This is a genomic window from Methylobacterium platani (assembly GCF_001653715.1).
GTDB lineage: Bacteria > Pseudomonadota > Alphaproteobacteria > Rhizobiales > Beijerinckiaceae > Methylobacterium > Methylobacterium platani.
Map to the genome: position 1 here is coordinate 1 of NZ_LWHQ01000058.1, position 56,709 is coordinate 56,709.

49 protein-coding genes and 1 tRNA gene (1 of these 50 only partly in view) are annotated in these 56,709 nt (G+C 73.0%); 29 read left to right on the top strand and 21 right to left on the bottom strand.

Annotation, left to right across the window (positions count from 1 at the left end):
• Nucleotides 1–326: 326 nt before the first annotated feature.
• From A5481_RS25780 to A5481_RS33925, 7 genes are all read left to right on the top strand, one after another.
• Nucleotides 327–400: transfer RNA gene (locus A5481_RS25780), tRNA-Cys, on the top strand.
• Nucleotides 401–598: 198 nt separating this feature from the next.
• Complete coding sequence (locus A5481_RS25785; RefSeq protein ID WP_048435986.1) at nucleotides 599–1,252, top strand: protein-L-isoaspartate O-methyltransferase family protein; 654 nt, start codon at nucleotides 599–601, stop codon at nucleotides 1,250–1,252.
• A gap of 535 nt (nucleotides 1,253–1,787) precedes the next feature.
• Complete coding sequence (locus A5481_RS25790; protein ID WP_048435987.1) at nucleotides 1,788–3,200, top strand: TolC family outer membrane protein; 1,413 nt, start codon at nucleotides 1,788–1,790, stop codon at nucleotides 3,198–3,200.
• Between the two features lie 119 nt (nucleotides 3,201–3,319).
• Nucleotides 3,320–3,982: a PopZ family protein gene (locus tag A5481_RS25795; RefSeq protein ID WP_245239062.1), complete on the top strand. Its 663-nt coding sequence runs from the start codon at nucleotides 3,320–3,322 to the stop codon at nucleotides 3,980–3,982.
• 174 nt (nucleotides 3,983–4,156) lie between these two features.
• The gene (locus A5481_RS25800; protein ID WP_048435988.1) at nucleotides 4,157–6,868 is read left to right on the top strand and encodes a valine--tRNA ligase; all 2,712 of its coding nucleotides are present in this window, start codon (nucleotides 4,157–4,159) and stop codon (nucleotides 6,866–6,868) included.
• Nucleotides 6,869–7,048: 180 nt separating this feature from the next.
• Entirely contained in the window at nucleotides 7,049–7,282 is a 234-nt protein-coding gene (locus A5481_RS35410) for a hypothetical protein (protein WP_048435989.1), read from the top strand.
• The gene (locus tag A5481_RS33925) at nucleotides 7,261–8,019 is read left to right on the top strand and encodes a DUF2459 domain-containing protein (protein ID WP_245239064.1); all 759 of its coding nucleotides are present in this window, start codon (nucleotides 7,261–7,263) and stop codon (nucleotides 8,017–8,019) included. The genes A5481_RS35410 and A5481_RS33925 overlap by 22 nt, the downstream gene beginning before the upstream one ends.
• On the opposite strand, the gene A5481_RS33930 is transcribed toward A5481_RS33925, so the two are convergent.
• A complete protein-coding gene (locus A5481_RS33930; RefSeq protein WP_048435990.1) occupies nucleotides 8,007–8,417 on the bottom strand; it encodes a hypothetical protein in 411 nt (136 codons plus the stop codon). The genes A5481_RS33925 and A5481_RS33930 overlap by 13 nt on opposite strands.
• A gap of 272 nt (nucleotides 8,418–8,689) precedes the next feature.
• Nucleotides 8,690–9,931 (bottom strand): efflux RND transporter periplasmic adaptor subunit, encoded by a 1,242-nt coding sequence (locus tag A5481_RS25820; protein WP_048435991.1) that lies wholly within the window; start codon nucleotides 9,929–9,931, stop codon nucleotides 8,690–8,692.
• 246 nt (nucleotides 9,932–10,177) lie between these two features.
• On the opposite strand from A5481_RS25820, the gene A5481_RS25825 reads away from it, so the two are divergent.
• From A5481_RS25825 to A5481_RS25860, 8 genes are all read left to right on the top strand, one after another.
• Complete coding sequence (locus tag A5481_RS25825; protein WP_048435992.1) at nucleotides 10,178–13,336, top strand: efflux RND transporter permease subunit; 3,159 nt, start codon at nucleotides 10,178–10,180, stop codon at nucleotides 13,334–13,336.
• Between the two features lie 182 nt (nucleotides 13,337–13,518).
• Complete coding sequence (locus tag A5481_RS25830) at nucleotides 13,519–14,787, top strand: septal ring lytic transglycosylase RlpA family protein (protein ID WP_082173350.1); 1,269 nt, start codon at nucleotides 13,519–13,521, stop codon at nucleotides 14,785–14,787.
• Nucleotides 14,788–15,022: 235 nt separating this feature from the next.
• The gene (locus tag A5481_RS25835; RefSeq protein ID WP_048435994.1) at nucleotides 15,023–16,264 is read left to right on the top strand and encodes a D-alanyl-D-alanine carboxypeptidase family protein; all 1,242 of its coding nucleotides are present in this window, start codon (nucleotides 15,023–15,025) and stop codon (nucleotides 16,262–16,264) included.
• Nucleotides 16,261–16,971, top strand: a complete 711-nt coding sequence (tmk, locus tag A5481_RS25840) for a dTMP kinase (protein WP_048435995.1) — start codon at nucleotides 16,261–16,263, stop codon at nucleotides 16,969–16,971. Before A5481_RS25835 ends, tmk begins: the two co-directional genes overlap by 4 nt.
• Nucleotides 16,961–17,998 carry a DNA polymerase III subunit delta' gene (locus A5481_RS25845; RefSeq protein ID WP_048435996.1) on the top strand — a complete coding sequence of 346 codons (1,038 nt, stop codon included), beginning with the start codon at nucleotides 16,961–16,963 and terminating at the stop codon, nucleotides 17,996–17,998. Before tmk ends, A5481_RS25845 begins: the two co-directional genes overlap by 11 nt.
• A 3-nt stretch (nucleotides 17,999–18,001) precedes the next feature.
• Entirely contained in the window at nucleotides 18,002–18,853 is an 852-nt protein-coding gene (locus tag A5481_RS25850; RefSeq protein WP_048435997.1) for a metallophosphoesterase, read from the top strand.
• 75 nt (nucleotides 18,854–18,928) lie between these two features.
• Nucleotides 18,929–19,150, top strand: a complete 222-nt coding sequence (locus A5481_RS25855; RefSeq protein WP_048435998.1) for a hypothetical protein — start codon at nucleotides 18,929–18,931, stop codon at nucleotides 19,148–19,150.
• Between the two features lie 266 nt (nucleotides 19,151–19,416).
• On the top strand, nucleotides 19,417–20,889 hold the full coding sequence (locus A5481_RS25860) for a GGDEF domain-containing protein (RefSeq protein ID WP_053082520.1): 1,473 nt from the start codon (nucleotides 19,417–19,419) through the stop codon (nucleotides 20,887–20,889).
• Here A5481_RS25860 and A5481_RS25865 read toward each other — a convergent pair.
• The gene (locus tag A5481_RS25865) at nucleotides 20,873–21,241 is read right to left on the bottom strand and encodes a 4a-hydroxytetrahydrobiopterin dehydratase (RefSeq protein WP_048435999.1); all 369 of its coding nucleotides are present in this window, start codon (nucleotides 21,239–21,241) and stop codon (nucleotides 20,873–20,875) included. The two genes, A5481_RS25860 and A5481_RS25865, sit on opposite strands and share 17 nt — an antisense overlap.
• 160 nt (nucleotides 21,242–21,401) lie before the next feature.
• Here A5481_RS25865 and A5481_RS25870 point away from each other — a divergent pair, with 160 nt between their 5' ends.
• From A5481_RS25870 to A5481_RS25890, 5 genes are all read left to right on the top strand, one after another.
• On the top strand, nucleotides 21,402–22,397 hold the full coding sequence (locus tag A5481_RS25870; RefSeq protein ID WP_048436000.1) for an ABC transporter substrate-binding protein: 996 nt from the start codon (nucleotides 21,402–21,404) through the stop codon (nucleotides 22,395–22,397).
• Between the two features lie 27 nt (nucleotides 22,398–22,424).
• Nucleotides 22,425–23,159, top strand: coding sequence for an ABC transporter permease (locus A5481_RS25875; protein WP_048436001.1), 735 nt, complete (start codon nucleotides 22,425–22,427; stop codon nucleotides 23,157–23,159).
• Nucleotides 23,156–23,920 (top strand): ATP-binding cassette domain-containing protein, encoded by a 765-nt coding sequence (locus A5481_RS25880; RefSeq protein ID WP_048436005.1) that lies wholly within the window; start codon nucleotides 23,156–23,158, stop codon nucleotides 23,918–23,920. The genes A5481_RS25875 and A5481_RS25880 overlap by 4 nt, the downstream gene beginning before the upstream one ends.
• Before the next feature lie 108 nt (nucleotides 23,921–24,028).
• Nucleotides 24,029–25,243: an MFS transporter gene (locus A5481_RS25885; RefSeq protein WP_064504410.1), complete on the top strand. Its 1,215-nt coding sequence runs from the start codon at nucleotides 24,029–24,031 to the stop codon at nucleotides 25,241–25,243.
• 358 nt (nucleotides 25,244–25,601) lie between these two features.
• Complete coding sequence (locus tag A5481_RS25890; RefSeq protein ID WP_048432373.1) at nucleotides 25,602–25,868, top strand: hypothetical protein; 267 nt, start codon at nucleotides 25,602–25,604, stop codon at nucleotides 25,866–25,868.
• Nucleotides 25,869–26,185: 317 nt separating this feature from the next.
• Here A5481_RS25890 and A5481_RS25895 read toward each other — a convergent pair whose 3' ends face one another.
• Both A5481_RS25895 and A5481_RS25900 read right to left on the bottom strand, forming a co-directional pair.
• Nucleotides 26,186–27,886, bottom strand: a complete 1,701-nt coding sequence (locus A5481_RS25895; protein WP_082172960.1) for an MFS transporter — start codon at nucleotides 27,884–27,886, stop codon at nucleotides 26,186–26,188.
• A gap of 318 nt (nucleotides 27,887–28,204) precedes the next feature.
• The gene (locus A5481_RS25900) at nucleotides 28,205–28,423 is read right to left on the bottom strand and encodes a DUF1289 domain-containing protein (RefSeq protein ID WP_048432371.1); all 219 of its coding nucleotides are present in this window, start codon (nucleotides 28,421–28,423) and stop codon (nucleotides 28,205–28,207) included.
• A gap of 193 nt (nucleotides 28,424–28,616) precedes the next feature.
• Between A5481_RS25900 and A5481_RS25905 the strand changes: the two genes are divergently transcribed.
• The 7 genes from A5481_RS25905 (at nucleotide 28,617) to A5481_RS25935 (ending at nucleotide 34,518) form a co-directional block, all read left to right on the top strand.
• The gene (locus A5481_RS25905; RefSeq protein WP_048432370.1) at nucleotides 28,617–28,895 is read left to right on the top strand and encodes a metal/formaldehyde-sensitive transcriptional repressor; all 279 of its coding nucleotides are present in this window, start codon (nucleotides 28,617–28,619) and stop codon (nucleotides 28,893–28,895) included.
• A 14-nt stretch (nucleotides 28,896–28,909) separates the two neighbouring features.
• Nucleotides 28,910–30,031, top strand: a complete 1,122-nt coding sequence (locus A5481_RS25910) for a nickel/cobalt efflux transporter (RefSeq protein WP_048432369.1) — start codon at nucleotides 28,910–28,912, stop codon at nucleotides 30,029–30,031.
• Nucleotides 30,032–30,169: 138 nt separating this feature from the next.
• Complete coding sequence (locus tag A5481_RS25915) at nucleotides 30,170–30,670, top strand: hypothetical protein (protein ID WP_053082244.1); 501 nt, start codon at nucleotides 30,170–30,172, stop codon at nucleotides 30,668–30,670.
• 151 nt (nucleotides 30,671–30,821) lie between these two features.
• Nucleotides 30,822–31,607 (top strand): sensor histidine kinase, encoded by a 786-nt coding sequence (locus A5481_RS25920; protein WP_048432368.1) that lies wholly within the window; start codon nucleotides 30,822–30,824, stop codon nucleotides 31,605–31,607.
• Nucleotides 31,608–31,631: 24 nt separating this feature from the next.
• Complete coding sequence (locus tag A5481_RS25925) at nucleotides 31,632–33,155, top strand: RAD55 family ATPase (protein ID WP_048432378.1); 1,524 nt, start codon at nucleotides 31,632–31,634, stop codon at nucleotides 33,153–33,155.
• A 4-nt stretch (nucleotides 33,156–33,159) separates the two neighbouring features.
• Nucleotides 33,160–33,531 carry a response regulator gene (locus tag A5481_RS25930; protein ID WP_048432367.1) on the top strand — a complete coding sequence of 124 codons (372 nt, stop codon included), beginning with the start codon at nucleotides 33,160–33,162 and terminating at the stop codon, nucleotides 33,529–33,531.
• Nucleotides 33,532–33,582: 51 nt separating this feature from the next.
• On the top strand, nucleotides 33,583–34,518 hold the full coding sequence (locus A5481_RS25935; protein WP_048432366.1) for a bifunctional helix-turn-helix transcriptional regulator/GNAT family N-acetyltransferase: 936 nt from the start codon (nucleotides 33,583–33,585) through the stop codon (nucleotides 34,516–34,518).
• A 10-nt stretch (nucleotides 34,519–34,528) separates the two neighbouring features.
• On the opposite strand, the gene A5481_RS25940 is transcribed toward A5481_RS25935, so the two are convergent.
• The 16 genes from A5481_RS25940 to mazG all read right to left on the bottom strand — a co-directional run bounded on the left by A5481_RS25940 (nucleotide 34,529) and on the right by mazG (nucleotide 53,871).
• Nucleotides 34,529–35,029 (bottom strand): CinA family protein, encoded by a 501-nt coding sequence (locus tag A5481_RS25940; RefSeq protein ID WP_048432377.1) that lies wholly within the window; start codon nucleotides 35,027–35,029, stop codon nucleotides 34,529–34,531.
• Nucleotides 35,026–36,243 (bottom strand): bifunctional 2-C-methyl-D-erythritol 4-phosphate cytidylyltransferase/2-C-methyl-D-erythritol 2,4-cyclodiphosphate synthase, encoded by a 1,218-nt coding sequence (locus tag A5481_RS25945; protein ID WP_048432376.1) that lies wholly within the window; start codon nucleotides 36,241–36,243, stop codon nucleotides 35,026–35,028. The genes A5481_RS25940 and A5481_RS25945 overlap by 4 nt, the downstream gene beginning before the upstream one ends.
• Before the next feature lie 146 nt (nucleotides 36,244–36,389).
• Nucleotides 36,390–37,550 (bottom strand): AAA family ATPase, encoded by a 1,161-nt coding sequence (locus tag A5481_RS25950; RefSeq protein ID WP_048432365.1) that lies wholly within the window; start codon nucleotides 37,548–37,550, stop codon nucleotides 36,390–36,392.
• A 271-nt stretch (nucleotides 37,551–37,821) separates the two neighbouring features.
• On the bottom strand, nucleotides 37,822–39,204 hold the full coding sequence (hflX, locus tag A5481_RS25955) for a GTPase HflX (protein ID WP_245238650.1): 1,383 nt from the start codon (nucleotides 39,202–39,204) through the stop codon (nucleotides 37,822–37,824).
• 278 nt (nucleotides 39,205–39,482) lie between these two features.
• On the bottom strand, nucleotides 39,483–39,737 hold the full coding sequence (gene hfq / locus A5481_RS25960) for an RNA chaperone Hfq (protein WP_048429571.1): 255 nt from the start codon (nucleotides 39,735–39,737) through the stop codon (nucleotides 39,483–39,485).
• Between the two features lie 283 nt (nucleotides 39,738–40,020).
• On the bottom strand, nucleotides 40,021–41,391 hold the full coding sequence (ntrX, locus tag A5481_RS25965) for a nitrogen assimilation response regulator NtrX (RefSeq protein WP_048432363.1): 1,371 nt from the start codon (nucleotides 41,389–41,391) through the stop codon (nucleotides 40,021–40,023).
• Nucleotides 41,392–41,498: 107 nt separating this feature from the next.
• Complete coding sequence (locus A5481_RS25970; RefSeq protein WP_048432362.1) at nucleotides 41,499–43,814, bottom strand: sensor histidine kinase NtrY-like; 2,316 nt, start codon at nucleotides 43,812–43,814, stop codon at nucleotides 41,499–41,501.
• A gap of 126 nt (nucleotides 43,815–43,940) precedes the next feature.
• Nucleotides 43,941–44,378 carry a Ros/MucR family transcriptional regulator gene (locus A5481_RS25975; protein WP_048432361.1) on the bottom strand — a complete coding sequence of 146 codons (438 nt, stop codon included), beginning with the start codon at nucleotides 44,376–44,378 and terminating at the stop codon, nucleotides 43,941–43,943.
• Between the two features lie 846 nt (nucleotides 44,379–45,224).
• Nucleotides 45,225–46,682: a nitrogen regulation protein NR(I) gene (gene ntrC, locus A5481_RS25980; RefSeq protein ID WP_048432360.1), complete on the bottom strand. Its 1,458-nt coding sequence runs from the start codon at nucleotides 46,680–46,682 to the stop codon at nucleotides 45,225–45,227.
• 5 nt (nucleotides 46,683–46,687) lie between these two features.
• A complete protein-coding gene (locus A5481_RS25985; RefSeq protein ID WP_425339722.1) occupies nucleotides 46,688–47,848 on the bottom strand; it encodes a two-component system sensor histidine kinase NtrB in 1,161 nt (386 codons plus the stop codon).
• Nucleotides 47,845–48,951, bottom strand: a complete 1,107-nt coding sequence (gene dusB / locus A5481_RS25990; RefSeq protein ID WP_082172958.1) for a tRNA dihydrouridine synthase DusB — start codon at nucleotides 48,949–48,951, stop codon at nucleotides 47,845–47,847. Before dusB ends, A5481_RS25985 begins: the two co-directional genes overlap by 4 nt.
• Before the next feature lie 240 nt (nucleotides 48,952–49,191).
• Nucleotides 49,192–50,415, bottom strand: a complete 1,224-nt coding sequence (locus A5481_RS25995; RefSeq protein WP_048432358.1) for an MFS transporter — start codon at nucleotides 50,413–50,415, stop codon at nucleotides 49,192–49,194.
• 75 nt (nucleotides 50,416–50,490) lie between these two features.
• Entirely contained in the window at nucleotides 50,491–51,537 is a 1,047-nt protein-coding gene (locus A5481_RS26000) for a catalase family peroxidase (protein ID WP_082172957.1), read from the bottom strand.
• A 127-nt stretch (nucleotides 51,538–51,664) separates the two neighbouring features.
• On the bottom strand, nucleotides 51,665–52,192 hold the full coding sequence (locus A5481_RS26005) for a GNAT family N-acetyltransferase (protein WP_048432357.1): 528 nt from the start codon (nucleotides 52,190–52,192) through the stop codon (nucleotides 51,665–51,667).
• Between the two features lie 11 nt (nucleotides 52,193–52,203).
• Nucleotides 52,204–52,779 carry a helix-turn-helix domain-containing protein gene (locus tag A5481_RS26010; protein ID WP_245238648.1) on the bottom strand — a complete coding sequence of 192 codons (576 nt, stop codon included), beginning with the start codon at nucleotides 52,777–52,779 and terminating at the stop codon, nucleotides 52,204–52,206.
• Between the two features lie 288 nt (nucleotides 52,780–53,067).
• Nucleotides 53,068–53,871: a nucleoside triphosphate pyrophosphohydrolase gene (gene mazG / locus A5481_RS26015; protein WP_048432355.1), complete on the bottom strand. Its 804-nt coding sequence runs from the start codon at nucleotides 53,869–53,871 to the stop codon at nucleotides 53,068–53,070.
• Nucleotides 53,872–54,824: 953 nt separating this feature from the next.
• Here mazG and A5481_RS26020 point away from each other — a divergent pair.
• Both A5481_RS26020 and A5481_RS26025 read left to right on the top strand, forming a co-directional pair.
• The gene (locus A5481_RS26020; RefSeq protein ID WP_048432354.1) at nucleotides 54,825–55,922 is read left to right on the top strand and encodes a replication protein RepA; all 1,098 of its coding nucleotides are present in this window, start codon (nucleotides 54,825–54,827) and stop codon (nucleotides 55,920–55,922) included.
• Between the two features lie 618 nt (nucleotides 55,923–56,540).
• Nucleotides 56,541–56,709: the beginning of an HTH domain-containing protein gene (locus A5481_RS26025; RefSeq protein WP_048432353.1), read on the top strand. The gene runs 311 nt beyond the window's last position; the window shows 169 of its 480 coding nt (coding positions 1–169); its start codon is at nucleotides 56,541–56,543; its stop codon lies off the right edge, out of view.

Below are 56,709 nucleotides of genomic sequence, written 5' to 3' on the forward strand. Positions count from 1 at the left end.
CAGCTCGCAAAAAGGGCAAGGATTCCATGCGCCTTGCCCTCAAAACCGCAGGCTGGGACGACGACTACCTCGTCAGGCTCGTTGCCCCATGACACTTCACCCGATTGCCCTGCGGGTTTTTGCGAGCCGGCTCCATGACGGCCGGGTTTCGACGGCCGGGTTTCCCGGCCGGATCGCGGTTTTGCCGCCGGATCCTGTTGCGGAGCCGGGGCGGGCTCTGCTAGAGAGCCCTCGTCCCCGGGTTGTCCGCCCGACGCCGGGGAGACGGTGCAGCCGGCCCTTCCAGGCCCGGCACGCCCGATCGTCGGCCCAAGGCCGACCCGGATGGCCTCGTGGCGGAGTGGTTACGCAGAGGACTGCAAATCCTTGCACCCCGGTTCGATTCCGGGCGAGGCCTCCAATTCTTCCCGTCTTCTTCCAGGTTCGACCGGGCCGGGCGACAGGTTCGCCCTCGGTTTCCGTCGCCGAGCGCCCCGGGTCGATCCGCTCCCCGGCGCGATGCGGGGCGGATCCCCCGATCCTTGCCTTTTCGCCGACGATCCACCACAACCGCGTCGCCCGACGGCTTGACCGTCGCTCAAGCTCCCCAGAGACGTTCATGCTCGACTACGCGCAAGCGCGCCGCCTCATGGTCGATTGCCAGCTCCGCACGTTCGACGTGACCGACATCGCGCTCCTCGACGCATTCGACGCCGTCCCGCGCGAGCGGTTCCTGCCGGCGGACCGCGCGGCCTTCGCCTATATCGACCAGCCCCAGGCGGTCGGGACCGAGGACGGCGAGACCCGCTTCATGCCGGCCCCGATGGTGCTGGCGCGCCTGATCCAGGCCCTGTCGCTCAAGCCCGGGAACCGCGTCCTCGATGTCGGGGCCGGCCTCGGCTACGGCGCCGCGATCCTGCACCGCCTCGGCGTCGAGGTCGTCGCCCTCGAATCGCTCCCCGGCCTCGCCGCGGCGGCGCGCGAGCGCCTCGGAGACGGCGCGACGGTCGAGTCCGGTCCGCTCGACAAGGGCGCCGCCGGACGCGGCCCCTACGACGCGATCCTGATCGAGGGCCAGGTCGAGCAGCGGCCGCAGGGCCTGCTCGACCAGCTCGCCGACGGCGGCCGGCTCGCCTGCGTCCAGGGCCAGGGCCGCCCGGCCAAGGCGACCCTGTGGGTCCGCTCGGGCGACGCCTTCGGCTCGCGCCCGCTCTTCGACGCCGTCCTGCCGCCCCTGCGCGCCTTCGCGGTCGAGGCCGGCTTCGCGTTCTGACGCCGCCTTCGGGCGCGGATCCCCGCGCCCGAAGGCCCCCGGCCGGGCGGCACCTCCGGAAGAGGTAGGCCCTCCGCCCAGGGCCCTCCGCCGAAGTGAGGCGCCGGCCGCCGCCCTCCGTCCGCACCGCCGGGCGGAATTTCCTTGGCCGCCCGTCCGGCCGCGCCCATCACGGCGGCGCGGCGCCGGCCCGGAGCGCGGGGCCGCCCCCATCGCCACGATCCGCGACCCCGTCGGGAAGCCCGTCCGCCATCAAGGACTTGCCCGGCCCGGGCGCCGCGCCGGGCCCCGGCGCCGCGATCGCGAATCAGCCGGCCCGCACCGCCGCCCGACGCCGGGATTTCCCCAGAGGCACGTGTCGCTTTTTTGCGGCACCGGCGGCCAAACACGGTCGTCCACAGCGCGGGGCCGGTGCCCCGGGAACCGCCCTCGGTTAATGTCACGCTCGAGGTGGGCACAGCGATATGACGAACCGGTTCCGCGGCCCGCGGCCAGGGCCGGCCGATTGTGAGCTAGCCGCACAGGGTAGACAGGCGTGACTGACACAGGAACTCGGGCGTTCCGCGGGCTTCGGCTGGGCGGGTTCGCCGCCGTGGCCCTCGCCATGGCGGGCCAGGGCGCGGCTGCGGAAACCCTGGAGAGCGCGCTTGCGCGAGCCTATGCGGGCAACCCGACGCTGAACGCACAGCGCGCCGGCCAGCGCGCCACCGACGAGAACGTGCCGCGGGCGCTGGCGGGCTACCGCCCGACGGTCACCGGTTCGGCGAGCGCGGGCGTGTCCTACGTCTCGGGCAAGCTCAGCGTCCTGGCGGCGGGCACGGGCGGCGGCGGCGGGCAGGAGACGCTCTACCCGCGCTCCGTCGGCATCGGCGTGCAGCAGACCCTGTTCAACGGCTTCCGGACCGACAACCAGACCCGCCAGGCCGAGTCGCAGGTGCTGGGCGGCCGCGAGACCCTGCGCAACACCGAGATGCTGACGCTGTTCTCGGCGGCGCAGGCCTACATGAACGTGCTGGCGGACACCGCCACGCTGGAGCTCAACCGCAACAACGTCGAGGTGCTCGAGGAGCAGCTGCGCCAGACCCGCGACCGCTTCAACGTCGGCGAGGTCACCCGCACCGACGTCGCCCAGGCCGAGGCGCGGCTGGCCGGCGCCCGGGCCCAGGTCAGCCTCGCCGAGGCCAACCTGCGCACCAGCATCGCGACCTTCCGGCAGGTGATCGGCATCGAGCCGCGCCAGCTCGCCCCCGGCCGGCCGATCGACCGCTACGTGCCGGGCACCCTGACGGCGGCGGTGGATATCGGGCTGGCCGAGCACCCGGCGATCCTCTCGGCCCTCCACGCCGTCGACGCGGCCGAGGCGCAGGTGAAGATCGCCGAATCGTCGCTCTACCCGACGGCGACGATCTCGGGGAACGCGGCCCAGACCCTCGACCAGCAGATCGCCGGCACCCGCTACTTCGCGGGCTCGATCGTCGGCCAGCTCACCGTCCCGCTCTACCAGGGCGGCGCCGAATACGCCCAGATCCGCCAGGCCAAGGAGCAGGTCGGCCAGGCCCGCCTCCAGGCCGAGCTCACCCGCGACCAGGTCCGCGCCGGCATCGTCACCGCCTGGGGCGCCCTCGAGGCGGCCAAGGCCCGCGTCATCGCCTCGCAGGCCCAGGTCCAGGCCAACGAGGTGGCGCTGAACGGCGTGCGCGAGGAGGCCCGGGTCGGCCAGCGCACGACCCTCGACGTGCTGAACGCCCAGCAGGAGCTCCTGACCGCCCGCGTCAACCTGATCGCCGCCCAGCGCGACCGGGTGGTGGGCTCCTACCAGGTGGTGCAGACCGTCGGCCGCCTCACCACCCGCTTCATCTCGGTCCCGGTGGCGCAGTACAGCGCCAAGCAGCACTACGACCAGATCAAGGACCTCTGGTACGGCGTGCGCACGCCCGACGGCCGCTGACGGCGGCGGGAGGTCCGCCTCCCTGTGAGTTCGGGGCCCGCCTCGCTTGTGCGGGGCCGGCCCCGTGGAATACTGCGTAATTCGACCCCCCGATCCTCTGCACTCGAGCGTTGAGCCGGATGAGCGCCGCGAGCCCCAAGACGCAGGACAAGACGCAGGAACCCTCGATGGAGGAGATCCTCGCCTCCATCCGCCGCATCATCGCCGACGACCAGAAGCCGGCCGAGCCGCCCGCCGCCGGCTCGCGGCCGGTGGCCGTGCCGGATCCCGAGCCGGACGAGGACGACGTGCTCGACCTCGCCGAGATCGCCCCGCCGCCGCCGAAGCCCGAGCCCAAGCCCGAGCCCAAGCCGGCCACGAATCCGGTCGCCAAGGCGCCGCCCGCGCCCGAGCCGAGCTTCGACGACGCATTCGACCCGATGTCGGAGATCGCCTTCCGGGACGAGCCGATGGATTTCGACGCCATCGAGATCGAGCCGGAGCCCGCCCCGGCGCCGCCGCCCGAGCCCCCGAAGGCCGCGGCCCCGCCGCCTGCCGCGCCGCCGGAGCCGCCCCGCCCGGCGATGGAGGACCGGCTCCTGTCGCAGGCGACCGACGCCACCGTCGGCCACGCCTTCGACCTCCTCGCCAGCACGGTGCTGACCCGCAACGCGCGCACCATCGAGGACCTGGTGCAGGACATGCTGCGCCCGATGCTGAAATCCTGGCTCGACGACAACCTGCCGGTCCTGGTCGAGCGCCTGGTCCGGGCCGAGATCGAGCGCGTCGCGCGCGGACGCTAGATCCGGGCGCGCTCCGGTTGACGGAACGGTGCGGGTCCGCTTGAAAGCGGGCTCGGGAGCCGGTCGCTCGCGCGGCCGGCCTTTTTTTCGTTTTGACGTTCCGGCGTCCCCGGGGAGCCTCGTCCGCCGGCGGGACGCGCCCCGGGGCGCGCCGTGCGAGTGGCTGTGTCAGCGATGATGGACAAGACCTTCGATCCCGCCGCCGTCGAGGCGCGCATCGCCGCCGAATGGGAGGAGGCGCAGGCCTTCCGGGCCGGGCGCCCGGACCGTGCCGGCGCCGAGCCCTACAGCATCATGATCCCGCCGCCGAACGTGACGGGCTCGCTGCATATGGGCCACGCCCTCAACAACACGCTCCAGGACGTGCTCGCCCGCTTCGAGCGCCTGCGCGGCAAGGACGTGCTGTGGCAGCCCGGCACGGACCATGCCGGCATCGCCACCCAGATGGTGGTGGAGCGCCGCCTCGCCGAGCAGCAGCAGCCCGACCGGCGCTCGCTCGGCCGGGCGGAATTCGTCCGCCGGGTCTGGGAGTGGAAGGCGGAATCCGGCGGCACCATCGTCAACCAGCTGAAGCGCCTGGGCGCCTCCTGCGACTGGTCGCGCGAGCGCTTCACCATGGACGAGGGCCTGTCGAAGGCCGTCCTGAAGGTGTTCGTCGACCTCCATGCGCAAGGCCTGATCTACCGCGACAAGCGCCTGGTGAACTGGGACCCGAAGTTCCAGACCGCGATCTCCGACCTCGAGGTGCAGCAGGTCGAGGTGAAGGGCCATCTCTGGCACTTCGCCTACCCGGTGGTCGACGAGGCCGGGAACGAGACCGGTGAGACCATCACGGTCGCCACCACCCGGCCCGAGACGATGCTGGGCGACACCGCGGTCGCGGTCCACCCGGAGGACGAGCGCTACCGGGCGCTGGTCGGCAAAAGCCTGCGCCTGCCGCTGGTCGGCCGGCTGATCCCCGTCGTCGCCGACGAGTACTCGGATCCCGAGAAGGGCACCGGCGCGGTCAAGATCACCCCGGCGCACGACTTCAACGACTTCGAGGTCGGCCGCCGGCACGGGCTGTCTCAGATCAATGTCCTGGATGAGGAAGCCCGCATAAGCCTCGAGGGCAACGCGGACTTCCTGGAAGGCTCGGCCCCCGAGCCCGAGGCCCTGGCGCTGCACGGCCTCGACCGCTTCAAGGCCCGCGAGCGGGTCGTCGCGCTCATGGAGGAGCGCGGCCGGCTCGTGACCATCGAGCCCAACACCCATGCGGTGCCGCACGGCGACCGTTCGGGCGTGGTGATCGAGCCCTACCTCACCGACCAGTGGTACGTGAACGTCAAGCCGCTGGCCGAGCGGGCCCTGCAGGCGGTGCGCGACGGCCGCACCCGCTTCGTGCCCGAGACCTACGAGAAGACCTACTTCCAGTGGCTCGAGAACATCGAGCCGTGGTGCATCTCGCGCCAGCTGTGGTGGGGCCACCAGATCCCGGCCTGGTACGATCCGGAGGGGAACTGCTTCGTCGCGAGCAGCGAGGAGGAGGCCCTGGCGCAGGCCGCCGCGAAGCACGGCCGGCCGGTGGCCTTGCGCCGCGACGAGGACGTGCTCGACACCTGGTTCTCGTCCGGCCTGTGGCCGTTCTCGACGCTGGGCTGGCCCGACGCCACGCCGGAGCTGGCGCGCTACTACCCGACCAGCGCGCTGGTGACGGGCTTCGACATCATTTTCTTCTGGGTTGCCAGGATGATGATGCTCGGCCTTCACGCGCTGGACGAGGTGCCGTTCCGCACGATCTACATCCACGCCCTCGTCCGCGACGAGAAGGGCGCCAAGATGTCGAAGTCGAAGGGCAACGTGGTCGACCCCCTCGACCTCGTCGACCGCTACGGCGCCGATGCCCTGCGCTTCACCCTCGCGGCCATGGCGGCGCAGGGACGCGACATCAAGCTCTCGGTGCAACGCGTCGAGGGTTATCGGAACTTCGCCACCAAGCTCTGGAACGCCGCGCGCTTCGCCGAGATGAACGGCTGCCGGCTCGATCCCGCCTTCGTGCCGGCCGGCGCGACCCAGACCCTGAACGCCTGGGCGCTCGGCGAGGCCGCGCGCGCCGTCGCCGAGGTGACGGCCGCGATCGAGGCCTACCGCTTCAACGACGCCGCCAACGCCGCCTACCGCTTCGTCTGGAACGTGTTCTGCGACTGGTACCTGGAACTGGCCAAGCCCGTGCTCCAGGGCGAGGACGGGCCGGCGAAGGAGGAGACGCGCCGGACGATCGCCTACATGATCGACCAGATCTGCGTGCTGCTGCACCCGTTCATGCCGTTCCTCACCGAGGAGCTGTGGGCGACGAAGGCGCGCGAGGCGGGGATCGAGCGCGGGCTGCTCGCGCTCGCCGCCTGGCCTGATCTCGGCGCGCTGGCGCGGCCCGAGGCCGAGGCCGAGATCGGCTGGGTCGTCGACCTCGTGTCGGAGATCCGCTCGGCCCGCTCGGAGACGAGCGTGCCGGCCGGCGCCCAGATCCCCCTGGTGCTGGTGGCCCCGAGCGAGGCGGTGCGCGAGCGCGTCGGCCGCTGGGGCGACACGGTGCGGCGCCTCGGCCGCATCGCCTCGATCGCGATCGCGGAGGCGAGCCCGCGCAACGCCGTGCAGCTGATCGTGCGCGGCGAGGTCGCGGCCCTGCCGCTCGAGGGCGTGGTCGATCTCGGCGCCGAGGTGGCGCGGCTGACGAAAGAGGACGCCAAGCTCGGCGGCGAGGTCGCCAAGATCGACGCCAAGCTCGGCAATGCCGACTTCCTCGCCCGTGCCCCGGAGGAGGTGGTCGAGGAGCAGCGCGAGCGCCGCGAGGCGGCGATCGCCCGCCGCGAGAAGGTGCGCGAGGCGCTGACCCGGCTCCAGGGCTGAACCCTCGACGGGACCGGTCCGGGCCTCTCGCCCGGACCGGTCCCGTCGGAATGACGACGCTTGCGGGGAAAGGGCGCCGGCATGCGTCCGGTCTCGGGACGATCGGCCATCGACGCGCGACAGGAGGCGATGCGCGGCAGGAGGCGATGCGCCGAGCGCCGGCCCGGAGACAGCCCAGGCATGAGCCCGAGTTCCACACCGTCCCGCCCGACGACGGCCCGCGACGACACCGCGACCGACGTGCCGTCCGTCCGCTTCAACGATGCCGCCGGGGCGACGCGCCGGGAGGCGCGGCCAGGTATCGTCGTCGCGGACGACGACGCCGGGAGCGCGACGGCGACGGACATCCGCGAGGCTGCGCATGGGTGGCTGGCGGCCGACCAGGACCTGCATTGGCGCGCCATGGCGGCCTGATCGTGGCCCGCGCCCTGAGCCTCGCCCGGCGCGCCGCAACGCTCCTCGCACTCCTCCTCGCCGCCGTCCTCCTGGCGGCCTGGCTCACCGCCCGGCCGGGCGATCCGGCCCTCTACCCGCCGGCCCCCGGCGAGGCGGCGGTGACGGTGCGGCTCGTCGCCGATGCCTGGCATTCCGGCCTGCTCCTGCCCCGCGACGCGCTCGCGCAGGCGGCGGCCGAGGCCGGGGACGGAGCCTTGCTGGAGGTGACCGGGCGCTTTCGCGCCTATCCGGCCCTCGAGATCGGCTGGGGCGATGCCGGCTTCTACCGCGCCGTGCCGACGATCGAGGCCCTCGACTGGCGGCTGGCGCTCCGGGCCCTGTTCACCCCCGGCGGGCGTCCGGCGGTCCTGCACGTGGTCGGGGTCGCGCCGGAGCCCGGAACCGCCTTTGCGGGCTCCGAGATCGTGAGCCTGCGGCTGTCGCGGGCGGGCTTTCGCCGGCTCGCCGCCGCGCTCGGCCGCACCTTCGCGGCGCATGACGGCCATCCGGTGGTGCTGGGGCCCGGCCTCTACGGGCCGAGCCTGTTCTACGCGGCCGAGGGGCGCTTCAGCCTGCTCGCCGTCTGCAACCACTGGAGCGCCGGGCTGCTCCACGCCGCCGGGCTTCCGGTGACGCCGCTCCTCGACACCCTGCCGCGGGGGCTCGTCCTCGATCTGGCGTGGCGGGCCGGCGCGTCCGGGCCTCACCCGCCCTGACGATCGGCCGGCGGCGCGGGCCGCGCGGCGGGGCGCCGCCGGAAGGCGCGCCCCAGGCGCTCGCGCCAGGGCGTCCGGCCGCTGCGGGCGAGGTCGCGGCCGCAGGCCCGGGCGGCGGTGCGGTCGAACTGGAACGCGATCTCGGTCCCCTCGGCGAGCCGCAGGGCGAGGGCGGGCACGCCGCGGGCGACCTCGCCGGCGGTCCAGCCGAGGACCGGGAAGAAGCAGTTCTCCACCCGCGTGCCCGCCGGCACGTCCTGGGCCGCATCCGCCGCCACCGAGGCGGTGGCGAGCAGCGCCAGGCCGAGCTCGGCGGCCTCGGCGGGCGCGAGCCGGACCGCGTAGTCCCGCGACCCGAACGCCACCACCAGTTCGACCTCGTCCGGACCGGCGGTCACGACCGAGAAGCGCGGGGCGGGGCCAAGTGCCGCTCCGGGAGACGGTGCCGCTCCGGCAGACGGTGCCGCCCCGGGAGCGGGCGCAGCCTCGGCAGGACGCGAGATCTCGGGAGACGCAGCCTCGGGACGGTCCGACGCCTCGGCGGGTGCGGCTTCGGGAGACGCGGTCTCGGAAGAGGTCATGCGGGGCCGGTCGCTCGCGTGCCGTGGCGGGATCGTCCCGCCAACCGTAGCGTCCGGACTTTCGTCGGGGCAAGCGCTGACGCTGTGCGTCAGCGCACGGCGTCGCCGGCGGTGCCGGCGGGCGTGTTGGCGGCCTGCCGGGCCTTCCTGCCACCCTCCCGACCCTCCGCCCTGATCCCGACCCGCTGGTCCTGGCGCAGGAGCTGGAGGTGATCGGTGGCGATCCGGTCGCCGGCCGCAAGGCCCTTCAGGATCGCCGTGCGATCGCCGAATTCCTCGCCGGTGGTGACCGGCGCCATCGACACCGTGCCCCGATCGTCGACGCGCCAGACGATGCGCTGGTCGAGCTGGGCCGAGAGCGCGACCGTCGGCACCAGCAGGCGCTCCTGCGTACCGACCTGCACCTGCGTGCGCACGAACTCGCCCGGCAGGTAGCGCTCGTCGGCGTTGGGCAGCCAGGCCCGGACAAGGCGGCGGGCGGTGCGGGGGTCGAAGCGGTTGTCGAGCTTGTACAGGGTCGCCCTGCGCTCCGGCCTGCCCTGGGCGTCGAGGGTCCGGATGAAGGCGCGATCCTCCTTGAGGGCGGCGCGCACCGCCTCCGAATCCTCGGTCGAGAGCGCCACCTGCACCTCGATCGGGTCGACCTGGACCACGCTGACGAGCTGGGTCGCGTTCGCGTTGACGTGGTCGCCGACATTGACGTCCGAGAGGCTGGAGCGCCCGTCGAAGGGGGCGCGGATCACCGCGAAGTCGAGGTTGAGCTTTTCACGCGCGATCGCGGCCTCGGCCTCCTGCACCCGGCTGCGGGCGACCTGGCGGTTGCTCTCGAGCTGCTGGTAGCGCTGCTCGGAGGCGTAGCCCTTGTCGGCGAGGGTCTGGGTGCGGTCGACCTCGGCATCCGCGAAGGAGAGCTGCGCCGCGGCCTGGGCGCGCTGGGCCTCGGCGGTGCGCAAGGCCACCTCGAAGGGGCGCGGGTCGATGCGGAACAGCACCTGGCCCTGCTTGACGTGGCCGCCCGGCTCGAACGGCCGCTCCACCACCACGCCGGTGACCCGGGGCTGGAGCGCGGCGTCCTTCGGCGAGATCACCGTGCCGGTATAGGAGAAGGCGACCGGCACGGTCTCGGTCGCGGCCCGCGCCACCGCGACGTCGAATTCCGGCGCCGCGGGCTCCTTTTCCGGTGCCGCCCGTGGCGCCAGGAACGCCGCCACCGGACCGGGCAGGACACCGGAGAGGCCGGCGGGCAGCGGATGGCCGAGCTCCCACCACAGGCCGGCCCCGGCCGCGACGGCGGTCAGGCCGATGAGGCCGTAGCGAAATCCTGCGCGCACGATGGTGGATCCCCTGTCGACGGGCAGGCCCGCCCGGAGGAATGCCCGCCCGGGAGGACGATAACGAAGAACGATGCGGCACGGTTGCCGGACGGTGTCCGCAAGGTAACCGTGAGGGGAACTCCGTCGAGCGCGATCGCGTTGCACGTGAGATCCTCACCATACCGTCGCAGGCCCCGGGGCCCGACCCCGAGCCGGGCTCGCGGGCGGCCCCGGCGGCGGCCCGGCGGCTCACCGGGACGCCGGATGTTCGCCACCTTCGTCGACCGGCCCGTCCTGGCGGGCGTGATCTCGGTGCTGATCACCCTGATCGGGGCGGTGGCGGGCCTGTCCCTGCCGATCGCCCAGTTCCCCGAGATCGCGCCGCCGATCATCAACATCCAGGCGACCTATCCGGGCGCCACGGCGCAGCAGGCCTACGAGGCGATCGCGATCCCGCTCGAGCAGGAGATCAACGGCGCGCAGGACCTGATCTACATCAGCTCGACCAGCAACGCCGACGGCAGCGTCAACCTGGACGCGACGTTCGAGGTCGGCTCCGACCTGAACGCGGCGGCGGCCGACGTGCTGACCCGGGCCCAGCGCGCCGAATCGCGCCTGCCGCAGGCGGTGCGCGACCAGGGCCTCGAGATCGTGAAGTCGTCGCGCCAGCGCCTCGGCAACGTCGTGCTCTACAGCGACGACAACCGCTACGACGAGCTGTTCCTGTCGAACTGGGCCGAGACCCAGGTGATCAAGCCCCTGCGCCGGGTCACCGGCATGGGCCGCATCGTCAACTTCTCGAACCAGCGCTACGCGATGCGGGTCTGGCTCGATCCGGCCCGGATGGAATCGCTCGGCATCGGTCCGAGCCAGATCGTCCAGGCGGTCGAGCAGCAGAACGCCCAGATCACCGTCGGCTCGCTCGGCAAGGAGCCGGTGCGCGACGCCCCCGCTTTCGAGCTGCAGATCGTCACCAAGGGCCGGCTGACCGAGCCCCGGGAATTCGCCGACATCGTGATCCGGGCCAATCCCGACGGCTCGGTGGTGCGCATCCGCGACGTCGGCCGGGTCGAGCTCGGCTCCGAGCAGTACGGCAGCCGCTCGACCTACGACAACAAGCCCGCGGCCTCGCTCGGCCTGTTCCAGAACCCGGAGGCCAACGCCGTCGAGGTGATGAAGGGCGTGCGCGCCACGATGGCGGATCTGGGCAGGCGCTTTCCGCCGGGGTTGCAATACCGGATCGCCCTCGACCGCACCGAGTTCGTCACCGCCTCGATCCACGAGGTCATCAAGACCCTGATCGAGGCGATCGTGCTGGTCGTCGTCATCACCTACCTGTTCCTCCAGAGCTGGCGCGCGACCCTGATCCCGGCGATCGCGGTGCCCGTCGCCCTCATCGGCACCTTCGGGCCGATGGCCGTGCTCGGCTTCTCGTTCAACACCCTGAGCCTGCTTGGCCTCGTCCTGGCGGTCGGCCTCGTCGTCGACGACGCGATCATCGTGGTCGAGAACACCGAGCGGCTGATGGAGGAGGGCAAGCCTCCGCGCGAGGCCGCCGGCGAGGCGGTGACCGAGGTGGCGGGGCCGGTCATCGCCACCACCCTGGTCCTCGCCGCCCTGTTCGTGCCGGTCGCCTTCATCCCGGGGCTCACGGGGCAGCTCTACAACCAGTTCGCCCTCACCATCGCGATCTCGGTGCTGATCTCGGCGGTGGTCTCGCTCACGCTCACGCCGGCGCTCTGCGCCCTGCTGCTGAAGCCTCACGACGAGGCGGCGCATCGGAGCCGATGGCGGGCGCCGTTGCGCGGGTTCAACGCCGTCCTCGACCGGGCGACGGGGTTCGCGGTCGGCTCGGCGGGACGCCTGTCGCGCCACCTGATCGCGACGGGGGTCGTGTTCCTGGGTCTAGCCGGGCTGACCGCCTGGATGGTGGCGAGCCGCCCGAGCGCCTTCGTGCCGCAGGAGGACCAGGGCTACTTCTTCGCCGACATCGCGATGCCGAAGGGCGCCTCCGTCGGCCGCACCGCCGCGATGGTGGAGGAGGTGGGGCGCGCGGTCCTCGACCAGCCCTCGGCCGCCGGCACGATCGGGGTCGCCGGGCGCGGCATCCTGGCCGACGTCACGGCGCCGTTCTACGGCTTCCAGATCCCGACCCTGAAGCCCTGGGACCAGCGCGAGGAGACGGTCACCGAGGTGATCGGGCGGCTCCGAAAGCAGTTCAGGAACCACCCGGACGGGGTCTTGCGCATCGTCGACCCGTCGCCGCTGCCGGGTCTCGGCTCCCGCGGCGGCCTGACGCTGGAACTGCAGGACCGCAGCGGCGCGGGCGGCCTCACGCTCGCCAAGACCGCCGAGGGCTTCATCGCGCAGCTGAAGAAATTGCCGGAGATCGGCGGCGCCACCGCCACCACGAGCTACGGCGTGCCGCAGCTGCGCCTCGACATCGACCGCGCCAAGGCCGAGCAGCTCGGCGTCAGCCTGCAATCGCTGTTCGATGCGCTCGGCACCTATGTCGGCTCGTCCTTCGTCAACCTGTTCAACAAGTTCGGCTTCGTCTACCAGGTCTACGTCCAGAGCGAGTCGCAAGGCAGGCGGACGTTCCAGGACCTGGCGCGCCTCACGGTGCCGAACAACCGCGGCGAGCCGGTGCAGATCGGCGCGCTCGTCACGCCGCACTTCGTCAGCGGGCCGACGGCGGTCCTGTCCTACAACACCTACCCGGCGATCGAGATCGCGCTCGACACCGCCGAGACGGCGAGCTCGGGCGCGGCGATCGCGGCGGTCGAGCGCCTCGCCGACACCGCGCTGCCGACCGACTACGCGGTCGAATGGACCGAGGTCGCCTACCAGGAGAAGATCGCCGGCGGCTGGGCGCCGCTGATCTTCGGGCTCGGCGTGGTGATGATCGTCCTCTTGCTCGCCGGCCAGTACGAGAGCCTGCGCCTGCCCTTCGTGGTGATCCTGGTGACGCCGCTCGCGCTGTTCGGCGCCGTCGGGGCGCTCGCCCTGCGTGATCTCCCCCTCGACATCTTCGGGCAGATCGGGCTGCTGCTCCTCGTCGGGCTGGCGGCCAAGAACGCGATCCTGCTCGTCTCCTTCGCCCGCGACCTGACGGCGAAGGGCGAGGACGCGGTCGCGGCGGCGAAGGGCGCGGTGCGCCTCAGGATGCGGCCGATCCTGATGACCTCCTTCGCCTTCATCCTCGGCTCGGTGCCGCTCGCCATCGCGAGCGGAGCGAGCGCCAATGCCCGGATCTCGATGGGCACGGTGGTGATCGGAGGCCTTCTCGTCGCGACCCTGCTCACCCTGTTCGTCACCCCGGTCTTCTACGTCGCGGCCGAGCGGCTGGGGACGACGCGGGGGCGCACAGGGACGGACGAGGAGACGGACCGGCCCGCCGGGACGCCGCAGCCGGCGGAATAGGGCACGCGAACCCTGTGGACGGCGGTGGACGGGACTCGCGCCGGAACCACCGTTACGCTTTCATTTACGCAAGGCCGGCAGGGTCGTCCCCGAGTGCAGCGTAACCCTGTGCGGCCCCGGAGCCCGCCACCCAGCCCGTCCGGGCGGGCGACGGCCGGGGCGGCACGGGATCCGAGGGGTCGATGGCGGGATCTTCGAAGAGCGGTTCTCCGCGGCCGGCGACGGAGCGGGGGGCCCTCCGGCCGATGCCGGTCGTGCGGTGGGCCGCGGTGGCGGGAATCGCGCTGGCGGCGGCCAATTGCGCCGGGCCGACGCCCAAGACCCTCGCGGCGAGGAGCGGCGGGCGCGAGATCGACCCGAAATACGGCGTCGCCGCGAGCCCGCGCCTCTACGGCGAGAACGACAAGATCCCGAAGGGCGGCGGCCGGCAGATGACCGGCAAGCCCTACGTGGTGGCGGGGCGCACCTACGTGCCGCGCCAGGATGCCCGCGGCTACGTCCGCGAGGGCCTGGCCTCCTGGTACGGCACCGCCTTCCACGGCCGCCAGACCGCCAACGGCGAGATCTTCGACCGCTTCTCGGTCGCCGCCGCCCACCCGACCCTGCCGCTGCCGAGCTACGCCCGGGTCACCAACCTGCAGAACGGCCACTCGATGGTGGTGCGGGTCAACGACCGCGGGCCCTACCACGCCGACCGGCTGATGGACGTGTCGCAGGCGGTGGCCGAGGCGCTCGACTTCCGCCGCCGCGGCACCACCAAGGTCCGGGTCGAGTATGTCGGCAAGGCCTCGGTCGGCGGCAGCGACGACCGCAAGCTGATGGCCACCCTGCGCACCGACGGCACGCCGGCCGGCTCGCCGATGGGCGCCAACATCATGGTGGCGGATGCGGGCGACGACGCGAAGCCGTTCGCGTTCCGCCGGCCCGAGCCGGAGGCCGTGCGCCCGATCGTCGAGACGCCGCGGGTCGCCGCCCCGGTGCAGGTCGCCCCGGTGCGGGTCGCCGAGGCCGAGCCGGCGATCCGCCGCCCGGCGCCCGTGCGCGTCGCCGCCCCGGTCCATCCGGCCGTCCGGGTCGCCGAGGCGCCGGCGCGCCTGCCGGCTCCGGCCCCCGTCCGCACGGCCGCCATCGACGGCCTGAACCCGGGCCTCGCCGCGTCCCGCACGGCCAAGCCGGCCGTCGCCGCGGCCCGCAAGCCCGCCGCGCCGGGCCAGGCCCTGGCCTTCGCCCCCCATCCGGCGACCGACCGCGCCTCGCTCGCCCAGGCGATGCACGCCGCCGCGATGCCGGCCAAGGCCGCACGCACGACCGTCGTGGCGAAGGGCGGCCCGCTGCCGGTCGCGCCGCCGCTGCGCCTCGCCGGCGCCCAGAAGGGCGACAGGCAGGATGCCAAGGAGACCGGCCACAAGCCCGGCACGCCGCCGCGCTCGAAGGTGGCGGGGATGTATTGAGGGCGGGCGCAGCCTTCGGGCAGGCGAGGGCGGCGGTCTCCGGCATCCTACCCGCGCCCTCATCCCGAGGTGCCCAGCGATCGAGGCCCGCCCTCGAAACGGTTCCCCCTCCCGCACTGCGGCACAGGCGCGGTTGCGCGGGCCGGAGCGGAACGGCACAGTGCGGCAGGTCTCCCGGTCGGCAGGTTTTGCGATCTGCCCGGGCTTCGAGCGGTACGGGCAAGGTGGCAGGGTTATGCGTGTGACAGCGACCACCGGGACGGGCAGGGCGCTCGCGCGCCACGCCGCGGCCTTCGCCCTGGCGGCGATCCTCGGAGCCGCCGTCGCGGGCTCCGCCGCGCGGGCCCAGACCTCCCAGGCGCCGGCCTTCCAGACCCTGGCGCCGCACGCGATCCTGATCGACGCCGATACCGGCGCGGTGCTGTTCGAGAAAGGCGCCGACGAGCCGTTCTCGCCGGCCAGCATGGCCAAGCTGATGACCGTCGAGGTGCTGTTCGACGAGATGCGCAAGGGCAAGCTCGGCCCCGACACCGAATTCACCATCAGCGAGAATGCCTGGCGGCGCGGCGGCGCGGGCGGCGGCGGCTCGTCGATGTTCGCCCAGCTCAACAGCAAGGTGAAGCTGCCCGACCTCCTGCGCGGCATCGTGGTCCAGTCCGGCAACGACGCGGCGATCGCCGCCGCCGAGGGCGTCGCCGGCACCGAGGACAACTTCGCCCAGATCATGAACCGGCACGCGCGTGAGATCGGGCTCGACCGCTCGACCTTCCGCAACGCCACCGGCTACTCGGCCCCCGACCAGAAGGTGACGGCCCGCGACCTGTCGAAGCTCGCCATCCACCTGATCGAGACCTATCCCGAGCAGTACAAGCTGTTCGCCGAGCGCGAGTTCACCTGGAACAAGATCCGCCAGCAGAACCGCAACCCGCTCCTCGCCCTCGATATCGGCGCCGACGGGCTGAAGACCGGCTACCTCGAGGAATCCGGCTACGGCCTGACCGGCTCGGCGGTGCAGAACGGGCAGCGCCTGGTCCTGGTGGTGAGCGGCCTCAAGACCGCCCGCGACCGGGCCGCGGAATCGCGCAAGCTCCTCGAATGGGGCTTCCGCGCCTTCGAGGCGCGCCAGATCTTCAACGCCGGCGAGACCGTGGCCGAGGCCGAGACCTACGGGGCCGAGAAGGGCCGGGTGCCGCTCGTCACGAAGAAGCCGGTGCGGCTGATGCTGCCGCGGGGCAACGGCGACCGGCTGGTGGCGCGGGCGACCTACCAGGGCCCCCTGACCGCTCCGGTCGAGGCGGGGCGCGAGGTCGGCCGGCTCAAGGTCACCCGCGGCGAGCAGGTGGTGCTCGACATGCCGCTCTACACCGCCGAATCGGTGCCGGCCGGCACCATGACCCAGCGCGCCCTCGATGCGGCGCTCGAGGTCGGCACCGGCTGGTTCCGCCAGGCCCTCAGCCGGATCACCAGCAAGTCGTGACCGGCGATCCCACGGGGGCCGGTCGTCCCGGCTGCTTCATCACCTTCGAGGGCGGCGAGGGCGCCGGCAAGTCGACCCAGATCGCCCGCCTGGCCGCCTCCCTGCGCGCCGGTGCGGACGGCAGGGCGGGGGCCCGCGAGGTGGTGACCACCCGCGAGCCCGGCGGCTCGCCCCGGGCCGAGCGGATCCGCAGCGCGGTGCTGTCGGGCGTCGCCAAGCCCTACGGCCCCTTCGCCGAGGCGCTGCTGTTCGCTGCCGCCCGCCTCGACCATCTCGCGACCCTGATCCGCCCGAGCCTCGCCCGGGGCGCCGTCGTGCTGTGCGACCGCTTCGGCGACTCGACCCGGGCCTACCAGGGCGCCGCCGGCGGGGTCGAGCCCGGAACGCTGTCGGCCCTCGAGCGGGTGGTGGTCGGCCCGACCCGGCCGGACCTGACCCTGATCCTCGACCTGCCCCCCGAGATCGGCCTCGCCCGGGCCCGCCAGCGCGACCGCGCCGCCGCCCGCGGGCCCGACCGGTTCGAGGCCGAGGCCCTGGGCTTCCACCAGCGCCTGCGGGCGGCCTTCCTGGCCATCGCCGCGGCGGAGCCGGCGCGCTGCGCCGTCATCGACGCCCAGGGCAGCCCCGACACGGTCGCGGCGGCGATCCGCGAGGCGGTCGCCGCGCGGCTGCCGCACCTCGTCCGCGGAGCCGCCGATGCCGCCTGAGACGAGGGACGACGAGCTCGAGATCGGCGAGATCCCGGGGGTCCCGCGCCCGCGCGAGCGCCAGGACCTGCTGGGCCAGGAGGCGGCCGAGCGCGCCTTTCGCGAGGCGATCGGCGCCGGGCGGCTGCACCATGCCTGGCTCATCGGCGGGCCGAAGGGCATCGGCAAGGCGACGCTCGCCTTCCGGGTCGCCCGCCACCTGCTCGCCCGCGGCGACGGGCAGGGCGTGCCCGACACCCTGGCGCTGCCGCCCGGCCACACGGTCGCCCGGCAGGTCGCGGGGCTGGCGCATCCCAACCTCGTGCTGCTGCGGCGCCAGAAGGCGCCGGGCGCCAAGACGATCCCGACCCAGATCGGCGTCGACGCGGCGCGGCGCGCGCTCCACCTGTTCTCGGCGACCTCGGCCGATGCGGGCTACCGGATCTGCATCGTCGACTGCGCCGACGAGCTGAACCTCGCCAGCGCCAACGCGCTCCTGAAGGTGATCGAGGAGCCGCCGCCGCGCTCGCTGTTCCTGATCGTCAGCCACGCCCCCGGGCGCCTGCTGCCGACGATCCGCTCGCGCTGCCGCCGCCTCTCCCTGAAGCCGCTCACCGTCGGGACGGTGGCGCAGGTGCTGCGCGGCTTGAGCGGCCCGCAGGCCGGGCACCCGCCGGCGCTGGTCGAGCGGGCGGCGGGCCTGAGCGAGGGCTCGGTCGCCCGCGCCCTCGAGCTCCTCGACCCCGACACCCTCGCGGTCGTCGACGAGGTCGAGGCGCTGATGGCGCAGGGCGAGCGGCCCGACTGGCGCCGCGCCCTGAAGCTCGCCGAGCGGCTCGCCGGCCGCGACGCCGACGCGCTCTACGCCGCCGCCCTCGACACGGTGCAGCGGCGGCTCGCCGCCGCGATCGAGGAGCGCCAGGGCGAGCCGCCGGCCCGCCTCGCGGCTTTGGCCGACGCCGCCGAGCGCGCCGCCCGGGCCGCCCGGGAGGCGCAGGTCTACAACCTCGACCGGCGCCCGGTGGTGCTGTCGCTGTTCGGCGCCTGAGGGATGCGCCTCTTCCCGCTCTCCGACCTGCATCTCGAGCGCCGGCCGCTCGCCGCCGTGCCGCCGCCGACGCAGCCCTTCGACGTGATGGTCTGCGCCGGCGACGTCTGGGAGGGCGAGCCGGAGCGGGGCCTCGCCGCCCTGCTGCGGCTCGCCGGCGAGCGCCCGGTGGTGCTGGTGCCGGGCAACCACGAGCGCTACGCGCCCGACGGCGATCCCCGCACCGCCCCCGAGCTGCTGGCGGCGCTCCGCGCCGGGGTCGAGGGGATCAACCGCGCGGCCGGCCGCGAGCGGGTGGCGCTGCTCGAAGGCGGCGGGACCTGGATCGTCGACGGCGTGCGCTTCGTCGGCGCCACCCTGTGGAGCGACTGGCACCTCGCCGGACGCTGGCTCGCACCGGACGCCCCCGGGCGCCCCGCGGACCCGGTCGCCTACGCCGCCGCCCGGATGACCGACCCGGCGACCGGCTCGCGCGAGTACCGGGCGATCCGGCTCGGCGACGGCGCGCCCTGGACGCCGCAGGCCGCGATGGCCGCCCACGCCGCCGACCGGGCGGCCCTGGCGGCGGCGCTCGCCCGGCCGCATCCGGGCCCGACCGTGGCGGTCACCCACCACCCGCCGATCGCGGAGGCCGCCGACCGCTACCGCGATGCCCCCGGCGTGCCCTGGTGGGTGCCGGCCTTCTACGCCACCACCCTGCTCGCCGACCTGCCGGCGGCGCACCGGCCGGCCCTGTGGGTCTCGGGCCATTTCCACGCCGCCCACGACCTGCGCCTCGACGGCACCCGCTGCCTCGCCAACCCCGTCGAGGGCCGCACCTTCGATCCGGAGCTGGTGGTGGCGATGACGGCCTGAGCGGACCGGACGAGAGTCCGGGTGGGCCGTTCGCCGCCGCGCCCCATCATCACCCTGCGAGCGGAGGGCAGGGCGATGAACGGCTTCCTGGCGGTGGTGCTGATCTGCGCCCAGACAGTCCCGGTGCAGGATTGCGAGGAGGCGACCGCCACCGACGTGTTCAAGACCCGGGTCGCGAGCGAGATCGGCTGCGCCACCGGCTGGCAGGAGATCATCGCCCGCTCGGAGGTCCGCGAGGGGATCGGGCGGACGGCCTATCTCAAGACGCAGTGCCGGCGGGTGAAGGCGGGCGGGTGAGGCGCATTCCGCCCCGGATCGCCCCGGTCGACCGCGGGATTCAGCCCTTCGTCTCATACCCGGCGGTTGCAGGCGATCGCACAGCGCCACCCCTGCTCTTCTTACTGTTACATCTCTATCCAATACGGCCTAGGATGGACTTGCGCGGCCCGGGAGTGGACTTCCGCCTCGTTAGATAACCGTCAACGGACACGCCATCATCTTGCGGACGAGAGGTTGGCCCGCGCCATGGGGCACGGCCCGGACGTCGCCCGACGGGGATTGCGATGACGGACAGACGGACTGCATGCATCGTCGGCCTCCTGTCCTTCATGCTGGCCGCCGGCACGATCCACCTCACGAGCGACGGCCGCGACATCGCCACCGTGTGGCCGGCCAACGCGGTCGTCCTCGCCGCCCTGCTCGACCGGCGCCCGGGGGCGTGGACGGGCCTGCTCGGCGCCGGCTACCTGGCCGGCGTGGCCGCCAACGCGGTGACGCGCGGGTTCGGAGCGGGGCCGCTCCTCTTCGGCGCGTGCAACCTCCTCGAGCTCTGCGTCGCGGCGAGCCTGCTCCGGCCCGCGCTCGAGGGCGGGGATCGGGGAGCGCCGGGCGCCGGCCTCCTGGCGGCGCCCGCCGTCGTCGGCCGCTTCATCGTGGTCTGCGGCCTCGTCGCCCCGGTGCTCAGCGGGCTCGGGGGCGCGGCGACCGCCCGGCTGCTGTTCGGGCAGGACCTGGCGACCGCCTTCGGCACCTGGGTCCTGAGCGACGGGCTCGGCCTCCTGATCTTCACGCCGTTCTTCCTCGCCGTCCTGCGCGGCGATTACGGGCGGTGCTTCGCGAGCCAGGACTGGCGGCAACGCGCGGAGGCCGCCGGGCTCCAGGTCCTGACAGCGGCGGCGGCCTACGGGGTGTTCTTCGTCGCCGCGCGGCCGCTGCTGTTCGCGCTGTTCGGCCCGGTGATGCTGGTGACGTTCCGGATCGGGCGGCTCGGCACCAAGGCCGCCGTGATGGTCGTCGCGGTCATCGGCACGATCGCGACCCTGCGCGGCCAGGGCCCGATCGCCGCGATCACGCCGGACCCCCACGAGCAGGCCGCCCTGTTCCAGGGCTTCCTCGCGTTCCTCCTGCTCACCTGCCTGCCGGTGGCGGCGGCGCTCGCCGCCCGGGGCGCCCGCTTCGCCGCGCTGTCGCAGAGCGCCGAGGCCCTGCGGGAGCGCGGGGCCGAGCTCGCGCGGATCGCCGCCACCGACGGCCTGACCGGCGTCCTCAACCGGACGGCGTTCCGCGAGACCGCGACGGCGGCGATGCAGGCCTCCCACGCGCCGCCAAGCCTGATCGCGATCGACCTCGACCTGTTCAAGCAGGTCAACGACCGGCACGGCCACCGGGTGGGGGACCGGGCGCTGGTCCACCTGGTGGCGGTCCTGCGCGCCGGCCTGCGCGAGCCCGACGCGATCGGGCGCATCGGCGGCGACGAGTTCCTGGTCCTGCTTCCCGGGACCGATCCGGACCGGGCGGAGAGCGTGGCGGAGCGCCTGCGCGAGGCCCTGCGCCGCGCGCCCCTGGCGCTCGACGACGGCACGCCGCTCCTGCTCTCGATGTCCTGCGGCGTCGCCGGGCACCGGCCGGGGATGGCCTTCGACGACCTCGTCCACGCCGCCGACACGGCGCTCTACGGCGCGAAGCGCGCCCGGCAGGAGTCCCGCCCCCGATACGACTCCCGCACCCGCCGCGCCGGCCTCATCGGTCGTGCTTGATGTAGGCGAAGCGCGGATCGCTCGGCGTGCCCTCGAGCGCGCCGCCCTCCAGCCCCGGCTGCCAGCCGACCACCTCCTCGATCTTGCGCGCCAGGGCGAAGTCCTTCTCGGTCAGGCCCTTGGCCGAGTGGGTGGTGAGCCGCACCTCGACCCAGGCGTAGGAGGCGGTGAGGTCCGGATGGTGCCAGGCCGCCTCGGCGAGGTGCCCGATCGTGTTGATCACCATCAGGGTGCCTTTCCAGCCGTTCGTCCGGTAGGTGCGGCGGATCCAGCCGTCGGCCTCCGTCCAGGCCGGCAGGTCGGCGAGGCGGGCGGCGATCGCGCCGGGGTCGAGAACGGGGTCTTTCGGCATGTCGTCCTCGTCCTGACGAGAGTACAAGTGACCGCGGCGGCGGACCTGCCCAGGGTGCGGCCTCGCAACCCCGCGCGCAAGCGGTGGACGCCGCTGCCTGCGCCACCTACCTCTCCGGGGGAACGGCCGGCGACACGGCCGGGGACAGGAGGAGGGGGCCATGCTCTCACGGCGCGGATTGATGGCGGCGGCCGGGCTGTGGCCGATCGCGCTCCGTGGGGCGCAAGCGCAGCCGGCCTCCCCGCAGACGTCCCTCAAGGTCGGCCTGCTGCCGTTCGGCACCGTCTCGTGGGAGGCGGCGGTGATCAAGGCGGAGGGGATCGACGCGGCCGAGGGGCTGTCGCTCGAGGGCGTGCGCCTCGCCGGGAGCGACGCCGCCCGCATCGCCTTCCAGGGGGGCCAGGTCGACACCATCGTGTCCGACCTGCTCTGGGCCGCGCGCCTGCGGGCCGAGGGGCGGGCGGTGAAGTTCCTGCCCTATTCCTCGACCGAGGGCGCCCTGATGGTGCCGGGCAGCAGTTCCCTGACCACCGTCGCCGGCCTCGCGGGCAAGCGCCTCGGGGTGGCGGGGGGCCCGCTCGACAAGAACTGGCTGCTGCTGCGGGCCCGCGCCCGGGAGAAGGACGGGTTCGACCTCGAGCGCGACGCCCAACCGGTCTTCGGCGCGCCGCCGCTCCTGATGCGCAAGCTCGAATCCGGCGAGCTCGACGCCGCGCTCCTGTACTGGACCTTCTGCGCCCGGCTCGAGGCGCGGGGCTTCCGCCGCCTGATCGGCGCCGACGGCATCGCCGAGGCGTTCGGCGTCACCGGCCCGATCGCGCTCCTCGGCTACGTCTTCGACGAGGCGCTGCTGCAGCGCGCCCCCCGGGCGGTCGCCGGCTTCGCCCGCGCCTCGTCCAGGGCCAAGCAGGCGCTCGCGGCGACCGATGCGGCCTGGGCGCCCGTGCGCCCGCTGATGGCGGCGGAGGACGAGGCGACCTACGCCACCCTCAAGCACGCCTTCCTGGAGGGCATCCCGCGCCGCCCGGCGGCGGCCGAGCGCGCGGATGCCGAGCGCCTCTACGCGGTGCTGGCGCGCCTCGGCGGCGAGCGCCTGGTCGGCGCGGCCGCGACCCTGCCGGCGGGGCTGTACTGGGACGGCGGGCCGAATGGCTGAGCGAAACCCGCGCGCGTCCCTCGCCTGATGGCCCTCCTCGCCCGTCTCGGCTCGGCCCTGCTGCTCCTCGCCCTCTGGTGGGCGGCGAGCCGCAGCGTCGATCCCCGCACCCTGCCGTCGCCGGAGGCGGTGGCGGCGTTCCTGGTGCGGGAGGCGGCCTCCGGCGACCTCCTGCGCAACGTCGGCATCACCTTGTGGCGGGTCGCGGCCTCGTTCTGCCTCGCCATGGCGACGGGGGCGGTGCTCGGCATCGCGCTCGGCCGCTCGCGCACCGCCGACCGGCTCCTCGACACGCCGCTCCTCGTACTGCTCAACACCCCGGCGCTCGTCATCACGGTGCTGGCCTATATCTGGCTCGGCCTGACCGAGACCGCGGCGATCCTGGCGGTGGCGCTCAACAAGATGCCGAACGTCGCCGTGATCCTGCGCGAGGGCGCCCGCGGGCTCGATCCGGGCCTCGAGGAGATGGCGCAGGCCTACCGCTACGACCGCCGCACCTGGATCCGCCACGTGCTCCTGCCCCAGCTCGAGCCCTTCGCGGTGGCCGCCGCGCGCTCGGGCGTCTCGCTCGCCTGGAAGATCGTGCTGGTGGTCGAGCTGCTCGGCCGGCCGAACGGCGTCGGCTACGCGATCTCGTATTATTTCCAGCTCTTCGACGTCGCGGCGCTGATCGGCTACAGCCTCGTCTTCAGCGCCGTGATGCTGGCGGTCGACGCCGTGCTGCTGCGCCCCCTCGACGCCCGGGCCCGCCGATGGCGCTGAGCCCGCCCGGCGCCGACCTCCGCCGCGCGGCGGCGACCCCGATCCTGACCCTGACGGTGCGCCGCAAGGTCTACCGCCCGGACGGCGCCGAGCCGGTCGAGGCGGTGCGCGACCTCGTCGTCGCGGTCCGGGCGGGCGAGACCCTGTGCCTGATCGGCCCGTCGGGGGCGGGCAAGACCACCACGCTACGCATCCTGCTCGGCCTCGACCGCGACTTCGAGGGCAGCCTGACCGCCGATCCGAACTTGCGCATCGGCATGGTGTTCCAGGAGCCGCGGCTCCTGCCCTGGCGCACCGTCGAGGAGAACGTGCGGCTCTCCCTGCCGCGGCCCGAGCGCGGGCAGTCGCTCGACGCGCTGTTCGAGGAACTCGGCCTCTCGGCCTGGCGCGGGCGCTATCCGCGGGCCCTGTCGCTCGGCATGGCCCGCCGGGTCGCGCTCGCCCGCGCCCTGGCGCTGGCGCCGCGCCTCCTCGTCCTCGACGAGCCCTTCGTCTCCCTCGACGACGCGGCGGCTTCCTCGCTGCGGGCCGCGGTGTTCGGCAGCGCAGGCGCCCGCGGCGCGGCGGTGCTGATGGTGACCCACAACGTGCCCGAGGCGCTTGCCGTGGCCGACCGGCTGCTGCTGCTCTCCGGCCGCCCGGCGAGCCTGGTGGCGGAGGTGCCGCTGCCGACGCCCAAGGGGGAGCGCGGCCGCGACTGGGCCGAGGCGATGCGGCGGGACCTCGCGGCACGGTATCCCGGAGCGGTCGCGGAGGGGTGACGCGAAGCGGGCAGGGGTTGCACCGGAAACGCTCCTCGCCGGCCCGCCCGGCTGCTACAGCACCGGCAAAGCCATAAGATCCGAGGAACGCCCGTGCCGACCCACGCGATGCCCGCCGACGGGCTCGATTCCGCCGCCGCCTGGCGCCGCCTCGTCGTCTCCGTGCTGCTGACCACCATCGGGGGCGTCGGCATGTGGTCGGTGGTGGTGGTGCTGCCGGCCGTGCAGGCGGAGTTCGGCGCCGCCCGGGGTGCGGCCGCCTTGCCCTACACCCTCACGATGGTCGGCTTCGCCTTCGGGGGCGTGCTGATGGGCAAGCTCGCCGACCGGTTCGGCATCCTGATGCCGCTGGTGCTCGGCGGGATCTGCCTCTTCCTCGGCTACGGCGCCACTGCGCTCTCGACGAGCCTGTGGCAGTTCGCCCTCGCGCACGGGATCCTGATCGGGCTCCTGGGCTCGTCGGCCGCCTTCGGGCCGCTGATGGCCGACATCTCGCTGTGGTTCGCGCGCCGGCGCGGCATCGCGGTCTCGGTCTGCGCCGCCGGCAACTACCTCGCCGGCACGATCTGGCCGCCGCTCGTCCAGCACGCGGTCTCGGCCTATGGCTGGCGCACGACGCAAGCCGGCATCGGGCTGTTCTGCGTCGCCACGATGCTGCCGCTGGCGCTGCTGATGCGCCGGCGCCCGCCGGTCCAGGCGGTGGAGCGCGTCGGGCGGGCGGGGGCGGGCGGCACGCTGGGGCTGCCGCCCTCCGTCCTCCAGGGCCTGCTCGTCGTCGCCGGGCTCGCCTGCTGCGTCGCGATGTCGATGCCGCAGGTCCACATCGTCGCCTATTGCGGCGACCTCGGCTACGGCGTCGCCCGCGGCGCCGAGATGCTGTCGCTGATGCTCGGCTTCGGCATCGTCAGCCGGGTGGCGTCGGGCTTCCTCGCTGACCGGATCGGCGGGCTGCCGACGCTGCTGGTCGGCTCGGTGCTCCAGGGCGTGGCGCTGCTGCTCTATCTCGCCTTCGACGGGCTGACCTCGCTCTACGTGATCTCGGCGCTGTTCGGCCTGTTCCAGGGCGGCATCGTGCCGGCCTACGCGATCATCGTGCGCGAGCTGTTTCCGGCGAGCGAGGCCGGGGGCCGGGTCGGGGTCGTCATCATGGCGACGCTGTTCGGCATGGCGCTCGGCGGCTGGCTGTCGGGGGTGATCTTCGACCTCAGCGGCTCCTACGCGGCGGCCTTCGCCAACGGCATCGGCTGGAACCTGCTCAACGTCGCCATCGCCCTGTGGCTGGTGCAGCGCCGGGCCGGGCAGGGGCGGGCGCTCCCCGCCTGACGGCGGGGACGGCCGGCAGGGAAGATCGGGCGCAGTCGAGGGCCCGCGCGGCCCGGTTCGTCTGCGTGACACTGCGGCAGGAACCCGCCGGGATTTTGGCCGTTTGAAGTTCGTCGCAGTCCAGTTACCCGTCGGAACCAATCGAGGCCGGTCCCGACCCGGCCGCTCCGCCAATCCCGTCCCGCGGTGACTCCTGTCACCGGGGCGTCGCGTCCGCGTGTTTACCGTTTTTCCAACGGACACGCCGCCGCGGCGCAACTCTTCGGGCGCTCGCGACTTATCCATGGCAAGAGAGAGCGGTCCAGAGCCACCTCGCCGGACATTGCCGCTCGGCATTCAACCGATGGGATCACCGATCATGCGCGCGCGTCCCTGCGCCCGACTGCCCCTGCTCGCCCTGCTGGCCGCCCTGGCCACGGCCGGCGCGCCGCTCGTCGCGAGCGCCGCGCCCGCGGTCGACAAGGCGCCGAAGGCCGGATCGGGTCCCGCCCGCGACGTCGCCGCCACCGCGAGCGTCACCGCCCCCGCCGCGGAGGCCGACGACGCCCAGTGCTCGACCTCCCGCAAGAAGCTCTTCGTCGACGGCGAGGGCTGGATCGTGCGGCGGGTGACGACCTGCCGGTGACCGCACGCGACTGACACGCGGCCGAACGGTTTTCGGGGCCCGTCTCGCCGAGGCGGGCCTTCGTCGTTCGCGAGGCTGCCTTCCCCGCGGCACGGATTCATCAGCGCTGCCGAGAGTCGCGCTGCCAAGAATCCGGCTGCCAAGAATCGGACAGCCAAGAGTCCGGCTGCCGAAGAGAGGTCCTCCACGTCGTCCCGGGGTCGCGAAAGCGGGCCCCGGCATGACGTCGAGGATCGAGGCGACGTCGGATCGCACAAAGACAAAGGCGCCCGCAGCATCCGCCGCGGGCGCCTCTCGTCCGTTACCTCGTCCTCAACTCAGCGTGCGGCGGTGTCCCGCTCGTCGAAGATGTCCCGGTCCTTGGTCTCGGGCACGAAGAGCAGGCCGAGCACGAAGGTCATCAGGGCGATGACGATCGGGTACCAGAGGCCGTAATAGATGTCGCCGGTCTGGGCCACCATCGCGAAGGCGGTGGCGGGCAGGAGGCCGCCGAACCAGCCGTTGCCGATGTGGTAGGGCAGGGACATCGAGGTGTAGCGGATCCGGGTCGGGAACAGCTCGACCAGGGCCGCGGCGATCGGGCCGTAGACCATCGTGACGAAGAGCACGAGGACGAAGAGCAGCCCGATCACGCCGGCGACCTGCGGCCGGAAGATGTCGAACGGATTCGCCATCTTCACCACCTGGGAATCGCCCGCCTTCGGGTAGCCGGCGGCCTGGAGCGCGGTCGCCGCGGCCTTGTTGAACTCCGCCGCCGGGGCTCCTGCCGCGAACGGGACCTCGGTGCCGTTGATCCGCACCACCGTCGGCTGGCCGGCCGGCGCGGCCTCGGTGGTGTAGCGCACCGAGGACTTGGCGAGGTAGTCGCGGGCGAGGTCGCACGGCGCCGAGAACACCCGGGTGCCGACGGGGTTGAACAGGCTGCCGCACTGGGCCGGATCGGCCACCACGGTCACCTTCACGGTCTCGATCGCCTTCTCGAGGGCGGGGTTGGCCAGCGTGGTGATCTGCTTGAACACCGGGAAGAAGCTGAGCGCCGCGATCAGGCAGCCGGCCAGGATGATCGGCTTGCGGCCGATCTTGTCCGAGAGCCAGCCGAACACCACGAAGAAGCCGGTGCCCAGGAGCAGCGCCCAGGCGATCAAGAGGTTCGCCGTGTAGCCGTCGACCTTCAGGATCGATTGCAGGAAGAACAGGGCGTAGAACTGGCCGGTATACCACACCACGCCCTGGCCGGCGACGAGGCCGAGCAGCGCGATCAAGGCGATCTTGGCGTTGCCCCACTGGCCGAACGCCTCGGTGAGGGGGGCCTTCGAGGTCTTGCCCTCGTCCTTCATGCGCTGGAAGGCCGGCGATTCGCTGAGCTGCAGCCGGATCCAGAGCGAGATGCCGAGCAGCAGCACCGAGACCAGGAACGGGATGCGCCAGCCCCATTCGGCGAAGGCGGCCTCGCCGGTGAAGCTCCGCACCGCCAGGATCACCACCAGCGACAGGAACAGGCCGAGCGTCGCCGTGGTCTGGATCCAGCTGGTGTAGAAGCCGCGCCGGCCCTGCGGCGCGTGCTCGGCGACGTAGGTCGCCGCCCCGCCGTACTCGCCGCCGAGGGCCAGGCCTTGGGCTAGCCGCAGCACGATCAGGATGATCGGCGCCGCGATGCCGATCTGCGCGGCGTTGGGCAGGATGCCGACGATGAAGGTCGACAGGCCCATGATCAGGATGGTGACCAGGAAGGTGTATTTGCGCCCGACGATGTCGCCGACGCGCCCGAACACCAGGGCGCCGAACGGCCGCACCAGGAAGCCCGCCGCGAAGGCGAGCAGCGCGAAGATGTCCCGGGTCGCCGGCGGGTAGGACGAGAAGAACTGCGCGCCGATGATGCCGGCGAGCGAGCCGTAGAGGTAGAAGTCGTACCACTCGAACACGGTGCCGAGGGAGGAGGCCAGGATGACCTTCTTCTCCTCCCGCGTCATCGGGCGCGCGGCATCGCCGGTTGTCCCGAGGGCGGCTGAGCTTGCCATGGGGGTTGTTCCTCCTTGGGGGAGCGTTTCCGTGAGGGACGGCACGCATCGCCCGCGCGAATCTTCGCCGCGTCGGGGATGGCGCGTTGGGATGAACCTGGGTGTCCGCGGCGGCCCGGCCGGGCAGGGGGATGGAAACCGCCCGCTCGCGCGTGATCCGCCGCTGACGAATCGTTAAGCCAGCCGTGCCGTCCGGCCCATCCGACAATTCGTCGTGAGACTTAGGTCGTGAGACTTCCGTCGGGGGCGAGACCGCCCGAAGGGCGGCCGAGGGTGGAAGCGGGCATGGCGCATGCCGCCATGCTCACGACGTGCGCGTTACGAGCGCCGCCCCGTCCCGGCCGGCGGCGCCTCGACCGGCTGCTGTCGGCTCACCTGTTCCACCCGGCGCGGCAGCTCGCGCAGGAGCGCGGTGCGCCGGTATGGCGTGAGCTTCCGCCAGGCCTTGATCTCCGGCACGGTCCGGCCGCAGCCCAGGCACCAGCCGGTCTTCCCGTCCCACGCGCACACCCCGGTGCAGGGGTCGTCCTTCTTCATGCTGGAGCATTTTCCGACGAGGTGGATGCCGGCTCGTCGCAAGACGATGCGGCGGAATCAATGACCTGGAGCAGCGCCCGGTTGCAGGGCGATCGGGTGCGGCTCCAGGATCTCCGTGCCCCGGGCGCCATTCGTGCTCGACAATCGATAGGGTACCCCCCTATATATCCACTCACGCGCGAAAGCTGCCCCCATGGCCCATACGATCAAGGACAAGACCAAGCTGCTGGCGCGCGTGCGCCGGATCAAGGGACAGGCGGAGGCGGTCGAGCGCGCATTGGAGGCGGAGATCGGCTGCGCCGACGTGCTGATGCTGGTCGCCTCGATGCGCGGGGCCATCAACGGCCTGACCGCCGAGCTGATGGAAGACCACATCCGCCACCACGTCGTGAACCCGGACAGCGAGCCGGATCCCGACCGCGCCAGGGGAGCGGCCGAGCTGATCGAGGTGGTGAAGACCTACCTCAAGTAAGGAAGGCCCATGCCATGACCCCTTTGACCGACCTGCTTCAGCAGGGGACGGCGCACGCCTGGCTGTTCGTGCCGACCGCGATCCTGCTCGGTGCGCTGCACGGCCTCGAGCCCGGCCACAGCAAGACGATGATGGCGGCGTTCATCATCGCGGTGCGCGGCACGGTCATGCAGGCGGTGCTCCTGGGGCTGGCGGCCACCCTCTCGCATACGGCGGTGGTGTGGGCGATCGCCCTGGGCGGACAATATGTCGGCCGGCACTACGCCGGGGAGGCGTCGGAGCCGTACTTCCAGCTCGCCTCGGCGGTCCTCATCGTCGGCATCGCGCTCTGGATGGCGTGGCGGACCTGGCGCGAGCAGCACCACCACCATGACCACGATGACGCCGCGCACCCCGTCACCACCGGCACCGGCCTGCTGACGCTGGCGGTGTTCGAGGACGGCGTGCCGCCGCGCTGGCGCGTGCGCAGCGCGCGCGGCACGCTGCCGGAGGCCGGGGCGCTGACCGTCGAAACCCTGCGCCCGGACGGCACCCGGCAGGTATTCGGGTTCGTGCGCCGCGGCGACGTCCTCGAGAGCCTGGACGAGATCCCGGAGCCGCATGCCTTCACGGCCCGGCTGCGCCTCGACGCCCCGGCCGGGACGGAGATCCACGAGGTCGCGTTCGAGGAGCACGACCACCTGAATCACGATCACCCGGACCTGGGCGACGAGGACGACGCGCATGCCCGCGCCCATGCCGACGACATCCGGCGGCGCTTCGCGGGCCGGACCGTGACCACCGGGCAGATCGTCCTGTTCGGCCTGACCGGCGGCCTGATCCCGTGCCCGGCGGCGATCACCGTCCTGCTGCTGTGCATTCAGCTCAAGCAGTTCAGCCTCGGCTTCGCGCTGGTGGTGTGCTTCAGCATCGGCCTGGCGCTGACGATGGTGTCGGCGGGCGTGCTGGCGGCGCTGAGCGTCAAGCACGTCGCCTCGCGCTGGTCCGGGTTCGGCAGCGTCGCCCGGCAGGCTCCCTACGCCTCGGCCGTGCTGATCGTGCTGGTCGGCCTCTATACCGGCTGGCTCGGGTGGCAGGGCATCCGGCACGGCGCGGCGGACCATGCGGCCGGGACCGGCATCGCCCGCGCGGCGTGAGGCCGGCTGTCGCGCTTCCGCCGTCATCGCCCCCTTGCGCCTGCGCACTCCGCCACGGCTGGCGCGGCTCCCCCGCGGGAACGAGGATGCCGGGCCGGCATTGACCGTTCCGAGTGCCGGGAGCCGGGAAGACACACCATGCGTCGCGACCTGATCGTCCTCACCCTCGCCGCCAGCCTCCTGGGCGCCGGCGCCGAGGCGCAGCCGCTGCGCGGGTCCGGTCCGGCGGGTCACGGCGGCGTCGCCCAGGCCGGGCGCCTGCAGTTCCAGCCGGTACGGGGCGGCCGCGCCGCGATCTACGACCTGCGCGGGCGCCACGGCCGGGGCGGGGCGTTCCACGGCCGCCGGTTCGCCGGCTACGGCGGCACCACCTTCGCGGCGCCCCTGGGGCTCTACGGCGCGGGCCTCTACGGCGCGAACGGCGCCCTCGAGCCCGGCCTCGTCGCCGAGCCGTATTTCAAGCTGCCGCGGCCGAGCGAGCTGGTGCCCTCCGCCTGGGGCGAGGGCACCTACGGCATCCCGACCGTCTCGGGGATTCCGCCCCAGCCGAAGGCCGATCCGGTGCTCTACGTCATCAACGGCGGCGAGCGCCCGGTCGGCGGCGCCCGGGTGGTCTCGGTCCAGGCCCCGCGGCGGTAAGTCCCGGGAACCGGCACGGGACAGCGCCGGCGCGGACGGGACGGGCGCTCGCCTGCCCGGCCGCGATTTGGTATGGCATCCGGGTGATGCAGACCTCGCCCCACGCGCCGCCGATGCCGCCGATCCGGATCGATCCCGGGCGCATGGGCGCATGAGCGGTCCGGTGACGAGGCTCGCCGAGGTCGCGGCCGCCGATCCGGCGGACGAGGCCGCCGCCCTGCGCCGGGAGGTCGCGTCCCTGCGCCGGGCGCTGGCCGAGCGCGACGCCTTCCTGGCCGGCGTGGCGCACGAATTGCGCAACCCGATGACCCCGATCCTCGGCCAGGTCGAGCGCCTGCTCGCCGCCGCCGAGCGCGACGCGCCGGAGGGCCGGGTGGCGCAGGGGCTGGCGCAGCTGCGCTGGCTCGTCGAGCGCTACGTGCGCCGGGCGACGACCCTCCTCGACGTCTCGCGGGTCCAGGCCGGGCAGCTCGCGCCGCTCGCCGCCCCCGTGCCGCTGGCCGAGGTGGCGGGCGAGGTGGCGGCGGCCCTGCAGCCGATGGCGGCCCATGCCGGCAGCGCGATCAGGGTGAGCGTGCCGGACGACCTGGTCCTGTCCTGCGAGCGCCTCGCCCTCGACCAGATCCTCGACAACCTGATCACCAACGCGATCAAGTACGGCGATGGCAGCGAGATCGCGGTCTCAGGCATCCGGGACGGCACGATCGCGCGGATCCGGGTGAGCGACCGCGGCGTCGGCATCGCGGAAGCCGACCAGGCCCGCATCTTCGAGCGCTTCGCGCGCGCGGTCGCCGATCCCGGCACGGCGCCGACCGGCTTCGGCGTCGGGCTGTGGCTGGTGCGCCGCCTTGCCGAGGCGATGGGCGGCGGCGTCGCGGTCGAGAGCCGCCCTGGCGACGGCGCGACCTTCACGGTAACCCTTCCCCTCCACGCATAGACGAGACGGCGACCGAGCATGCGGATGACGGGGACGGGACCCAGCCTGGGACAGGCCGGTGCCTATGGCGGGCTGGAACGGGTCCCGACCGGGATCGCCGGTCTCGACGCGATCCTCGGCGGCGGGCTGTTTCGCGGCGGCGTCTACATCGTCCAGGGCACGCCCGGCTCCGGCAAGACCATCTTCGGCAACCAGGCCTGCTACACGCATGCCGCGGAGGGTCGTTCCGGAGGCGGCGCGCCGGAGCACCGGGCGCTCTACGTCACGCTGCTCGCCGAGAGCCACGCCCGGATGCTCGGCCACATCGCGCCGCTCGGCTTCTTCGACCCGGCACTGATCCCCGACCGGATCACCTATCTCAGCGCCTTCCGCACCCTGCAGGACGAGGGGCTGTCCGGCCTCCTGACCCTGCTGCGGCGCGAGACCGCCGCCCGGGAGGCGAGCCTCGTCGTGCTCGACGGCCTGGTGGCGGCGGAGGAGACCGCCTCCTCGGCCCTCGAGTTCAAGACCTTCATCCACGAATTGCAGACCCAGGCCGCCGCCACCGGCACCACCGTGCTGCTCCTCACCAGCGCCTCGGCCGGGGCCGACATGGTGGCGGCCGAGCACACGATGGTGGACGGGCTCATCGCCCTGTCGAGCCGGCTCGTCGGCCGCCGGGCCGAGCGCGAGCTCGAGGTGCGCAAGTTCCGCGGCAGCGGCTTCCTGCGCGGGCGCCACGCCGTCCGCATCACCGACGCGGGGGTCCGGGTCTTCCCGCGCATCGAGGCGTGCTTGCGGGTGCCGAGCCGGCGCGACCACGTCGAGGGACCGCCCCTCACCACCGGGCTGCCCGCCCTCGACGCGATGCTGGGCGGCGGCCTGCCGCACCATTCCACGACCCTCGTCGGCGGCCCCGCCGGCATCGGCAAGACGACGCTCGGCCTGCAGTTCCTCGGCGCCGACCCGGAGGCGCCGGGCCTCGTCTGCGGGTTCTACGAGAGCGAGGCCGCGATCCTCGCCAAGGCGCGGGCCCTGAGGCTGCCGGTCGCCGGCCTGATCGAGAGCGGCCGGGTCGCGGTGATGTGGCAGCCGGCGACCGAGGGGCTGATCGACGAGACCTGCGCCGATCTCCTCGACGCGATCCGGAACCGGGGGGTCCGGCGCGTGTTCATCGACGGTCTGGACGCGATGAGCCGGATCGCAGGGGATCAGGACCGGATCGTCCGCATCTTCGCCGCTCTCACGGCGGAGCTCAGGGCGCTGGGCGTGACCGCGATGTACACCCGGGAGACCGACCTGCGCGGCACCTTCCTCGATGCCCCCTCCGGCGAGCCGTCGCTGCGGCAGACCTCCAGCGTCGCCGAGAACGTGGTGCTGATGCGCTCCTGCGTCCTGCGCTCGGGCGTCCACCGCCTGATCGCCGTCGCCAAGGCGCGGGATTCGCAGATCGACCCGCGCCTGCGCGTCTTCGACATCCGGCCGGGCGGCCTGGCGATCGACGACGGCCCGGACCGGGCCGAGGCGATCCTGGCCGACCGCGACCTCACGAGAAGCGGCGGGGAATAGGCCCGTGGCGACGGTGCTCATCGTGGACGACGAGTTCGGCATCGCCGAATTGCTGGACGCCGTCCTCTCCGACGAGGGCCACACCGTGGTCACCGCGGCCAACGGCCGCCAGGGGCTCGCCCGGATCGCCGCGAGCCCGCCCGACCTGATCTTCCTCGACTTCATGATGCCGGTGATGGACGGGCCGGCGATGCTGGCCGCCCTGATCGCCGCGCCGGCGACGCGGGCGATCCCGGTCGTGATGATGAGCTCGATGCCGGAGGAGACCGTGCGCGAGCGCGCCTCCGGCCACGCCGCCTTCCTGCGCAAGCCCTTCCGGATCGCCCAGGTCCGCGCCCTCGTCGAGGCGCTGGTGGCGGGCGCCGGAGATACTTGACTGAGTCAACCAACCGGACGATCCTGCCCCCGGATACGAGGAGGCGGGCCGATGGGGCGCGACGAGGCGGTCGATCCGGCGACGGTCGGGGCGGTGCGGGAATTCGGCCGGTTCTACACCCGGCAGATCGGCCTCCTCGAGGAGGGGCTGCACCGCAGCGCGTTCTCGCTCACCGAGGCGCGGGTGCTCTACGAGCTCGCCCAGCGCGATCGCCTGACCGCCTCGGTCCTCGGCCAGGATCTCGGGCTCGATGCCGGTTACCTGAGCCGCCTGCTCAAGCGCTTCGAGGCGCAGGGCCTGGTGACCCGCCGCACCGCCGCGGGCGACGGGCGGCGCCAGGTCCTGGCCCTGACGCCGGCCGGGCAGGCGGCCTTCGCGCCCCTCGACGCGGCGTCGCGCCGCGAGGTGGAGGCGCTGCTGGCCCGGCTCGCGCCCGCCGACCGCGCGGCGCTCGTCGGCGCGATGGCGCGGGTGCGCCGGCTCCTCGGCGACCCTGCGCAGGAGCGGGCCCCCGCGATCCTGCGCGATCCGGCCCCCGGCGATCTCGGCTGGATCGCCCACCGCCAGGGCCTGCTCTACGCCGCCGAATACGGGTTCGACCTCTCCTTCGAGGCCCTGGTGGCCGAGATCCTCGCCGGGTTCGTGCGCGACTTCGATCCGGCCCGGGCCGGAGCCTGGATCGCCGCGCAGGAGGACGGCGTGTCGGGTAGCGTGTTCCTGGCGCCGCAATCGGACACGGTCGCGAAGCTGCGCCTGCTCTACGTCGAGCCCGCCGCCCGCGGCCAGGGCCTCGGCCGGCGCCTCACCGAGGCCTGCATCGCCGGGGCGCGGGAGCGCGGCTACCGGCAGCTGACGCTCTGGACCAACGACGTGCTCACGGCCGCCCGGCGGATCTACGCGCAGGCGGGCTTCCGGCTCGTCGAGAGTGCGCCGCACCGCTCGTTCGGGCGGGACCTGGTGGGGGAGACCTGGGTGCTGGACCTGTGAGGGAGCGCCCTCACACCTTCTCCAGCGCCATCTCCAGGAAGCCGAGCGCGTCCTCGACGGCGCAGCGCCGGACCTCGGAGCGGCCGAGATCGCCGTAGCGGCGCTCGATGTGCCGGGTCGCCCGGCCGGCGGCGACGAGGCCGAAATGCACGAGGCCGACGGGCTTCGCCGCCGTGGCGCCGCCGGGGCCGGCGATGCCCGTGATGGCGAGCGCCACGTCGGCGCGGGAATGGGCGAGCGCCCCTTCCGCCATCGCCCGGGCCACCGGCTCGCTCACCGCGCCGTGGGCCGAGATCAGGTTGAAGTCGACGCCGAGGATCTCCGCCTTGGCCTCGTTGGAATAGGTGACGAAGCCGCGCTCCACCACCTGCGAGGAGCCCGCGACCTCGGTGAGCAGGGCGGCGACGAGGCCGCCGGTGCAGGATTCGGCGGTGACGAGGCGGGCCTGGCGCTCGCGATAGGCGGCGATCAGCACGCTCGCCCGGGTGATGAGGGCGGCATCGAACATCAGGCACGCGCCTCCGGCAGGCGGATCGTGGCGGCGGCCTGGGCGGCGAGGCCCTCGGCCCGGCCGACGAAGCCGAGCTTCTCCGTCGTGGTCGCCTTGATCGACACCGCCGAGAGCGGCACCCCGGCGATCTCGGCGATCCGGGTGCGGATCGCCTCGCGATGGGCGCCGATCCGCGGCGCCTCGGCCAGCACCGTGATGTCGAGGTGATCGATCACCCCGCCGCGCTCGCTCACCCGGCGCACCGCGTCGGCGAGGAACTGGTCGGAGGAGGCGCCGCGCCAGCGGGGATCGCTCGGCGGGAAATGCACGCCGATGTCGCCGTCGGCGAGCGCGCCGAGGATCGCGTCGGTCAGCGCGTGCAGCACCACGTCGCCGTCCGAATGGGCGAGCACGCCGCGATCGGCCGGGATGCGCACGCCGCCGAGCCACACGTGGTCGCCCTCCGTGAAGGCGTGCACGTCGAAGCCGGTGCCGAGGCGGGTGAGAAGGGTCATGGCAGCATTGTCCTGGGCGGCGCCGGAATCGGGCGAGAAGGCGCGGTCCGCCTCGACGAGGTCGGCGGCCTGAGTGATCTTGCGGTTGCGGAGGTCGCCGGGGAAGACCGCCACCGGCAGGCCGGCCCATTCGGCGAGCGCCCCGTCGTCGGTGAAGCCGTCGCGGCCCTCGGCCTCGGCGCGCGCATGTGCCTGCGCCAGGAGCGCGAAGCGGAACGCCTGCGGGGTCTGCACCGCGCGCAAGTCCTCGCGCTTCGGGGTCTCGCGCACCCGGCCGTCCGGCTCGACCACCTTGATGGTGTCGCTCACCGGCACCCCCGGCACGGCGGCGCCGTGGGCTTGCGCCGCCGCGATGGCCCGGTCGATCAGGGCCCCGTCGACGAAGGGGCGGGCGGCGTCGTGCACCAGCACCAGCTCCGGTTCGGCCTCGCGCGCCAGCGCCGCCAGCCCGGCCCGGACCGAGGCCTGCCGGGTGGCGCCGCCCTCGACCGGCCGGGCGAGCGTGGCGCGCATCTCCGGCGCGAGGTCGCCCAGGCATTCCTCGTAGAAGGCGGCGGCGTCGGCGGCGATCACCACCTGGATCCGCGTCACGCCCGGATGGGCGGCGAGCGCCGCCAGGGTCCGGGTCAGGACCGCCTGGCCGCCGACGCGGCGATACTGCTTGGGCGTGTCGCCGCCGACGCGGATGCCGCGCCCCGCGGCGACGACCACCGCGGCGATCTGGGGAAGGGTCAAAAGGGTCGCTCCCGGGGATTGCCCGCTCCTTAGCCGGGGCGGCCGGGCGAGGCAAATGCACCGGGGGAAGGGGGGTGCCGCGTGGGCAGGGGGCGTTCCCGGCATCGCCCGGTCTCCCGATCGGGCCGGATCTACCTTTTGGGCCAAGCCCAGGACGGCGGGTCGTGGTCGGGCGCCAGGGTCTCGCCGAGGCGCTTCTCGAGGGTGATGCGGGCCGCGCCCTGCCGCTCCAGGGCCGCGACCAGGGGGGCGGCGTGCGAGACCACCAGAACCTGCGTGCTCTCCGCCGCCCGCGCGACCAGCGAGGCCAGCGGCGCCAGCAGGTCGGCATGCAGGCTGGTCTCGGGCTCGTTGAGCACCATCAGGTCGGGCGGGCGCGGCGACAGGAGCGCCGCCGCGAGCAGGATGTAGCGCAGGGTCCCGTCCGAGAGCTCGGGGCCCCGCAGCGGCCGCAGCAGCCCGTGCTGGCGCAGTTCCAGCGAGAACTGCCCGTCGCTCGCCGCGACCGCGAGGGTCGAGCCCGGGAAGGCCTCGGCGATGGTCGTATCGAGGGCGGCGTGGTCGCCGATCTCCTGGATGGTCCGGATCGCCGCCGCCACGTCGGCGCCGTCGCCGGCGAGCACCGGCATGCGGGTGCCGATCTGCGGCCGGCGGGCCGGCGCGTCGCGATCGGTGCGGAAATGGTCGTAGAAGCGCCAGGCCCGCATCCGCTCGCGTAAACGCAGCACGTCGAGGGCGTCGCGGGGATCGGCGCCGTGGGTCATCAGGCTGTCGAAGGGCGCGAGGTCGCGAAGGGTCTCGGTCCAGGCGCCGGTGCCGTCGCGCAGGCGCACCAGCGGCCCGCGCCGCTCGGCGAAGACGTTCGCCCGCCCGATCGTCGGCCCGGTCCAGACGCTCTCCGCCTTGATCTCGGGGTCGTGGGCGAAGAACGTGCCCTCGTAGGACGGTGCCGGCAGGCCGAGGGCGATGGCGTAGCCGACATCGTCGCCGGAGAAGCCGAGCTTCAGCTCGACCGGGTTCCGCCGCACCGTGCCCTCGACCCGGTGCGCCCCGGACAGGACCCGGCGCCCGAACGTCTCCGGCCCGGCCCAGAGCGCCGAGGCAAAGCCCCCTTCGCGGGCGAGCGACGCGACCGCCCGCCCCTGCGCCACCTCGGCGAGGAGGCGAAGCGCGCGGTAGAGGCTCGACTTGCCGCTCCCGTTCGCCCCCGTCACCACGGTCAGCCGGTCGAGGCCGAGGACGGTGTCACGGAGCGAGCGGTAGCCGGAGACGGCGAGGCGGTGGATCGGCATGGGATCTCGCCGTGCTTATCAGGGCGCGACGGCCGCCGGTCGTCGGCGCGGTCGGGCCGCATCATCGCAGCCCGAAGTTTGCGCCGACGTGACGAACCGGCACGATTCCCGCCTGCCGTCCGGTACAGGCGGGAGACGTCTTATATCCCCGCGCCTTGGCATCGACACGTCGATGCCAAGGCGTCCGGCGCATCAGCGCCGACGCGAGGACAGGAAACCTTGCGGGCTTAGCCCGCACCCTCGAACGGATCCGTTCGAGGGCGCGGCGGTATTATCCGCCCCCCCGCAACCGCCGCGCCGCGCCGAACCGGTTGAGGAAGCGCGGCTCCTTCTCGGGCGCGACCCGGACCACGAGGTGCATCGCGCCCTCGGAATCCTCGCGGCGGTCGAGCACCTCGGCGTTCTCGTAGAGCCAGTGCAGCTCGGCGCCCTGGGCCGGCTCCAGGATCACCGCGAAGCTCGTGCGGGTCGCGGCGATGCGGGCCTCGATCCGGCTCATCAGGCGGTCGATGCCCTCGCCGGTGAGCGCCGAGAGCAGGACGGGCCTCGGCGTCTCCGTCGATCCGTTCGGCCGGCTGAGGTTGAGCAGGCGCTCGCGCTCCGCCTCGTCGAGGAGGTCGGACTTGTTCCAGACCTCGATGATGCGGTCGGCGTCGGGCTCGATGCCGAGCTCGGCCAGCACCTGCGCCACGTCGGCGCCCTGCGCCTCCGCGTCCTCGTGGGCGATGTCGCGGACGTGGAGCAGGATGTCGGCCTCGATCACGTCCTCGAGCGTCGCCCGGAAGGCGGCGATCAGCATCGTCGGCAGGTCGGAGATGAAGCCGACGGTGTCGGACAGGATCGCGGTCTCGCCGTGCGGCAGCTTGATCGCGCGCGCCGTCGGGTCGAGGGTGGCGAACAGCATGTCCTCGGCCCGCACCTCGGCCTGGGTCAGGCGGTTGAACAGGGTCGACTTGCCGGCATTGGTGTAGCCGACGAGCGCGACGATCGGGTAGGGCACCCGGCGCCGGGAGCGGCGATGCAGGCCGCGGGTGCGGGTGACGGTCTCGAGATCGCGCTCGATCCGGGTCATCCGCTCCTGGATCATCCGCCGGTCGGCCTCGATCTGGGTCTCGCCCGGGCCGCCGAGGAAGCCGAAGCCGCCGCGCTGGCGCTCGAGGTGGGTCCAGGACCGCACCAGCCGGCTGCGCTGGTAGGCCAGATGCGCGTGCTCGACCTGCAAGGTACCCTCGCGGGTCGAGGCGCGCCGCCCGAAGATCTCCAGGATCAGGCCGGTGCGGTCGATGACCTTGACGCCCCAGGCCTTCTCCAGGTTGCGCTGCTGCACCGGCGAGAGCGCGCAATCCATCACCACGAGGCGGATGCCCTCGGCCTCGATCCGCCCGCCGATCTCCTCCACCCGGCCCTTGCCGAGGAAGGTCGAGGGCCGGATCTGCTGGACGGTGACGAGGAGCTTGTCGGCGACGTCGAGCTCGATCGCGGCGGCGAGGCCCACCGCCTCGTCGAGGCGGGCGAGGGGCGGGCGGGGTTCGCCGGCGGCGTCGCGCCTGGTCTGGTAGGGGCCGATCACCAGCGTGCGGGTTTCGGCCGCGATCGCGGCCTCCGGCTCGGCCTGGCGCTGCAGGCGGATCTCGCCCGGTGTCCGCGGTTCCATCGTCTCTCCGGCTGCTCCCGGAATCGGTCGGGAGTCCATCGGACAGAGGTTGGATGGCGCCGTGCGATAATCAAGCGGCCGGGCGCATCCGCGGCCCGGGATTCGCCCGCCTCGGCATCGAAAGACCGGCGGGACCTGACCGATGAAAAACCCTGGCCGATAAAAAACAGGCCGCGAGACGCGGCCTGGACACTGGCATGGGGCTCAGGGCGCGGCGGTCCGAGCGGGGCCCGGACGACCGGGCCCACGGCGCTCGCGCCGGCTCCTTGGCGGCGGGATCAGGCCTTCTCGGCCCCTTCCTCGCCCTGCTCGAACAGCTGCACGGGATGGCCCGGCATGATCGTCGAGATCGCGTGCTTGTAGACCAGCTGCGAGTGGCCGTCGCGCCGCAGCAGCACGCAGAAGTTATCGAACCAGGTCACGACACCTTGCAGCTTCACGCCGTTGACCAGGAAGATCGTCAGCGGAATCTTGTTCTTGCGAACGTGATTGAGGAAGGTGTCCTGCAGATTCTGAGCGCGTTCGCCCGCCATTCTTCTTGTCCTTTGAACCCGCTGCCAGTCCTGTCGACGGGTCGGTCCGTGTTGTCGTTGTGCGGGAGGCGCGACGCGCCGCCCCGGGATCCGGCCGCCCCATTACACGGTGAAGCTCGTCCGGGCGCAAGTGCAGACTGGCCGCAGGGGTGTTCCCCCGGGCCGCAGATCCCGCCGCGTCCGGCCGTGCCCGCGATCCTGTCGCGTCCCGGCCACAGGCTGCCTTAGCAGAAAGGCCGGAGCCTGGCACTCACAAATGCGGCGTCGAGCTCCGGTCCCGCCGTCAGGCGCCGATACCGAGGGACTTGAGCTTCCGGTGCAGCGCCGAGCGCTCCATGCCGATGAACTCGGCGGTGCGGGAGATGTTGCCGGAGAACCGGGCGATCTGCGCCACCAGGTACTCGCGCTCGAAGATCTCGCGCGCCTCGCGGAGCGCCAGGCTCATCAGCTTCTCGCCGCCGGCGCCGCTCGGGGTGGTGGGCACGAGCGCGCCGACCTCGCTCGGCAGCATCTCGGTCGTGACCTCGGTCTCGGGATCTCCTTGAGTCAGGATCATCAGCCGCTCGACGTTGTTGCGCAGCTGGCGCACGTTGCCGGGCCAGTCGTGCGATTGCAGCACCGCCATCGCGTCGGCGGCGATGCGCCGCTGCGGCAGGCCGGTGGCGGCCGAGATCTGCTCCATGAAGAACGCGATCAGTTCCGGCACGTCCTCGCGCCGCTCGGCGAGCGAGGGGATGCGGATCGGCACCACGCTGAGGCGGTGGAACAGGTCCTCGCGGAAGCGCCCGCCGGCGATTTCCTCCGCGAGGTCGCGCGACGACGACGAGATGATCCGCACGTCGACATGGACCCGGGTGGTGCCGCCGACGCGCTGGAAGTTCTGGTCGACGAGCACCCGCAGGATGCGGTTCTGGGTCTCGCGCGGCATGTCCGCGACCTCGTCGATGTAGAGGCTGCCGCCATGGGCCTCCTCGAGCGCGCCGACCCGGCGCGGCTTGCCGTCGGCCGCCTCGACGCCGAACAGCTCGGCCTCCATCGTGTCGGGGGTGATCGTGGCGGCGTTGATCACCACGAACGGCCCGTTCGCTCGCGTCGAGGCGGCGTGGATGGTGCGGGCCGAGAGTTCCTTGCCGGAGCCCGGCGCGCCCGAGATCATCACCCGGGCGTTGGTGGGGGCGACGCGCTCGACGGTCTGTCGCAGCTGGTTGGCCGCCACCGAGGCGCCGACGATCCGGCTCGCCTGGCCGGAGCGCGCCTTGAGGTCGCGCACCTCGCGCTTGAGGCGCGAGGCCTCGAGCGCCCGCTCGGCGACCAGGATCAGCCGGTCGGCCTTGAACGGCTTCTCGATGAAGTCGTAGGCGCCCGCCTTGATCGCCGAGACCGCGGTCTCGATGTTGCCGTGGCCCGAGATCATCACCACCGGCAGGTCCGGGGCCTGGGCCTTGATCACGTCGAGCACCTGCAGACCGTCGAGGCGCGAGCCCTGGAGCCAGATGTCGAGGAAGACGAGGTGGGGGCGGCGGGCCTCGATCGCCGCCAGCGCCTCGTCGGAGGAGCCGGCGGTGCGGGTGCGGTGGCCCTCGTCGTCGAGGATGCCGGCGACGAGCTCGCGGATGTCGGCCTCGTCATCGACGATCAGAATGTCGGCGCTCATGGCTCAGGGCCTCCCCGCGACGCGGGCGGCGGGCCTGACGGCCGCGCACCCGGCGCTGTGTCGAATTGGGCTGTGGCGAAGGGGTGTGTCGAACCGGGCCGGGCGCGTCACGCGGCGGGCTCCGGCGAGGTCTCGGGAGAGGTCTCCGGGGCCGGCCGGGCCGGCCGGGCGCCGCCCTCCGGGGGCGCCTCGCGCCGCATCTCCCTGAGGACCCGCATCCGCACCTGCCCGCCGCGCCCGCGCGGGTTGTCGTTCAGCTCGATGCCGCCGCCGTGCTCTTCCAAGACCTTGCTCACGATCGCCAATCCGAGGCCCGTGCCCCCCTCGCGGGTGGTCATATAGGGTTCGAGCAGCCGCTGGCGCCCTTCCTGGGGGAATCCCTTGCCGGTATCGGTGATCTCGATGACGGCGGCCTCGCCCTCCTCGTAGAGGCGCACCGCGACCAGGCTCTCGGCCCGCACCTCCTCGGGCACCGCCTGCACCGCCTCGACGGCGTTCTTGAGGATGTTGGTGATCGCCTGGGACAGGAGCCTTGTGTCGAAGGCGGCGCTGACCCGGGCCTCGCCCTCCTCCAGCGTGAAGGTCACGTCGGGGTGCGCCACCCGCATCATGAACAGGTTCTGCTTCACGATCTCGGTCAGGTCGTTGCGGGCGATCGCGGGCTTCGGCATCCGGGCGAAGGACGAGAACTCGTCGACCATCCGCTTGATGTCGTCGACCTGGCGCACGATCGTGGCGACGCACTGCTCGAAGATCTCCTTGTCGGCGGTGATCACACGCCCGTACTTGCGCCGGATGCGCTCGGCCGAGAGCTGGATCGGGGTCAGCGGGTTCTTGATCTCGTGGGCGATGCGGCGGGCGACGTCGGCCCAGGCCGAGGTGCGCTGGGCCGTCACCAGGTCGGTGATGTCGTCGAGGGTGACGACGTAGCCCCGGTCGCCGTCCGGCGACTGTTCGCTCGTCGTGCGCACGTCGATGGTGCGCTCGCGGCCGCTGCGGGCGATCTGGATCTGCTGCTGGGTCGGGCGGGCGCGGGAATCGCCCGGCAGGGCGCCGAGCTCGGGCATCGCCGCCTCGAGGGGCTCGCCGACGAGGTCGGCGACGGAGCGCCCGAGCATCCGCTCCACCGAGGGGTTGGCGATGGTGATGAGCCCGCGCCCGTCGACGCCGATGATTCCGGCCGGCACCCCGGCGAGCACCGCCTCGGTGAAGCGGCGGCGGCTGTCGATCTGCTCGCTCTGCTCGATCAGGGTGGCGCGCTGGCGACTGAGCTCCTGGGTCATCTTGTTGAAGCTCTCGCCGAGGTGCTGCAGGTCGCCCTCCGTCTTCCGGAACGGGACCTGGGCGTAGTAGTTGCCCGACGCGACCTGGTCGGCGGCGTTGATCAGCCGGCGGATCGGCGCCACGAAGCGGTTGGCGAAGTTGAGCCCGAACCACACCGCCGAGAGCAGCGCGATCAGCGCGATCAGCGCGAACATCGTCGCGAAGGCGATCTGCACGCTGCGCCGCCCGGCATCGATGGTCAGGAACTCGGTCGCGGCGGCCCGCGACACCCCCGGGAACTCGACCGCGAGCCGCGTCACCTCGCGCTCGACCAGCAGGAAGGCGTCGTCGTAGGCCGGCAGCTTCATCAGCGTGCCGAACACCCGGCCCTCCCGCGGCAGCAGGCAGGTGGCGTCGGCGGATTTCGACGCCTCCTCGAAGTCGTTGGCCGAGGGCAGCGGCGGGTCCTTGAGGATGTCGATGTTGGCCCGCGCCACGGTCTCGGTCGGCGAGCGCATGATCCGGGCGATCGGCAGGCCGAGCGAGGCGGCCCGCGCCGTGAGGAAGCTCTCGAACCAGGCCCGCTCGACGTCGAAGGCGGGCCGGGCCCGGGTCAGGTCGTCGGAGAGGATGCGCGCCTCGCGGGCGAGGCTCTGGCACTGGTTGGTCAGGTAGGCGTCGGCCACGTCGACCGACATCAGCACGACGTTGCGCATCCGGTCGGAGAACCAGGGCGACAGGCCGCGCTCGAGCGTGATCGAGGCCACCACGGCGAGCAGCACCGTCGGCAGGGTGGCGATCAGGCTGAACAGGCCGACGATCCGGGTGTGGAGCCGGGCGGCGGCCGCGTTGGTCTGCCGGGCGCGCAGGAAGACCCGCGCCTCCCAGGCGATGACCACGACGAGCAGCAGCACCAGGGCGACGTTGCTGAGCAGCAGCGTCACCACCACGGTATGGGTCGGCGCGATCGCGGTGGCGCCGACCAGGATCAGGAAGGTGGCCAGCGCCAGCGCCAGGGCGACGATGACCGCCAGGGCACCGAACCAGCCCGGACCCCGCGGAGCGGCATCCGGAATCGGGCCGGGCGGGGTCGGCCCGGGGGATCGGCCGGCCGCGCCGGAGGAGGGCGCCGAAGCCCGGGGGCGTCGTGTGAACAGCATCCGTGGTGCAAGGCCACTACAGTGTGGCGAAATTAATACGGATGCCGGTGCGGCGGCAATCGGGCCCGGCAGCGTTCGGGCTGCCCGGCCGGAGCGATTCCAGAGAGCCGCGACGATCCGTGCCGGTCAGGCGGCCTGGGTCGAGCGCGGGCGGCGGACCACCGGCTTCTGGCCGAGGCCGATGCTCTTGGCGAGCTCGGAGCGCTGGGCGGCGTAGTTGGCGGCGACCATGGGATAGTCCGGCGGCAGGCCCCATTTCTGGCGGTACTGCTCGGGCGTGAGGCCGCGGCCGGCGAGGTGGCGCTTCAGCGTCCGGTACCGGCGCCCGTCCTCCAGGCTGATCAGGTAGTCGGGCGAGACGGTCTTCTTGATCGGCACCGGCGGGGTCAGCCGCTCGGGCTCCGCCGGGGCGGCCGAGCCGAGGCGGGCCACCGCCTCGTGGACGCTGCGGATCAGGCTCGACAGCTCGCCCACCGGCACGCTGTTGTTCGACACGTAGGCCGACACAATATCGGACACCAGGCCGATCATCTGAGGCGTTTCGACGTGGTCAGCTGAGCTCATTGCGGTCCTCGAGAAGTGCGGGCCCCCGTCCGAGGTGATGGATGTTACGCCAGTCTCCGTCAACCGCAAGGTGTCCGGTTCAACACAAGAGATGGATCTGCTTTAGTGAAATTTGTTTCCGTAGGGTCACCGGCGCCGCCGAATGCGGCGGCCCGGTGCCGGCGGGCACGGCGGCGGGATCGCGAGCCGGCCGCTGCCCGGGACGGTCGATCCCGGCGGAAACCCTTTCTTCCTCAGTTGCTTGCGGCGTCTCCCGGGCCTCCCCGGCGCGGCGGGCGGCGCGGGACCGGCGATGCACCCGGACCCGCTGAGCGGTTTTGTGTCATCACTTAAACAAGGGTAAAGACCGCGATCCTATACGTTCCAGGCCGATTTATCGGCGCGCAGATATCCAATCCAGGCAGGCTCCGGTCGCGCGCCGCACCGGCGGCTGATCGGTCGAAACCGTGGCGCCGGTGCAGGATTCCGGTCGCGGCCGTTCGCGATGCCGGCGGCGCAACGTGATCGCGAGAACAGGCGAGGTCTTCGGACCGCGGACCGACCTTGCACGACTTCGCGCCGCGCCGGATGGACACAGGAAAAACTTCCCGGCCCGCTGCATCGCGCGGCGGGAGCCCGGACGGCACGGCGCGAGGCCGAGCTTGAGCGCGCGCCCCGCGCGGCCCGGCATCGCGCCGGCGCCGTTGCGCGGATGACCAAAAACGAGCCAGACCGGCCCGCGTCCCATCCGGGCCTGCCGGATTATCCCGAGCGAGGTCCCGTCGCGAAGGGCGGCCCCGGCTCATGCGTCGGAATGCCGCGCATGGCCGGGTCGGCTTTCGGCGTCGCCGCCCGGGCGTCGCGGGTCTAGCGCGGGGTGCGGAAGACCTGCAGGTCGAGGTCGCGCACCTTCTTGCGCAGGGTGTTGCGGTTCACGCCCAGCAGTTCCGCGGCGCGGATCTGGTTGCCGCGGGTCGCCGCGAGCGCCGCGCCGATCAGCGGGCCCTCGATCTCGCGCAGGATGCGGTGGTAGAGGCCGGGCGGCGGGAGGGTGTCCCGGTAGCCGGAGAAGTACTCCGACAGGTGCCGCTCCACCGCCGCCGACAGGCCCTCGGAATCGCCGTTCCCCTTGCGCGCCGTCCCTCCTTGCGCGGGCGCGGCGAGCGGCAGGGTGTCGAGCTCGGCCTCGATCACCGGGCCGGTGATCGTCTCCTGGGGGTAGAGGGCGGCGAGGCGCCGGACCAGGTTCTCGAGCTCGCGCACGTTGCCGGGCCAGCGGTAGCGCTTGAGCTTCTCCATGGCGTCGCCGTCGAGCTGCTTGCGCGTCAGGCCCTCGCGCTCGACCAAGACGAAGAAGTGGCGCACCAGGTCCGGCACGTCCTCGGAGCGCTCGCGAAGCGCCGGCAGGCGCAACGGCACGACGTTCAGGCGGAAGAACAGGTCCTCGCGGAAGATCCCCTGCTGGATCGAGACCCGCAGGTCCTTGTTGGTCGCCGCGATGATGCGGACGTTGGTCTTGATCGGCACGCGGCCGCCGACGGTGGTGTACTCGCCCTGCTGGAGGACGCGCAGGAGCCGGGTCTGGGCCTCCATCGGCATGTCGCCGATCTCGTCGAGGAACAGCGTCCCGCCCTCGGCCTGCTCGAAGCGGCCGGCCGAGCGCGCGGTGGCGCCCGTGAACGCCCCCTTCTCGTGGCCGAACAATTCGGATTCGATGAGGTCGCGGGGGATCGCCGCCATGTTGACCGGCACGAACGGCCCCGAGCGGCGGCGGCCGTAATCGTGGAGGGCGCGGGCCACCAGCTCCTTGCCGGTGCCGGATTCGCCCGTGATCATCACGGTGAGATCGGTCGGCATGAGCCGCGCCAGCGAGCGGTAGATCTCCTGCATCGCCGGCGAGCGGCCGACGAGCGGGATGTCCTCGTTCTCCGGCGGCGCGCCCGGCGCCGCGCTGCCGCGCGGGCGCGACAGGGCGCGGCCGACGATCGCGGTCAGCTCCTTCAGGTCGAAGGGTTTTGGGAGATACTCGTAGGCGCCGCGCTCCGACGCCCGGATCGCCGTCATGAAGGTGTTCTGCGCGCTCATCACGATGATCGGCAGGTCCGGCCGCACCCGCTTGATCCGCGGCAGCAGGTCGAAGGCGTTCTCGTCGGGCATCACCACGTCGGTGATGACGAGGTCGCCCTCGCCCTGCGCCACCCAGCGCCACAGGGTGGCGGCGTTGCCGGTCGAGCGGACCTCGTAGCCGGCGCGCGACAGCGCCTGGTTGAGCACGGTGCGGATGGCGGCGTCGTCGTCCGCCACGATGATGTGTCCGTTCGGCATGGCGCTCACTCGGTCTCGGCGGAGGATTCGCGCCCGTCGCGGGCATGCGACATCGGCAGGAGGACGCGGAAGGTGGTGCGGCGGGGGGCGGGGTCGCACTCGACGATGCCGCCGTGGTCGCCGACGATCTTGGCCACCAGCGCGAGGCCGAGGCCCGACCCTTGCGCCTTGGTGGTGACGAAGGGGTCGAACAGGTCCGGCAGGAGCTCGGCCGTGACGCCCGGGCCGTTGTCGCGCACCGCGACCTCGATCGGCAGGCTGACCCGCTCGCGCGAGCCCGGCACCTGGAGGCGAAGTCCCGTCCGGAAGGCGGTCGACAGGATGATCTCGCCGTCGACCGCGTCGGCGCCGATCGCTTCCGCCGCGTTCTTGACGAGGTTCAGGATGACCTGGATCAGCTGGTCGCGGTTGCCGAGCACCGGCGGCAGGGACGGATCGTAGTTCTCGACGAAGCGGATGTGGCGGGCAAAGCCCGACTGGGCCGAGCGCTTCACCTGGTCGAGGACGCCGTGGACGTTGACCGGCCCGCGCTCGACCGGGCGCTCGTCGCCGAACAGCTCCATCCGCTCGACGATGCGCACGATCCGGTCGGATTCGTCGCAGATCAGCCGGGTCAGGAGGCGGTCGTCCTCGGCGGCCGACTGCTCGAGGAGCTGGGCCGCGCCGCGGATGCCGGCGAGCGGGTTCTTGATCTCGTGGGCCAGCATCGCGCCGAGCGCCACCATCGAGCGGGCCGCCCCCCGATGGGTGAGCTGGCGGTTCATCTTGTCGGCGATGGTGCGCTCCTGGAGCATCAGCACCACGAGGTCGTCGTCGAGATGGGTCGCGAACACGTCGACGCTGCGCTCGAGGCCGGTGCGCGGCGAGGCCAGTTCCACCCGGTACTCGCTGACGCTGGCCCGGCGCCGGCGCACCTCGTTCACCAGCGCGATGATCGGCGAGGAGAACGGGATGATGTCGCGCAGGCGCTGGCGCTGCATCATTCGGCGCGAGTAGTCGAAGAAGTGCTCCGCCGCCATGTTGACCTGCAGGATGCGCTCGTCCGGACCGATGGTCAGGACGGGCAGCGGCAGGGCGTTGATGATCATCTCGCTCGTCGGGTCGCTCATGAACGACGCCTTCCGGGTGCGGGCGGCAGGGGGGGCTGGCGCATCGCTCATCCTCATGCGGCCTGGGAATCAGGCCGTGCGGCCTGGGATGCAGGCCGTGCGGCCGGGGCCTCGAAGGCGCGGCGCAGGAGCCGCGCGGCCTCGTCCGGGTCGGTGGTGGTGACGAGCCGGGTCCGCTCGGGCGCAGAGAGCCCGCCGGCATGGTCGGCATAGGCCGCCAGGTGCTTGCGGGCGTGGCGCACGCCCATCCGGGCACCGTAGAGCGCGAGCAGCCCCTCGTAATGCTCGGCGGCCAGCTCCGCCTTGGCCGCGGCGTCGGGCTCGACGATCGTCTCGCCGACGAGGCCCGCCGCGACCGCGGCGACGAGCCAGGGCCGCCCGACCGCCGCCCGCCCGATCATCACCGCGTCGGCGCCCGACGCGCCGAGGCAGGCCCGGGCATCGTCGAGGCTCGCGACGTCGCCGTTGGCGACGACCGGGATCGCGACCGCCTCCCGGACGAGGCGGATCGCCGCCCAGTCGGCCCGGCCGGTATAGAATTGCTGCCGGGTGCGGCCGTGCACCGTGACGGCGGCGTAGCCGAGCCGTTCGGCCCGGCGCGCCAGGTCCGGGGCGTTGCGGGTGGCGTCGTCCCAGCCGAGCCGCATCTTGACGGTGACCGGCACCGACACCGCCCCGCGCACCGCGGCGAGCAGGCGCTCGGCATGGTCGAGGTCGCGCATCAGGGCCGAGCCGGCCTGGCCGCCGGTCACGGCCTTGGCCGGGCAGCCCATGTTGACGTCGATCACGTCGGCGCCGTTCGCCGCGGCCAGCCGCGCCCCCTCCGCCATCCAGCGCGGATCGCAGCCGGCGAGCTGGACGATGTGGGGCAGCACGCCCTCGCCCTCGGCCCGCAGGCGCGCCTCCTCGGTACCGCGGGCGAAATCCTCCGCCGCCACCATCTCGGACACGGTCGCGGTGGCCCCTAACCGGCGGGCGATGCGGCGCATGTGCAGGTCGGTGACGCCCGACAGGGGTGCGAGAAGCGCCCCGCGCGCCAGCAGCGCGCCATGCGCGCCCAAGGGCGGCGCCAGCGCCGTCCCGGCGGACGCCGGTCCTGTTGGCAGCGCTGCCGGCTCGGCCCCCGACGCCTCGGCGCTCAAATAATGGTCAGTCGTCATTGTGCACAGCAAATAGCCAAAACCCGGTCATACGCAAGCGCGATCGGCTTCCGGCCACCGAATTGCTCCCGATTCGCGCGATGGAGGGCCGCGCCTCGCGGCCGGCGGGCGCCGGTGGACCCTCGCACACGGTGGCGTTCCGCGCCGGTCGGACTCGGCCGGGGCAGGATAGCGGCGCATCGCCGCGGAAGGGAGGCGGCGGAGACAGGTCTGTGTTGCAGTGCGGGAGGAGGCCGGGCCTCAGGCCGCGGCGGCGGCGAAGCGGCGCCCGCGCAGATGCGCGGCGAGACGGCGTCGCACCAGGAGCAGCGCGCCGGAGATCGCCAGGCAGTACACGCCCATCCCGGTCACGATGGCGGCGAAGGACACGCCGCGGTCGATGAGCAGGCCCGACAGGCCGGGGCCCACGGCCGTGCCCAGCACCATGATCGCCACGATGGCGCCGCGGATCGCCCCGAGGTGGCGGGTGCCGTAGACCTCCGGCCAGAGGGCGCCGAACAGGGTGAGGGAGATCCCGTCGGTGACGCCGTAGAGCAGCATGAAGGCGAAGGCGGCCGAGCGCGCCTCGACCCCGCCGAGGACCAGGCAGCCGAGCCCGAACGGCACGAGGTAGACCGGCAGCAGCGCCAGGGCGGAGAACCGGTCGACGAGCCGGCCGGCCACGAGCAGGAAGACCAGGGTCGCGACCGCGTAGGGCGGGAAGGCGGCGGCCAGCACCTCCGGCGGCCAGCCCCGGCTCTCGGCGAGATGCACCTGGTGGAAGAAGATCGTGTTGCTGATGAACGAGGGCGGCAGCATCGCGGCGAGCAGCCCGTAGAGGAGCGGATCGGCGAGGGCCTGGGCGCGGGTCGCCCCCTCGGCCGGGCCGGAGCGCGCCGTCTCCGCCGGCACCCGCTCGCGCCGCACGAGGCGGCGGGCGAGGGGGAGCGCCCCGACGAGGACCAGGGCCGCGACGCCGAGCCAGGCCCCGCGCCAGCCGACGAGCGCCGCGGCGGCCACGAATCCCAGCGGCAGGCAGGCCTGGCCGGCATTGAGCCCGGTGGCGGCGACCGACACCGCCCGGCCGCGCTCCGCCGAGAACCAGCGCCCGAGAAGCGTGTAGGCGGTCTGCAGCATCAGCCCCTGGCCGGCGAGGCGCAGCAGGAACAGGCTCGCGGCCAGCGCCGGGAGGTTCGGGGCGAGCCCGAGCCCGGCGGCCCCCGCCGCGAGCAGGAGAGCGGCGAGGCCCGCCACCCGGGAGGCCGGCCAGCGGTCGAGGAGCCCGCCGAGCCCCGCCAGCACCACCGCCGAAGCCAGGGTGACGCCGGCATAGAGCGTCCCGAACGCCCCGTCCGACAGCCCGAACTCCCGCCGGATCGCCCCGCCCGACAGGGCGACCACGAAGGTCTGCCCGAAGCAGGAGCAGAACAGCAGCAGGAACCCGGCCGCGAGCCAGCGCAGGTTGGCCTTGAGGAAGGGGATCATCGGGTCCGGCCCCTGCCGCGGGAGGCCACGTCGAGGCGCGCGGCCCGGGCGATCCCCGGGCCGCGCATTCATCACTTACTGCGAGCGGCGGCCGAACGAAATCGCGTAGGCCTGGACCCGGGCGTCGATCAGGGGATCGTCCGAGACCTCGACGCCGTCCGGCAGGTTGTTGGGCATGAACAGCAGCGTCTTCTCGACGGTCTGGCTGTCGGGCACCGCCTTGGTCAGGGTCAGGGTGCCGAGATCGACGAAGCGGCGGTCCTCCGGCCAGGGGATCGTCGAATCCTTGGTCGAATCGCCCGGCTGGGCGATCTGCGCCTCGACCCGGAACGCCACCGGGGCCTTGGCGAGGTGGGCCGGCATCTCCTCGACGAGGTAGTTCGGGGCCTTGGCCTTGGCGTCGTCGGCGCTCAGGAGCTCCTCGCCGGCCACCGGCACGATGCGGTAGCGGAAGGCGTTGCGCTTGCCGGCGGCGTCGACCAGCACGAAGGCGTTGACGCCGTTATAGACCTGGCGGCCGAAGCTCGACGGGGTCCTGGCGGTGGCGAGCGCCTTCGGGGCGGTCGGGTGCGCCGCCATGAACTGCTCGACCGGGGTCGGCTTCGCCGTGCCGGGGCCGCTCCGGGTGATCGCCACCAGGAGATCGCGGAACTCCTCGCCGGTCGCGACGGGGAAGAACTTCAGCGAGTTGGTGACGACGTCCATCTCGGAGCCGTCGGCGGGCTTGAACTTGATCGACAGGCCGTGCGGGTTGGCCTCGGGAGCGCCGTCGGGGATCTGCGGCAGGCCGGTCGCGTCGGAGAAGCGCACGGTCACCGGCACGGCGGGACCGGCGAACACGCCCGCCTTGCTCAGGGAGGCGGCGTCCTTCGACGGGGTGAAGCTGCCCTCCACCACCACGCCCTTGGCGTGGTTCGAGCGCTTGCCCGGATGGTCGCCGAAGATCTTGGTCATCGCCGCGATGGTCTGCTCGGCGGTGGACGCGGCGTCCGGAGCGGCCGCGTTCTGCGCGAAGGCGACCGAGACGGCGGCCGGCGCGGCGAGCGTCAGCACGGCGCCGACGAGCGCGCGCCGGATGGGGGCCCGATTCGGGAAAGCTTGGTTCGCGAAGGCCTGGGTCATGGTCGGTGATCCCCTCACAGGGCCGATTCGGCCCGGCGCGACATGACCCGACAATTCGATTGCGCGCAAGCGATCGCGCATCAAAAATGCGTCAGGGGCCGAACCGGGATGCCGGTCACGGCCGGGATCACAGCCGCTTGTGCATGAAGGTGCAGGGCTCCGGCACGCCCGCGGGCGAGCAGGCATAGTCCGGCACCACGCCGGTGACGGCGTAGCCCAGCGAGCGGTAGAGCGCCTCGCCGGCATCGTCGGCGCGGGTGTCGAGGATCAGGAGCGAGCGCCCCTCGTCGGCGGCCACCCGCTCGGCGGCCAGCATCAAGGCCCGGCCGAGGCCGCGGCGGCGCGCCCGCGGATGGACCAGCACCTTGGTGATCTCGGCGCGGTGGCGGCCGTTCGGCGGGCCGGCGAGGCCGACCTGGGCGCTGCCGACGACCAGCCCCTCGTGGCGCGCCGCCAGCAACCGGCGCGCGCCGCTCCGCAGGGCCGGCAGCCCGTCGCGCCAGAACGCCTCGGCCTCGGCGAGGCGGAAGGGCAGCACGAAGCCGATGCTGGCCCCGTCGAGGACGCAAGCCAGCAGCAGGGCGGCGAGGTCCGGCAGCGCGGCCTCGGCCTCGGCGGGGGAGAGGATCGCGATCGAGGGGATGGGCGACGTCATGTCCTGGTCTCTCACGGCCGGCAGATCGCGATGAGGTAGCGGGCCTCCGGGCCCGGGCAGGCGAAGCGCGAGGCGCCGGCGAGCAGGTAGCGCAGGCAATCCCCCGGCGAGAGGGCGTGGGTGACGCCGTCGAGGGTGAGGTCGAGCCGGCCCTCCAGCATCCAGAGGTGATGCTCGAGGCCGCCGACCGGCGGCGCCTCGTACGGGATGGCCGCCCCCGCCGGCAGGGTGCCGAGGACGAGCTCCGCCGCATATCCCCGGGCCGGCGGCGAGACGCCCCGGCGGCGGAAGCCGGTCTCGGGATCGACCCAGACGGCCTGGTCGTCGTGGCGCACCACCTGGGCCGGATCGGCCTCGATCTCGGCGAGCAGCCGCGACATCGGCCGGCCGTAGACGGTGCAGAGCCGCCCGAGCAGCGAGGCGGTCGGGCTGGTCTCGGCCCGCTCCAGCCGCGACAGGGTCGCCCGGCTGATCCCGCTCGTCGCGGCGAGCGCGTCGAGGGACAGGCCGTGCTCCTGGCGCAGGGAGGCGAGCCGGGCGGCGAGGCGCAGGTCGATGCCGGCGGCGTCGGGCAGGGGGTCGGTCACGGGATCGGGCGCACGAGCATCTCTCATAAATGAGAAATTCTCTCACGATCAGACGGAGGTCAAGCCCGGTCTCCCGGGCCTCCGGAAGCGCGCCGGACCGGCGCCCTTCGCATCGGTGCCCCGCGAACCCTCCGCGTCAGGGCGGCCGCTCCCGGACGATGCACGGCGCAGGCTCCGTCACGGCGCGCTCGGCCGCATCATCCATCGTCGGCCTGCGTGGTCGGGCCGAGGTCGCGATGTCGCGCATCGTGCGAACGACAGGCCGACTCTCCATAAGGACGCCGCCCGTCAGCGCTCCCGCCGCTTCACCGCGACCCAGGCCGCTTCCATCGCCGCGAGCCCGGCCTCCGGCAGGGTGCGGCCGGCCTGCGTCACCTCCGCCTCCATGGCGGCGAAGCGGCGCTGGAACTTCAGGTTCGCCCGCCGCAGGGCCTCCTCCGGATCGACGCCGGCGTGGCGGGCGAGGTTCGCGACCGAGAACAGGAGGTCGCCGATCTCCTCGGCCACCGCCTCGGGGCCTTCCCCGGCCAGCGCCTGCGCCACCTCGTCGGTCTCCTCGCGCACCTTGGCGACGACCTCGGCGGCATCCGGCCAGTCGAAGCCGACGGCGGCCGCCTTGCGCGAGATCTTTTCCGCCCGGGCGAGGGCGGGCAGCGCCAGCGGTACGCCGGACAGCGTCCCCGCCGGCGCGGCGCGGCCGGAGCGGGTCTTGTCGGCTCGCTCCTGCGCCTTGATCGCCGCCCATTGGGCGTTCACCGCCTCCGGATCGAGGCCGCGGACCTCGCCGAAGATGTGGGGATGGCGGCGCACCATCTTGTCGGCGATGGCGGCCGCCACGTCGTCGAAGGCGAAGCGGCCGGCCTCCTCGGCGATCCGGGCCTGGAACACGACCTGGAACAGGAGGTCGCCGAGCTCGTCGCGCAGCTCCTCCGGGTCGCCGCCCTCGACCGCGTCGGCGACCTCGTAGGCCTCCTCGATCGTGTAGGGGACGATGCTGGCCGGGGTCTGCGCCAGGTCCCAGGGGCAGCCGCCCTCCGGGTCGCGCAAGCGCGCCATGATCCCGAGGAGCCGCGCGATCGGGGTGGTGCTCATGTCCGGCCATCCGTCCACGCCGCACCCGGCGGCGCCTCGGGCCCGCTCATAGGCGCCGGAGACGCCGTGGTGAAGCACCGCCAGGGAAGAGGAGGGCAAGGCAGGGCAGGGACCTGATCTTCCTCGTTTATTCCGTAAATTCCGCAGTCAGGAGGATTGTATCCAATCGGCGCCGAAGGCGCACCCTATCGTTCGTCAAAACGAACCCTGTCTCGGCCCTATAGGTGACTTATCAGTCATGGATTCTCAGAGAGTCAGTTATGTGGATTATATGGAGGGGCGAATTCCGCTGTCCCAACAGAGGCTTGCGGGGTGGTCGCGCATACGGCTCTGCGTGGATCGGCATCGGACTCTGCGTGGATGCGCATCGGATTCTGCGGGGATTCCGGGGGTTCGCGCATCGGATTCGGCGTGGCCGCGCATCGGATTCGGCGTCGGGGCCCGCCCAACCCCTCGGAATCCGGCCGGTTTCGATCCGCCCCCGCGTATCGAACTCTGCGCGGGAAGCCGGCCCGCGACTCCGCCCCGTATCGAACTCTGCGCCGCCCGTGCACCGGGTCTCCACCGGCTCGGGGGGCTTCAGCCCACAGGGATCGCCACAGGGATCGCCACAGGCTGCGTCCCGCCCGTCCCACAGGGCCATGCACAGGCCGCCCACAGGCCCGTCCGGGCGGGGAGGGCACTCGAGCGCGGGTCCCATCAGGGCGGGGGCCTCGATCGGGCTCCACGGGGCTCCCGGGCCCCTCCACGCGCCGTCGCGGGCGGCCCGGTCGGAATCTCCGCGGGCCAACGGGCGGGATATCGGGCGGGATATCGGGGACGAGTGGTGGGAATCTTGGGATAACCCACCCCCGGTTACGGAATCCGGGGAGCCGAATCGTGCATGAAGGCTTGGGACCGGGACCGGCGGGAGCGCCGCGGCATCCGGCAGGCGTCAGGCAAGACCGTCAGGCATGAGCATCGAGGCGAAGATCGCGGCGATCCACGACGAGGATCTGCTGGCCGAGCTGGAAGCGGCCCGGGGCGGATTCCTGTTCGCGGTCATCGTCGAGCACATCGCCCACCGCCAGGCCCTGCGCGACGCCGAGCGGGCCGAGTCCGGGCGCCGGCAGGAGACCCGCGCCGCGATGGGGCGCGACCAGCGCCGGCGCGACGCGGTGCGGATGGTGATCGAGGCCGAGCCGGTCACCCCGGACGCGATCCAGCACATCCATTCCGTCCTGGCTTTGTGCGGCTTGCCCTACCGCGACCCCGGCGACGAGCGGGAATTCTTTCGGGAGTACGGCCGCAACACGCTCAGCATCCTGGCCGGGCGGCTGAAGAACCCGGCGACCGGCCAGATGGAGCTGCAGGGCCTGCCCTACGGCCCCAAGGCCCGGCTGGTGCTGCTGCATCTCTGCACCGAGGCGGTGCGCCAGCGCAGCCCCACGGTCGAGGTCGCCGACAGCCTGTCGGGCTTCATGCGGGAGATGGGCTTTGCCGTCACCGGCGGCGAGCGCGGCACGATCCGGCAGTTCAAGGAGCAGCTGCACCGGCTCGCCGCCTGCACGATGCAGATCGGCCTGTGGGACGGGCAGTCGCGCTCCTCGACCATCACCATGCCGCCGTTCCGCCAGCTCGACCTCTGGCGTGCGAGCGGCCAGGACGGCATCGCCTGGTCGAAGACGGTGCAGTTCCACCAGGATTTCTACGACAACCTGGTCCAGCACGCCCTGCCGGTCGACATCCGGGCCGCCCGCGCCTTCTCGGGCTCGGCGCGCAAGCTCGACCTCCTGTTCTGGATCGGCTACCGCCTGCGCAGCCTGCAGCGGCCGTTGCGCCTGAGCTGGGACACGGTCCACAAGCAGTTCGGCGCCGACAACGCCTCCCTGCGCAGCTTCCGCCAGGCGTTCAAGGCCGACGTGGTCCACGTCAAGGAGGTCTTCCCGAAGCTGCCGATCAGCCTCGACGAGGCCGGCCTGCAGCTGATGCCGACCGATCCCGGCTCCCTCCTGGTCCCGCCGAAAGCCGCCCGCCGCAAGGCCGCGGCCGCCGGGGCAGGGGCGGCCTGACGGCGCCCGCCCCGATTCCGGGGCGGACAGCCATCCGGTCCCGGACCGCGCTGCGCGGCCGCGCGCGGAGGGCCGTCGCGCGTCAACCGACCCCGCGCCGGACGATCCCGGCCTTGCCGCGAGGGCGCTCCTCGAGAGGGGGAGGGGCGTGCGCCCGGTCGTGTCCTCGGTCTGCCGGTTCGTCGGCCGCGCCCGGACCTCGCATCGTGTCGCCGGAGCCGCGCCGTCGCCGGCGGGGGCCGATCCGGGTCCGGATGGAACCGTCCCGTGCGCGGTGAACCGGTCTGCGTGCCGTCGAGACATGGCCGGCCGCGCGGGGACCGGTTCGGCCGGCACGGTCACGCGCCGGCGGGCGCCCCCAGGACACGGACGAGGACAGGGCCGGCCGCGACGGTGAAAAACGTCCGGGGCATATGGAATGTTTCGCATTCATTCAAGGAAACAGACGAGGACCAGCCGCACGGCTGCCGGGGAGGGGGAACACCCCGGCTCCACCGAGGGCGGACGTCACCGGCGCACGCGACACCGGGCTTGCACCCGTGCGGAATATTCTTATTCTAGGAATTCCCGGCACGCATCGAGTGATGTCGGAATTTCAGAATATTCCAAGAGGGCGGCATGTTCCTGTCGGAAGCGGAAACGGAGGCCCGGCTGGACGACTTGCGGCGCCGGCGCGCCGCCCTCGACCGGGCCATCGCCGAGCACGAGCTCTACCTCGATCTCGGCCGTCGGCTCGCCCGGCCGGATGCCGCGGAACCGGCCTCGGCCACGCCCGCGCCCGCCCCGG

Excerpts from the sequence above, each read along its gene's own strand:
- hfq (WP_048429571.1), bottom strand. The coding sequence starts at position 39,737 with ATGGCGGGCGAACGCGCTCAGAATCTGCAGGACACCTTCCTCAATCAC.
- A5481_RS26000 (WP_082172957.1), bottom strand. The coding sequence starts at position 51,537 with ATGACCCAGGCCTTCGCGAACCAAGCTTTCCCGAATCGGGCCCCCATC.
- A5481_RS26005 (WP_048432357.1), bottom strand. The coding sequence starts at position 52,192 with ATGACGTCGCCCATCCCCTCGATCGCGATCCTCTCCCCCGCCGAGGCC.
- A5481_RS25855 (WP_048435998.1), top strand. The coding sequence starts at position 18,929 with ATGAACGGCTTCCTGGCGGTGGTGCTGATCTGCGCCCAGACAGTCCCG.
- A5481_RS25890 (WP_048432373.1), top strand. The coding sequence starts at position 25,602 with ATGCGCGCGCGTCCCTGCGCCCGACTGCCCCTGCTCGCCCTGCTGGCC.
- A5481_RS25900 (WP_048432371.1), bottom strand. The coding sequence starts at position 28,423 with ATGAAGAAGGACGACCCCTGCACCGGGGTGTGCGCGTGGGACGGGAAG.
- ntrX (WP_048432363.1), bottom strand. The coding sequence starts at position 41,391 with ATGAGCGCCGACATTCTGATCGTCGATGACGAGGCCGACATCCGCGAG.
- A5481_RS25935 (WP_048432366.1), top strand. The coding sequence starts at position 33,583 with ATGGGGCGCGACGAGGCGGTCGATCCGGCGACGGTCGGGGCGGTGCGG.
- A5481_RS25985 (WP_425339722.1), bottom strand. The coding sequence starts at position 47,848 with ATGAGGATGAGCGATGCGCCAGCCCCCCCTGCCGCCCGCACCCGGAAG.
- A5481_RS25870 (WP_048436000.1), top strand. The coding sequence starts at position 21,402 with ATGCTCTCACGGCGCGGATTGATGGCGGCGGCCGGGCTGTGGCCGATC.
- A5481_RS25950 (WP_048432365.1), bottom strand. The coding sequence starts at position 37,550 with ATGCCGATCCACCGCCTCGCCGTCTCCGGCTACCGCTCGCTCCGTGAC.
- A5481_RS25795 (WP_245239062.1), top strand. The coding sequence starts at position 3,320 with ATGAGCGCCGCGAGCCCCAAGACGCAGGACAAGACGCAGGAACCCTCG.
- A5481_RS25885 (WP_064504410.1), top strand. The coding sequence starts at position 24,029 with ATGCCCGCCGACGGGCTCGATTCCGCCGCCGCCTGGCGCCGCCTCGTC.
- A5481_RS25800 (WP_048435988.1), top strand. The coding sequence starts at position 4,157 with ATGATGGACAAGACCTTCGATCCCGCCGCCGTCGAGGCGCGCATCGCC.
- A5481_RS25875 (WP_048436001.1), top strand. The coding sequence starts at position 22,425 with ATGGCCCTCCTCGCCCGTCTCGGCTCGGCCCTGCTGCTCCTCGCCCTC.
- hflX (WP_245238650.1), bottom strand. The coding sequence starts at position 39,204 with ATGGAACCGCGGACACCGGGCGAGATCCGCCTGCAGCGCCAGGCCGAG.
- A5481_RS25970 (WP_048432362.1), bottom strand. The coding sequence starts at position 43,814 with ATGCTGTTCACACGACGCCCCCGGGCTTCGGCGCCCTCCTCCGGCGCG.
- A5481_RS25850 (WP_048435997.1), top strand. The coding sequence starts at position 18,002 with ATGCGCCTCTTCCCGCTCTCCGACCTGCATCTCGAGCGCCGGCCGCTC.
- ntrC (WP_048432360.1), bottom strand. The coding sequence starts at position 46,682 with ATGCCGAACGGACACATCATCGTGGCGGACGACGACGCCGCCATCCGC.
- A5481_RS25785 (WP_048435986.1), top strand. The coding sequence starts at position 599 with ATGCTCGACTACGCGCAAGCGCGCCGCCTCATGGTCGATTGCCAGCTC.
- A5481_RS25995 (WP_048432358.1), bottom strand. The coding sequence starts at position 50,415 with ATGATCCCCTTCCTCAAGGCCAACCTGCGCTGGCTCGCGGCCGGGTTC.
- A5481_RS25975 (WP_048432361.1), bottom strand. The coding sequence starts at position 44,378 with ATGAGCTCAGCTGACCACGTCGAAACGCCTCAGATGATCGGCCTGGTG.
- A5481_RS25915 (WP_053082244.1), top strand. The coding sequence starts at position 30,170 with ATGCGTCGCGACCTGATCGTCCTCACCCTCGCCGCCAGCCTCCTGGGC.
- A5481_RS25920 (WP_048432368.1), top strand. The coding sequence starts at position 30,822 with ATGAGCGGTCCGGTGACGAGGCTCGCCGAGGTCGCGGCCGCCGATCCG.
- A5481_RS35410 (WP_048435989.1), top strand. The coding sequence starts at position 7,049 with ATGAGCCCGAGTTCCACACCGTCCCGCCCGACGACGGCCCGCGACGAC.
- A5481_RS25910 (WP_048432369.1), top strand. The coding sequence starts at position 28,910 with ATGACCCCTTTGACCGACCTGCTTCAGCAGGGGACGGCGCACGCCTGG.
- A5481_RS25860 (WP_053082520.1), top strand. The coding sequence starts at position 19,417 with ATGACGGACAGACGGACTGCATGCATCGTCGGCCTCCTGTCCTTCATG.
- A5481_RS26020 (WP_048432354.1), top strand. The coding sequence starts at position 54,825 with ATGAGCATCGAGGCGAAGATCGCGGCGATCCACGACGAGGATCTGCTG.
- A5481_RS25925 (WP_048432378.1), top strand. The coding sequence starts at position 31,632 with ATGACGGGGACGGGACCCAGCCTGGGACAGGCCGGTGCCTATGGCGGG.
- A5481_RS25835 (WP_048435994.1), top strand. The coding sequence starts at position 15,023 with ATGCGTGTGACAGCGACCACCGGGACGGGCAGGGCGCTCGCGCGCCAC.
- A5481_RS25895 (WP_082172960.1), bottom strand. The coding sequence starts at position 27,886 with ATGGCAAGCTCAGCCGCCCTCGGGACAACCGGCGATGCCGCGCGCCCG.
- A5481_RS25830 (WP_082173350.1), top strand. The coding sequence starts at position 13,519 with ATGGCGGGATCTTCGAAGAGCGGTTCTCCGCGGCCGGCGACGGAGCGG.
- A5481_RS25865 (WP_048435999.1), bottom strand. The coding sequence starts at position 21,241 with ATGCCGAAAGACCCCGTTCTCGACCCCGGCGCGATCGCCGCCCGCCTC.
- A5481_RS25845 (WP_048435996.1), top strand. The coding sequence starts at position 16,961 with ATGCCGCCTGAGACGAGGGACGACGAGCTCGAGATCGGCGAGATCCCG.
- mazG (WP_048432355.1), bottom strand. The coding sequence starts at position 53,871 with ATGAGCACCACCCCGATCGCGCGGCTCCTCGGGATCATGGCGCGCTTG.
- dusB (WP_082172958.1), bottom strand. The coding sequence starts at position 48,951 with ATGACGACTGACCATTATTTGAGCGCCGAGGCGTCGGGGGCCGAGCCG.
- A5481_RS25905 (WP_048432370.1), top strand. The coding sequence starts at position 28,617 with ATGGCCCATACGATCAAGGACAAGACCAAGCTGCTGGCGCGCGTGCGC.
- A5481_RS25825 (WP_048435992.1), top strand. The coding sequence starts at position 10,178 with ATGTTCGCCACCTTCGTCGACCGGCCCGTCCTGGCGGGCGTGATCTCG.